The sequence below is a fragment of the Catonella sp. genome (assembly GCF_052173895.1).
In the GTDB taxonomy this organism is placed as follows: domain Bacteria; phylum Bacillota; class Clostridia; order Lachnospirales; family Lachnospiraceae; genus Catonella.
The window spans coordinates 1-42,772 of record NZ_JBQMXS010000016.1; the positions used below are offsets into that span (position 1 = coordinate 1).

A 42,772-nucleotide genomic window follows, 5' to 3' on the forward strand; every position below is an offset into this window, starting at 1 on the left:
TAGGTCGAGGGCTTGACCAAAGAAAAGGAAAGATGTTGTATTCGGTTGCAGTTTTGAATGTATATGAGGAAGAGGACACTTTGAGAGTGTTCTTTTTTTTGTTTAAATAATACTAAAGTATAATAGAAAATAGTATTAGCTTTTAATTGACTAAAGATGTAGGTTTTTATTATAATAAATAATATTGATTATTAATTAGATATAATTATAAATATATATAGTTTAAGATTATTCACTAAAGAAGTGAGGAAATTTAATGTTCAATTTTACAAAAGATTGTTTTGTGGGAATTATTAATATTGATAAAAAAAGGCTTGAGTATTTTGAAACACTAAACTATGCTCTTAAGGATAATGCTGATGAAGAGGAGTACATGGCAAGTATAAATTATGAGGGCTTAGATGCACAGAAAAGAGCTCATACAAAGTTCGTTGAAAAAATAGAGAATATTAATTTAGAAGATCTTGATGACAATCAGGATGAATATTTAAATGGAATTTTAAGTTTCTTGCTCGATTGGCTGGCGAATCATATTTTAAAAGTTGATAAACTTATACCATGTAAATAAAAAATTACTTTACTTATGTTATTATTTATGGTAAACTATAACAAGTGTGTTTACACATTTATTATACTGTCTCGCAGCGTATGGATACTCCGACCTTATGCTTGGTGACAGTGAATTAATGAAAGGAGAATAGTATGATATCAAAAGAGAAAAAAGCTGAACTCATTAAGGAGTATGGTAGAACACCTGAAGATACCGGATCACCTGAGGTTCAGATTGCTATACTTACTGAGAGAATAGCAGAGCTTAATGCTCATCTTTCTGTTAATGCAAAGGATCATCATTCAAGAAGAGGTCTTCTTAAGATGGTTGGTGCAAGAAGAAGACTTCTTGCTTACTATCAGAAGAAGGATCTTGAGGGATACCGTAATCTTATCGCTCGTTTAGGCCTTAGAAAGTAACTATATTTTAGAATCTACACAAAACACAAAATCGAAGGATGCCCCTCATGGGTATCCTTTTTTATATGAAAAATTTTAGGACAGGCATAAATGAATTTACAATAATATAACAAATATCATATACCCCTTAACTGCAAAGATAAATATATTTATAAAAAAATAAAAAAATATATAAAAGTGACATAAAAATATGCTATACTGTGGGAGATTGTATTAGAAAGGGTTTTATAAATGATTAAAAAATTAACCTTTGTAGTAAGAATTATATTATTATTTACTTTTCTTTTAGTAGCATATAATTATCTGTTTGTTGTGGTGAAAGCTGAAGAGAGAATAATAAAAGTAAAGAATGGAACTTCAGGAGATATAAGAATAAAAGAAGATGATTTTGTAACTTTTTTGCCACAGCTAAAAAATAAAAAGTTGAAGAGCCATTATATGTACTATTCTCCAGAAAATGGAAAAAACCTATTTCAATTTGGTAATGGGAAATACTGGGCAAGTAGACAAGGGGTTGCTACAGTAATTATTTCAGGTGTTGATAGGCATGGGAATTTAAATTTTATAGCAGACTATAATGTTATTATAGAAAGCATAAAAGGAACTACTGAAACTGTTATAAATAATAATGGATTCTCTTCAACATCTGTATTATTAGCTGTTGGTGAGGTATCACAGCTTAGAATTAACGAGGAGACTAATGGAATTATAGAGTGGATTTCTGCCAATTCAGATGTGGCAGAAGTAGATTCTAAAGGAAATGTAACAGGAAAAAGTAAGGGTAATACTTTAGTTACTGCTAAGGTAAGTGGAAAAATATTTGGATGGGTAGTTTCTGTAACATCAGAAACACGAAAGCGTGCTGTAGAGTGGGCGAAGAACTATTCGTCAAAAAGTGAATACAGTCAGTCAAAGAGGATGGAGGAAGGCTATTATGATTGCAGTTCACTTGCTTGGAGAGCATATAATAAATTAGGATTTAATATTCTTAGTGATAAATATGCACCTACAGCTGCTAACATGGGGAAATTTTATGATGAAAAAAAGCAGATTGTTGAAGGTGGAATATCAGCAGAGAATATAAATAAGCTCATTTATGAACCGGGAGATTTATTTTTTATGGAAGGACCTGTAAATAATGGGAGGTACCGTAATGTTTATCATGTTGAGATGATATCTGGTTATACGTTTAAAGGGATTGATAAATCTGGAAAACCGATTATAGAGCTAGAGTTCGCAAATAGGAAACAGGTCGATTTTAGAGGTTTTGTAGGAAAGCCGGAGATATAATGGAGAATTTATGATAATCAGTATGTATTTTATAAGCTTTATGATATTCAGTTTTATGGGATGGATTTATGAGAGCATTTACTGTACATTAAGAACACATCATTGGGCTAATAGAGGTTTTTTGTTTGGTGCAATTTGTCCTATATATGGGGTAGGTGGAATAATTTCTACTTTAGTATTTAAGATAATTTTCAATGAAAATGAAGTGGAAATATGGCAGATTTTTTTCGTTTGCATGTTTGGAAGTGCAGTGCTTGAGTATATTACATCCTATGTGCTTGAGAAATTATTTCATGCTATGTGGTGGGATTATAGTTATGTCCCATTAAATATACATGGAAGAGTTTGTCTTCCGGCATCAATAGGATTTGGTATAGCCGGAATATTTGTGGTAAAATATATATCGCCTTTTGTATTTGGTGTGGTTGAAAAGATTCCACCATTAGCTATGGAGGGGACGGCTATGATTATGATATCATTTGTAGGGGCGGATATTGCTCTTACAGTTGAAGGACTAACACAGTTGGTTAAGAAGATGGAGGAAATGGAAAAAGAATTTGATGAAAAAATGGAAGCCTCTTATCAAATTATAGAAGAAAAAAGGCAGCTTATTTCTGAGAAAATGGAAGGTTATGAGAAATTTACGACAGATAGGATTAGAGAATACTCACTTAATATGGGACTATTACAGCAACATGCATTAAAAAGTATGAAGAAATTTAGTTCTAAAGGAAGAGCTCAGATTGCAGACAAATTTAAGGATGCGATTAATTCGTTACCAGTAGTTGAAAAAATGAGGAAGATAGATGATGAAAAATAATGATATAATAAAGGATGAGGTGAAGAAACTTCTTGAAGGAATCCATGAACATGACCATGTTTTAAGAATGAGAACATTTATTCAGCATGGAAAGATTACTACCTATGACCATTGTTTTAGGGTAGCAGCAATGAGTTATAAAATAAATAAAATGTTTAGGTTGAAGTCAGATGAAAGAGCACTGGTTCGTGGAGCTTTTTTGCATGATTATTTTTTGTATGATTGGCATAAAAAGAAGTCAAAGTTTAGAAATATGAAAGAGTTTTTTAAACTACATGGTTTTATGCATCCGAGTTATGCAGCAGCTAATGCAAAGAGGGATTTTGCAATAGGTGAAAAAGAGGAGAATATAATAAGAAGTCATATGTGGCCGCTTACAGTAACTAAAATTCCTAAATGTAGGGAAGCTGTCATAGTGTGTATAGCAGATAAACTTACCTCTGCAACTGAGACCATTATGAGGTTTTAATAAAACCCTCTTAACATAAGATATCCAAATGGATATTTTGTATTAAGAGGGTTTAATTAAACTTCTTTAATTTTATAGCTAAGTAAAATTTTATCATTTCTAAATTTCTTCTTATAATTAGAAAGAATTCTGTTCATTACCATTTCAGCATTTTCAAAATTGACACAAGGAAGCATAAGAATATATTGAGCTCCACTATATTTTGCTACGATGTCACCGGTTCTTAGACTGAGTTTAAGTATATTCAGAAGTTTTGCCATATATATGCTAAGCTTAACAAGTTCAGGAGTTTTGCCATGCTCAGTCTGTAGTGTAACAAGGCAGAGATATGTTGAAAGTCCTAATCTTTCAAGACGCCTTTTGGTTAATTGATAGTTTTTGACAAAATAGCCGTATTCACAGACGAAAGCACCTTCTTCTAAAGAATTTTCCATGAGCTGTTCTTGAATTATGGCAAGGTCTGTTTCTAAGGATTTTTGTGTGTCCATAATCTGACTATAAAGAGCTCTCAGTTCATCTGAAGGATTAACTCCAAGATTTTTGTACATTATTGACGTGGCAGAGTCATAATGATCAAGAGCATCTTTATAGCGGTCACATTTTATGTAGGCTTTTATGAGTAGACAATGGAGTTTTTCATCTAGATTATCTATTTCAAGAGCTTTTATTATCACTTTTATTATGGTTTCGGGATAATTTTCGTAATCTAAAATAGCACATAATTTTTTCACTGTGTCAAGATAAATACTATGGTATTTGGCACTTATAGGTATAGTCCAAAGTTCTCCTGACAGCTTTGGTATAAAATCACCATCATAAAGATTGAGAGCATCAAGATACTTGTTTATTTTTTGCTTATTTGAAAGTTTTTCATTTTCAGCCTCATGAATAAGACTTTCAAATAATTCAGCATCAAGAACTATGTGGTATTCAGGATTCCATGAATAAGCTCCTCTGCTAGAAATAATACAGCCTTCACCGTCAAAGTTAAGAGGTTTAAGCATCTCTCTTGTGCGAAAAAGTTGTGTTTTAAGTGCATTTACAGGATTATTATTGTCATCAGAAAATAAGGCATCAATAAATCTTGACTGAGTTATTGCACTGTTATGATTCATCACAATAAAGGCAAGAAGATTCCACATTTTTCGAGAACGGTTTAAGTTATCAGACACAATTTTGCCATCATATTCTATGCTGAATTTTCCTAGAACTGAAATATTCATTGTTGTCACAGCTAATCCCTTTCCAATTACCTTAATTTATCTTGAAAAAAATAAATTATTATAAAAATTATTAATTATGATAATAATATATACTATTATACAAAGTTTGCGATGTTTTGGCAACTGTGATTTTATTCAATTTATTATATAGTATATAAAAAAACAATAATTTGTGATATAATCAAAAACAGCGTGGTAACTATTCAGCCTTGTGATAAATATATTGAGAAATGCAACATAAGTGTACTTATATTGCGTTGTCTGTGAATTGGAAAGACGGAGTAGTTAAACGCTGTGTAAGTGATTGTATGTGATATAGAGGTATGGAGGTATAGATGGCTATTTATAAAACAATAACGGAATTAGTAGGAAGGACTCCCATTTTAGAACTTACTAATTATGAGAATAAGCATAGGCTGGCAGCACGAATCTTGGCTAAACTTGAATATTTTAATCCAGCAGGGTCGGTTAAGGACAGAGTAGCTCTTAATATGTTAGAAATGGCAGAAAAGAATGGGAAACTGACTAAGGATACAGTTATAATTGAACCGACTAGTGGAAATACGGGAATTGGTCTTGCCTTTATAGCTGCAGCTAAGGGATATAGGGTAATTATTACTATGCCAGATACTATGAGCATAGAAAGAAGAAATATATTAAAAGCTTACGGAGCAGAACTTGTGCTCACAGATGGAACAAAGGGAGTGAAGGGAGCTATTGCAAAGGCAGAAGAACTTGCTATGGAAATAGAAAATAGTTTTATACCGGGACAGTTTGATAATCCGGACAATCCAGATGCACATAAGAAAACCACAGGTCCTGAAATTTGGGAAGATACTGAGGGAAAGGTAGATATTTTTGTAGCAGGAGTAGGTACAGGTGGAACTATTTCAGGTGTTGGAGAGTACCTTAAGTCTAAAAATCCAAATGTAAAAGTAGTTGCAGTAGAGCCAAAAGATTCTGCTGTACTTTCTGGTGGAATATCAGGATCGCATATGATTCAAGGAATAGGGGCAGGCTTTATTCCGAAGGTACTGAACAAGGGGATTTATGATGAGATTATTAAAGTTGACAATGAAGATGCTCTTGAGACAGGAAGGGAAGTAGCAAAAGAAGAAGGAGTTTTGGCAGGAATATCATCAGGAGCAGCAGTTTTTGCAGCAAAAATGTTAGCTCAAATGCCGGAAAATAAAGGTAAAGTTATAGTAGTACTGCTCCCGGATACAGGAGACAGGTATATTTCAACAGCTCTTTTTGGATAACTATTCAATTGCACTTTATTTATATTAGAATATTTGATATAATGAAAAAATGTTAAAAATTAACAACCTAACAAAAAGGTGATATTATGAATAAAATGGAAATATCGGAATTACGCAGGCTATTTCAAAAGGATAAGTATAGAATAGACAGTCTTGCAGCCTGTTATGTGGGCATAGAAAAGGAAAAGACTTTTGTGCTTAAAGAAGCTTTGAGCAGTTTTTCAGAAGAAGAACTTTTATCGCATCTAAATATTTTCAAGAAATCTTTAAGTGGTACACTTGGTAAGAATCTTATTAATATGGAATTTCCTTTAGACGCTGAATTCGGAGAGGGTCAACAGAAATTTTTGTTAAATCTTCGTGATAGTGCTCTTAAAGAAGAGGAAATATTGGAAAAGTTTTTTGATTTAGTTATAGCTAATTATCAGAGTGATGAAAAATATTATATAGTTGCGGTACATGGTAATTATGATGTTCCGGGTAAAGGAAAAGATGGAGCAATTTTAGAAGATGCATCAGAAATTATTTATGAATATATTTTATGTGCGATATGTCCTGTAAAACTTTCTAAAGTAGGTCTGGGATTAGGGTATGATTCTGCTACTAATCGAATTGGAGAGGTAATGAGGGATTGGATTGTTGAGGCTCCAGAAAAAGCTTTTCTATTTCCGGCTTTTAATGATAGAGAACCGGATATTCATAGTGTTCTTTATTATACTAAGAAACCGGAAGAGATTTTACCTGAATTTGTGGATGCAGTTTTTGGAACACTATCTCCAATGTCACCAGAAAGCCAAAGAGAAACATTTAATGCTTTGATTAGTGAAACTTTGGGAGATGAAGTAAGCCTTGAAATAGTTCAGAGGGTACAGGAAAATATTGCGGATGTGATTGATAAGAATAAGGATATACCTGAACCGGTGGAACTCACTTCATATGCTATGAAGGAATTGCTTGGAAAGAGTGGAGTTGAAAGAGAAAAACTTGAAAAATTTGAGGAAACTTTCAGTGAAATTGCAGGGGAAAACGCAGCTATTATAGCAAACAATTTGCCGGTGGCAAAGAAACTTAGTATTAAAGCTCCGGATATTGAGATTAAGATAAAACCGGAGAGTGCATCTCTGGTAAGCCACAAAATCGTAGATGGGGTACTTTCAATAGTAATTCCTGTGGGAGAAGGAGTAGAGGTAAATGGGATTGAAGTAAAATATGTTGGAGATAAGGAGTAATATTATCAATATAAAAAGTGGAGGCAAAAAGTGGACTACAGATATGGTTATAAAGAAAAAAAAGATGATGTAAGCATAGGCACTAAAATAAGCCTATTTCTGTTAGGTATGGTGATAGCTATCATACCTTTGATTGTAAGAGCAGCAGAATATAATGCAAATCTAAGCCAGTTTGCTTGGTTTGGAGGCGATGATGAATCAATGGATGTGTTTCTTAAAGTAAAGGGACAGTTGCTTGTAGCAGTGGCAGTAGCAATGATTCTAATGCTAGCATATAAGGCATTTTTAGAGGCTAAAATAGCAAAACTACCTGTATGGATATATTTGGTGTTTGGTTATGCAGGACTTAATATTATTTCAACCATAGCATCAAGGTATAAAAACTTTGGATTTAATGGAATGTTTGAACAGCATGAGACTTTGTGGGTGATACTTGCTTATTGTGTGGTCTTAGTCTATGCTTTTATTTTTGCACAGGACAGTTATGGCATAGGTTTTATAAGGATTTCACTGGGATTCTTGGCAACTGTACATTCATATATTGGAATAAGCCAACTTATAGGGAAGGATTTTTGGGGATCTAAATTGGGAAGATTTCTTATTATACCAAGCAGTTTTGATGGGGCTGAGTCAATAAGAGAGAATTTGAGTTTCACATTCTCCGGTTCAGGTAACCATCAGGTATATTTAACACTGTATAATCCTAACTATGTTGGTTCTTATGCAGCTTTAGTTTTTCCAATATTTTTGGTTCTTGCAGTATTTTCTAATAAAATGTGGAAGAAAATATTTTGGGCAATAATTACGATAATTAACTTCCTTTGTGCAATGGGCTCCGGTTCAAAGACTTTTCTTGGAGCTTTTGTAGTATCTGCTATATTTGCAATTATATTATTTAGAAAAAAACTTAAAAAAGGATGGCCTATAATGATTGGATTTATTGTGACAATCATAGTATCGTCAGTACTTTATTTTAATTATATAGGGTTGGACTTTGTATCTTATGTAAGTAACGCAATTGCTGTGCAGAAGAATGATACATTACTAGAAAAAGTAGAACTTGAAAAAGATTATGCTCAAATAAATTACAACGGAGTAAAATTTAGGTTCAGTTATGAGGCTGATGAAGAAAAAGCCGCATTGTATTTCTTTAGAGAAGATGGAAAGAAAATGGAGTATGAAACTAATGCAGAAGGCTCATTGGTTACATTAAAAGATGATAAACTAAAGGATCTTAGTTTTGAATATTTGCTTGCAGGAGGAAATACAGGGGGATACATAATAAACTGTAATACTCCTAAGGGTTCGTTTGCGGTAATGAATACAGAGAATGGTTATAAACTTTATACAGGGCCGGACAAAGTTGATGATATTTATGATGCACCGGCAGCAATTATAAAAGATCATGATGCTTTTGCATCCGGCAGAGGATACATTTGGTCTAGGACATTTCCGGTATTTTTTAATCATCTTTTACTTGGAACAGGTGCAGATACTTTCACTGTTGCATTTCCTCAGAATGATTACATAGGCAGGCTAAATGGTGGTTTTGGAAACATGATTATTACAAAACCTCATAATTTATTCTTGCAGATAGGAGTTCAGAGTGGCGGACTTTCCTTGATTTGTTTTCTAGGGGTTGCGATAATTTATATAGTGCAGACTTTTAAGTTGTTCTGGAAGAGAGGACTAAACAGTGAAATTGAAACTTTTGGAGCAGCTATATCCTTAGGAATAATAGGCTATTTAGTAGCAGGAATATTTAATGATTCGTGCGTGGCTCTTGCTCCTCTTTACTGGGTATTTTTAGGTGTAGGATATGGAATAAATGTATATGTAGCTAAATTGGAAAAATAGGAAGTGATACAAATGTCAGAAAAAATAGTTAAATTTTATACAAAGTATCAGCAGCCGATAAAGAGGACTCTGATTATCCTGTACGACCTTATGGTCGTATGGGTTGCAGGAGTCCTTGCTTTGCTTTTAAGATTTGATTTGAGCTTTAGCAGAATTCCTGTGAATTTTATGGAAAATATGCAAAGTATGCTGATTATAAATATGGTTATTACCATTGCCATATTTACAGTAAATCACCTCTACACAAGCCTTTGGGCGTATGCTGGAGTAGTTGAAATGCAGAGAATTATTTTGGCATCAGTAGAAACTACAATAGTGGAGATGGCTATAGCATTTATAAAAGGCAAAAATCATACAGGCTATTTTTTGCCACGAACTTATCATATACTGTATTTTTTCATACTGCTTATATTAACAGCAGGCGTAAGATTTTTATATAGAATGGTGAGGATGCAGATGACTAGTCGTGTTAGTTCATCTTCACTTCAAGTTTCAAAGGTTATGCTTGTTGGAGCAGGTGAAACAGGTCATATGGTTATAAGGGACATTCTTTCAAGTGCAAGTGTAATGAAGGAACTTTGCTGTATTATAGATGATGATAAAAATAAGGTTGGCAGCTATATTAGTGGAATAAAGGTTGTGGGAGACAGGAGTACCATATCAGAAAATGCAGAAAAATATAATATTAATGAAATAATTATAGCCATTCCTTCGGCGAGTAGAAAGGAATTAAGTGAACTTATAAATATATGCACTGAAACAGGCTGCAAGCTCAAGATTACTCCGAGTGTAACTGAAATAGTTGAGGGACATATTTCAGCTACCTTGCTCCGAGATGTGAGTGTTGAAGATTTACTTGGAAGAGAGCCGGTGGAGGTTGAACTTGACATTGTTATGAAGTATGTTAGTGGAAAAACAGTGCTAGTAACAGGTGGTGGAGGTTCAATAGGAAGTGAATTATGCAGACAGATAGCAGGACACAGGCCTAAACAGCTTATAATTGTTGATATATATGAAAATAATGCGTATGATATAGAGATTGAACTCCGTCACAATTTTCCAAATTTAAATCTTGTAGTTTTGATTGCATCAGTGCGTAATTTAGAAAGAATGGATTCAATTTTTTCAGAGTATAGGCCAAACTTAGTCTATCACGCAGCTGCACATAAGCATGTACCTCTTATGGAAAACAGTCCTAATGAGGCAATTAAGAACAATGTACTTGGAACATATAATACGGCTAAAACTGCTGATAAATATGGAGTTGAAAGATTTGTACTTATTTCAACAGATAAGGCGGTAAACCCTACTAATGTGATGGGTGCAAGTAAAAGAATGTGTGAGATGATAATTCAGACCTTTGGACATAATTCAAAAACTGAATTTGTAGCTGTAAGGTTTGGCAATGTGCTTGGAAGTAATGGAAGTGTTATTCCTTTATTTAAAAAGCAGATTGCATCGGGAGGTCCGGTTACAGTAACTCATCCTGATATTATTCGCTATTTTATGACAATACCTGAGGCTGTTTCTCTTGTACTGCAGGCAGGGGCTTATGCAAAGGGAGGAGAGATATTTATTCTGGAAATGGGAGAACCTGTTAAGATATTAGAACTTGCACGAAACATAATAAGGCTTTCAGGTTTTGTACCGGATAAAGACATAAAAATAGAGTTTTCGGGACTAAGGCCGGGAGAAAAGCTTTATGAAGAACTTTTAATGGAAGAAGAGGGGATAAGAAATACTGAGAATAAACTCATTCATATAGGGCGTCCTATAGAAATGGATGAGGAAAAGTTTAGGAGTGAATTAGAAAAAATAATAGAGCTTGCCTTTACAGAACCGTCAGGTGATAGAATTAGGGAGGCGATAAGAAAAATTGTACCTACATATAAAGGATGAAAAAATGCCAAGAAAATTTTTTAAAAAAAGAAGATGGAGAGCAAAATCGAAGAAAGGTGATAAAGAAAAGACCGGACTTAGTTTTTCTTCTAAGATTGTCTCAATGGATGGAATTATATGTCTGATACTTGGGATAATAAGCTTTATAATGTTAGTAGCTACCATAGTAATATCTGTAAAAAATAGAGGACAGGCAGATATTTATGTTGGAGCAATAGGAGTTGCAGGCTTTTTAATTTCATTTAGCAGTTTTATAATTTCTGTGAAAACGCTGAATGATGAATACATAGCAGAAACTATTCCCAAAGTTGCAGCTGTTATTAATTTTTTTGTATTGTTGATATTTATGGGGTTATATGCTTATGGGATATTTATGGGGATGATTTAAAATGTTCATAATTTGTTTAAATTAATTACAAATGGACTTCATATTTATGGTGTATAATCTAGTCAACAGTTAAGGAACAGAAAGTAATTCCAAAACTGAAATAAAATTGCTAGATTCCCCAATTTGTATAGATTTACTTTTTTCATTTGCAGGTTGGTAACTTATTGTTATCCAACCACTCCTCTCTTTTTATAAGGACGGTAATAGCCGTCCTTATTTTTGTTTTTGATAGGGATAAATTGTAAGAATAACTTAATACATCAATGGTGTTAAAATGATATAATTTTATCACAAACAACTATAATATTAGCAGTTAACAGGAGTGAATATATGGAAACAAAGGCAAAAATTCTTGTGGTTGATGATGACAAAGAGATAGCAGACCTTGTAGAGATCCATCTTGTAAGTGAGGGATACGATGTAAAAAAGGCAAATGATGCAGTTACGGGACTTACAATGCTTAAATCGGATGAGGAGATATCGCTTGCAATCTTAGATATAATGATGCCGGGTATGGACGGACTAAGTATGGTGAAGAAGATTAGGGAAACAAGTAACATACCTATAATCATGCTTTCGGCTAAGTCAACAGATCTTGATAAGATAGTGGGATTAGGAAATGGGGCAGATGATTATGTGACAAAGCCGTTCAATCCCCTAGAGCTTACAGCCAGAGTAAAGGCAAATTTAAGAAGGTTTACAGAGTTTAATTCAGGGCAGAAGTCTACTGATGAGCCTGATGATGAAATTATAGAAGTGGGTCCTCTGTATATTAATAAAAGTACGAGAGAGGTAAAAACTTATGACAGAGAGGCAAAACTCACTCCTATTGAATATGATATTCTTTGTCTGCTTGCCAGCAATCCGGGTAGGGTATTTTCTACAGATGATATTTTTACCAGAGTATGGAACGAGAAAGCATTTGAGGGAAATAACACAGTTATGGTGCACATAAGAAGGCTTAGGGAAAAAATTGAAATGGATGCGAGAAATGCAAAGATTATAAAGACTGTATGGGGAGTTGGATACAAGATTGAAAAATAAATTATTTCGCAGTGTTAGAATAGAAATTATAACCTATGTGATAATCTGCTTTTTGCTTTCACTTGTTACGACAATAGTTATAACTTTTGGACTTTTCATGCTTAGAGAAGTGCTTAAGAGAGATAAAACTAATTATACTGTGACTGTGGAAGGTAGTAATTTAAATAATAGATGGGGAGATAATACTACCAATTCAATTCTACGTTATCAGGATGAAACAAGGATTAAGTTGACGGAGAGCCGTAGATTTGCAGGGTTTATTATACTTGAGGTAATAGCTTGTTTCATCTTCTTTTTTGCAGTTTATTTTATATTTTTTACAAAGCGAATAACTAATTATTTCGAACAGCTGGATAAGGGCATAGAAGAATTTTCAGAGGGTAATTTTAATATTAAATTTGAAGTAAGAAATGAAGATGAACTGTCCAATATGGCAAGAAATCTTAATAGGACGACAGGAGAAATAAAGAGGATTCTTGACAAAGAAAGGAATGAGGAAAAGAATCGTAAGGAATTTATTACGAGTATAGCACATGATCTACGTACGCCACTTACATCTGTAATTGGTTATTTGCAACTTGTAATGTCAAAGTTTCCTGAAAGTAGAGAGAATGAAGATATACTTGTTAAAAATGAGGAATATGTTAGGATTGCTTATGATAAAGCAATAAGACTTCAGGGACTTATAGAAGATTTGTTTTCATTCACTAAAACTGATTCTACCGAACTTAGATTACATTTAACAGAAATAGATATAGCTAAACTTATGGAACAGCTGGCAGATGAATGTTATCCGAGTCTTCAGGAAGAGGGACTTAGCTTGGAGTTTAGAAAGTCGGCAGAAGTAATGATGATAGAGGCTGATGGAGAGTTAATGGCAAGAGCGGTAGCCAACTTACTTACTAATGCGATAAAATATGGTAAGGATGGTAAAAAAATTATTATAGATTTATATCAGGAAGATAAGGACAGTGACCTCTATATTAGAGTTATAAATTATGGAAGGTTAATTCCAAAGAAAGATATAGAGCATATTTTTGACAGGTTTTATCGGGTAGAAGATTCAAGATCGCTGGAAACAGGAGGAACAGGACTTGGACTTGCGATTACTAAAAACATAGTAAACCTGCATGGTGGAAACATTTGTGTAAAAAGCGATTTATATGGAACTGTGTTTGAGATAGTTCTACCTGTAAAGTAGGGGAGGAACGATATGAAGAATGGATTATTCTTTATACTGTCTTTATTTTTAATTTTTGCTAATTCTATAGATGCAACAAGACTCCATACTTCTCGTGCTAAATTAACGGCAGAAAGATATGAAGTTAAGAAAGAAAAGTCCTCACTTGGAGAACTTGAGATAGAATATGGAATTAATGGATATTTACGTTCATCTTCTGTTATTAGGGTTAAGATTGTGTTAAAAAATGCAAAAAAGAATTTTGCAGGAAGTATTCATCTAAGGTATTATTCGGTAGGAGATTCTTTATCATCTTACAGTGAAAAAATAAGATTAAAGCAAGGGGGAGATGTTGTAACTTATTTTTATCCATTTTTAAATACGGTCTCACCTAGGTTTATTATTGCATTTTTAGATGAAAAGGGCAGAGAAGTGGAACAATTTTCATCCGATATTGAAGATGGGAAGGTAGATGAAAATTCAGAATTAGTGATTGGAAGTTTATTGCCAAAAGATAATAAGATTTCATTCTTTGGAGAAAAAAATTTTAGGACAAAACGTATTTATCTAAAAGAAGAGCAGATAGAGGGAGATTATCGTGCTTTAAGTTCGTTTGACCTAATTATAAAACCTAATAATGCAGAAAATGTACTTAGCCCCAATACAATTGCCATTCTTAGGGATAGGGAGAGAAATGGTGGAGTGACCATAGATGAAAAAGAGGCTGAAGAGTTTAATTTAAAAAGACTTTATCTTGGTAAAGAAGACCGTTTAGAATGGATTTGGAAGGCAGAGCATGTACTTGTACCGGTGCTTGATGATTTAAAAATAAAGACAGAAAGATATGTAGGAATTATTATAATATATATAATAGTGGTATGTCCGGTTACCTATTTCATTCTTGCAAAGAGAAGGAGGAAGGTGCAGTATTGGATTTTTGTTCCGGTATGGTCACTTATTTTTACTGCTATAATATATATGATAAGTGCAGATAGTCGTATAGATGGAATGTATATGAAGTATGTATCAGTTTTAGACTTTCGTAAAGATAGAAAACTTGAAAATGTATCATTTTCAGTAACTAATTCTTCTAATCTTCCGTATAAGTTGGAAATTAATAATGGATATAAGTTAGAAAGTCTGTACGGTAGTTATTCACAGATGGGAGAACAGGATAAGGAAAAATACAATATTGCAAGCAAGGCAAATGGAGCTGACATAAATGTAATGGAAACAACAGCTTTTGATACACTTTTTCTTAAAGCATCGGGGGTGCCTGAAATACATATAAAAAATGCAGGAAAAATCTATCGCACTCAAAATATAGTAAAGGGTGAGTTTAAGAATGAGCTTGGTGTTAATCTAAATAAAGTTTTTGCTGTATACGATGATGAAATTGTATATATTGGAGATGTTGAACGGGGAGGGAGCAGGATTTTTAAGGCAGAGTCAGGAAAGGTATTCCTTGATGATTTTTCAGTAAGACCTCAAGATTCAGTTTTTTTAAATACAATTTTTAATTTTGCTTATGAGGGGGAAGAACCTAAGATTCAGAATCTAATGACGGTGATTTTAGAAAGAATATCAGTATTACAAAGCAATGAGCCTTGTTTTGTGGCTTTATCGACCGGAAGGCTGAGAGGAGAATTTGCCTCCGATGTAGATAATATAACCGGATACACGATAGTGATAATTCCTGCAGAAAAGGAAGTTGATACAGGCACAGACTCGAATAATTTTATAAATTCAATAGGGAAATTACCAATGATGGTAGGTGATGGAAGTTATGGATTTTCTACAGGTGTATTCTTAAATAGAAACTCGATAGATATAAGTTATCTTTTGGACAAAAATAAAAAACCTAAAAAACTTATGCTGTTACCTATATATAAGGAAGAGATAAATCCTTGCAAAGTGTATATTTTAAATCATTTAACAGGGAGTTATGATTTGATTTTTTCTCCTGATGATAACTTTATCAGAACAATAAGAGGATATGTAAGTAGTGGGGGACAGGATGGATTTGATAGGGGGAAAGATCAGAGTTTTAATATTAACTCAGTCTATATTAAAGATGGGAAGATTACTCTCAGATATGAGGTAGAGCAGTCATCATATGATGTGCTATCGTCTTTTTACATACCTAATATACCTAAAATCTCACTGGAGTATGAAGAATGATTGAAATAGAGAACTTAGTAAAGAACTTTGGAAAAACTAAAGCCTTGGATGGGCTATCACTTAAAATTGAGGATAATGCATTATATGGTTTTGTTGGACCGAATGGAGCAGGTAAGACTACTGCGATGAAAATAATATCAGGAATTATTCCTGCTGATTCAGGTAGTATTGTTTTAAGTGATGATGTAAGAGGAGAGGCTGGAAGAGTAAGGAATAATATAGGTTATGTACCGGATTTTTTTGGAGTATATGACAATTTAAAAGTAATTGAATACATAGAATTTTTTGCTGCTGCTTATAATATGATAGGCAGGGAGGCTGAAAGAAAATGTTTGAAGATTCTTGATGAGTTTGGCTTTACAGATAAGTTGGATTTTTTCGTAGATGATCTCTCAAGAGGGCAGAAACAGAAATTATGCCTTGCTCGTGCACTTATACATGACCCCAAGCTTTTGGTATTAGATGAGCCTACCTCAGGTATGGATCCGAGGGCAAGGATAGAAATAAGACATTTTCTTAAAAGGCTGAATGAACAAGGGAAAACAATAATTATAAGTTCACATATCTTACATGAAATCTCAGAACTGGTAACCGGACTTGCAGTGATTGAGGGAGGGAAAACAGTGATGAGTGGGAGTATTGAGGAGATAGAGACAAAGATGCATGTGGAAAATCCTATTGTTATGAAGGTAAAAGAAGGAGCAGATATTGCAGTAGAAGTTTTAAAAGAGGATGAGTCAGTAATTAATCTTACAATTACAGAAGATAATATATTTTATATAAGTTATTGTGGTTCAGACGAGGATGAAGGATATTTGTTAAAAAGAATGGTAGAAGCAGGAGTTTTCGTTTCTTCGTTTGGCAGAAGAGGACATGACCTAGAATCTGTATTTATGAAGATTATGGAGTAATTATGAAGAAATATAAGACAAATGCATTATATGCAAAAGAAATTAGGCAATCTGTTCGGAGTATCAAGTTTCCAATAACAGTGGGCTTATACTGCTTTACGCTTGCAGTAATTGGACTTTTTACATTAGTTGCGATATCGACTTCAGGCTATCCTACATATAATGCCTACACTATTAAACAAGACTTTATTGTGTTTTATTCAATACTATTTGGATTAGAATTTGGACTTGCCTTATTTGCAGTACCTGCACTTACAGGAGGTACGATTTCAGGAGAGCGAGATCATGGCACTCTTGAAATATTGCTTGCTACTGCACTTGGAACGAAGAGGATAATTATTGGGAAATTGCTTTCTGCCATAAGTAAACAAATGTTCTATGTATTTTCAAGTCTTCCTGTTTTAGCCCTAATATTTACTTTTGGAGGAGCAGGTATAGGAGATCTTGGAAAATATATTCTGCTTATAATACTTATGTCCTTGTATATAGGAAGTTTTGGAATACTTATGTCTACCATTTTTAGAAAAACAAGTACAGCTATGGCAGTTTCATATATATGGGTTATGTTTATTACATTAGGTACAATTTTTATTTCATTTGTAAGCAATGTATTTTCGGCAGTTAATAATGATTTCTTAAATCCTATATTTTTGCTGAATCCTGTAGTTACTATGTTTTCGCTCTTAGATACTCAGATAGGGCTACCGGATGTGATAGGGAATTACATTAATTTTCAAAAAAATACAAGTTTTATTATGAGATACTGGTTTACATTAAGTCTTATTGTTCAAACGGTAATTACAGTAATTAATATATCGGTAGCCGCTTATTTATTAAATCCATTTAGGAAAAGAGTGAATCAATAAAGCGTAAAAATTTCTTCGAAAGTTTAATTTCTAATAACTTATCTTCATACTCGGTTTCATTTAGTTCGTCTATAAAATTTAGTTCATACTTTTTATTTAGCCCACCCTCCATAAGTAGGAGGGCGGCTTTATTGTAGGCTATAGCCGCTGTAGTTTCATTGTCATAACGACCTACTATTACAGAGCCGTTAATGTGAATCTTAACTACATATACAGGCTTTGGAAATTTTTTTTCAAGTCTTACGCCCAAATAGCGATTAATGATCTCCAGGTTTTCATATCTAAAGTCTAGATTATCTCCATTTAAGAATATATAATCTTTTCCGGGGACAGCAAAGTTCCTAATTCCATAGCGATGCATAATATTAGATTGCATCCCATAATCTGCAACAAAATAATGTCTACCTCTTCTGACTATTTTGTGATGTGAATAGTAGAATAAATCCTCAGCTGAAAATTTCATTACTTCAGATGGAGAAAAATAATATTCAAAAAATTTTTTTCTTAAATAGATAGGGTTTTTAATATAGATACCATTATCACGAAAATTAATGATGGCTACCCATTTTTCAAAGTTCAAGTTCATAGTTTCATCATAATCATTAAGGGTTATTTTTGTATGGTCTGCAACTATGGATAAAGCCTCATTATATGCTGCATGAGCGATATTGCTATCCTCGAAACTTCCTAGACTTATATGTTTAGACTTGTAAGTAAAAGAAGCTATATACCAGTTTTTTCCTTTAGAATCCACTCTTTTATATACACCTTTTAATAGTTGTTTCATAATCAATGCTCCTTGAATATAAATGTTGATTTTTGCTTTATGTTATCATGCTTTGAAATATCTGTCAAAAGAAGTAAAAAATCAAGTTAAAAATTATACAAAATTATACAGCTGTAGCATCATAAAAATATACAAAATTCATGTAAAAAATGTTTTGATATTAAAAAAACTTTGCTGAATACCCAAAATTCAGCTTTTTTATTGACAAAGGAGAAATTAAATATTATACTTACGAGCGTAGTTTATGTAACAATTCTGTAATATATTTGCAATATATACCTAAACTATTAAAAAATTGATAATTAGATAAATAGGAGAAAAAGATGAAAAGAGGATTTAAATTATTGTTTTTAGGAACAATATCAGCCTGTCTTTCGCTCACAATGTTACCACAGACCTGTTTTTACAGTGCAAAGGCAGAAACAATAAGTACAGAAGAGGCAGGGAGTGGTGCGACTTCACAAACTGAACTGCTTAATATGGATAACAAGAGCATAGAGGAAGAAGAGAAAGAACTTGCAGCTAAGGAGGCTGAAGAAGAAAAGAAAGCAGCAGAGCTTGCAGCTAAGGAGGCCGAAGAAGAAAAGAAAGCAGCAGAGCTTGCAGCTAAGGAGGCTGAAGAAGAGAAGAAAGCGGCAGAGGCTGCAGCTAAGCAGGCAAAAGAAGAGAAAGAAAAAGCTGAAGAGGCAAAGAAGAAAGCTGAAGAGAATAAAAATGCCTATAATATTAAGATGACTATTAAAGATAAGGCAAATCTTTATCGCCTTGTCCAGTCTGAAGTAGGCTATATGGATGAGAAAAGTAAACTTTTTGTAGCAAGTGTTGTACTTAATAGAGTTAAGCACAAAAGTTTCCCTAATACTGTAACCGGAGTAGTTATGGCACATAATCCAAGAACGGGTGTTTATCAATTTTCACCGGTTAAGCCGGGGGGAAGGTTTTGGAAATGTGAAGTAAGTAAAGAAACTAAAAAGGCTGTTGATAAGGTGCTTAAAAATGGAGATTATTCTAAAGGTGCGATTGCATTTGTAGCAAAAAAATACACAACTGCTAAGGCAGCAGCTTGGTTTGACAATAATCTTCACCATCTTTTCTATCATAATGGACAAGATTATTATAAATACAGATAAAATTAAATATAAGATTGATATATGGAACTTCTGACTTTATATTGCAGGGAGTTCCTTTTTTGTTTACAAAAATCTTACAAAATTTTAAAATAAGTGATAAGATTTATGTTTTATGTTATACTATGGGGAAGACAGTATGCCTTTGTATGATAGGGTATATCATTAAATTAATATATATTAATGAAAGAGAGATAAAAGATGAGACTGAGGGGAAGAATAGTAGTATCATTTATGGTAGTAATGATAATACCATTAATTCTTATTAATGTGGCATTTTTTACTATAATAAAAACCAGATTTTCTTTAACTGATACTGTTGGAGATGAAAACAATATAAACATAATAACTTCAATATCAAATCCGGTCGGTTATGTAAATAAGATTATAGAGGAAGATTACAAAGAACTTAGGACTTATTTAAAGAATGAACAGGAGCATTTAGATGATAGCGAATATTTGGATAACTTTTCAAAAAAAATAGAGAATAAATACTCATCTATTTATATTATTAAAGGGAAGCAACTTATTTATGGAAGTGATAAGCAACTTTATGATAAGATAGTATATGAACTTTATGATTATGTGATTGATTCAGATGAAAGCCTAGGTTATTTTGAAAATAATGGATTTAATGTGATTGTTAGACATGTGGGTACTTTAAATGATGGTTCGAACCTATTTTTTGTAACTAATATGTCTGAATTGGAAAAAGAATCAAAATTAGCATGGGGACAGCTTACAGCAAGTTTTGTGTTGATTATGTTTCTTACAGGCTTGACACTTTCTTACTGGTTATACACCAGTGTTGCAATGCCGATAGACAGCCTTAGAAAATCTGCGAAAGATATTATCAAAGGTGATTTTAACACAGAAATAAAAAGGCATAAGAGAGATGAAATAGGTGAGCTTGCTGATGAGTTTAATAATATGAGAGAACATATTATTGAATTGTTGGAGGATAATATATCTAAAAAACAAAATATGAAAGAAATGGTAGTTAATATTTTTCATGACTTGAAGACTCCGCTTACTGTAATTAAGGGCTATGTAGAGGGGCTTAGGGAGGGAGTCGCTAATACTCCGGAAAAACAGGATAAATATTTAAGTATCATTTATTCTAAGGCTGTGGAGATGAACAGTCTTATTGATGCACTTTCAGCATATGCAAAGCTTGATATGGATGCTATTTCATATAAGTTTATGGAGTTAGACATTAATGAGTATTTGACAGAAGGATTAGATGAAATAAGAACTGATTTGGAAATAAATAATTTTGAAATATATTTTCATCCAAGCATTGAAGAAAGGGTTTCGGTTATAGCAGATGCAGTTCAGTTTAAAAGAGTAATCAATAACCTTATTTCTAATTCTAAAAAATATTCTGCAAAAGGTAGAAAAGGTAGGATTGATATAAGGGTTGAGTTGATGTCTGAATTTGTGCAGATTTCTGTAGATGATAATGGTATAGGTATACCAAAAGAAGCTAGGGCAAAAGTTTTTGAAAGGCTTTATAGAGTAGATGAGTCACGAAATTCTAAGATAGGTGGTAGCGGACTAGGACTGGCAATAGTAAAGAAGATAATTGAGGATCATGGTGGAAAAGTTTGGGCAGAAAGTAATAACGGACAAGGTACGAAGATAATAATGCTTTTAAGAAATGCTGAATTTACTTCAGTTAGAGAAGTTGAGGAGTTGAGAATACAGAAGAGTAAAATAAATGTGTAGTATAAAGGAGAAAAAATGAGTAGAATTTTAATAATTGAAGATGAAGAAGCTATTGCTGAGATTGAAAAGGATTATTTGGAACTTTCGGACTTTGAAGTTGTAATAGAAGAGGATGGAGAAAAGGGATTAGAAAAGGCATTGAGTGAGGATTTTGACTTAATTCTCTTAGATGTTATGTTACCGGGGAAAGATGGATTTGAGATCTGTAAGGAAGTTCGTAAAGAAAAGAAAATACCTATACTTATGGTGTCTGCAAAGAAAGATGACATAGACAAGATAAGAGGGCTGGGGCTTGGTGCTGACGATTATTTATCAAAGCCATTTAGCCCAAGTGAACTGGTAGCAAGGGTTAAGGCACATCTTGCAAGATATGAAAGACTTGTAAATTCTTCTGAGGAACGAAATAATTTTATTGATATAAGAGGAATTAGAATTGATCGTACTGCAAGAAGAATTTTTGTGAATGAAGAGGAAAAAAGTTTTACAACTAAAGAGTTTGATCTGCTTACCTTTTTAGCAGATAATCCAAATCATGTATATTCAAAGGAAGAGTTGTTTAGAGAAGTTTGGGGAATGGAGTCTCTAGGTGATATAGCTACGGTGACAGTTCATATTAAAAAGATTAGGGAAAAAATTGAGGAAGATACAGCAAATCCACAGTACATTGAGACTATATGGGGAGTTGGATACAGGTTTAAGCTATGATGGTGCAAATTATTTATGAAGATTTAGACCTTATTGTATGTGTAAAACCTGCAGGAGTATTATCCCAAGGGGATAAGGCAGGTAATAGAGATATGGTAAGGGAACTAAAAAAATATCTGGTAATGGAAGCTAGGAAAAATAAAATTAAATTATCCAAAGAGCCTTATATAGCTGTTCTGCATCGCTTGGACAGAAATGTAAGAGGGATAATGGTTTATGCTAAAACAAAGAGAGCTGCAACCGGTCTTTCACAGCAGATAAGGGAGAATAGGATATCTAAAAAATACATGGCTGTAGTTAATTTTAATATTCTTGATACTAAGCCTGTTATAAATGTATGGGAAAATAGGCAGGATTTTATGGTGGCAGATAAGTTAAAAAATTTATCTGTAATTGTTGATGAGAAATTTGAGGGTGCAGAAAAGGCAGAGCTTAATTATAGGGTTCTTAAAGTTTTAGGCAATAAGGCTTTAATTGAGATTGACCTTATAACAGGAAGACATCATCAGATAAGACTTCAGCTATCTCAAGTATTTAACGGGATAGTTGGTGATACGAAGTATAATAAGGACTATAAAGATATAGATGGATGGCAGGAACTTGCACTTGAGGCAGTAAGACTATCCTTTATACATCCGATAAGCGATAAAAAAATGGATTTTGTAATTCCTGTAACGGGAAAAGAGTTTGGAGAATTTAATGCAGAAAATCATTTATAAACTTATAATTATTACACTTATATTTATTCTGTCAGCAGGATATTTTATAAGTAATATTAAAGAAACAACATATACTGATAAGATAGAAAAGACAGAAATGTCTGAGGCGAGTTTTCCGACAGTCAGTATGCTAAGAGGAAATAAAGAGATTAATTTGTTGCATGGATATGGACAGGAACTTGACAACTTTGGTATAAGACAAGAAATAACTCCTTTAGAAAATAATAAGACTATAAATTTCATTATAAATACTTATGGAAATAAGATAATAAGAGTGGAGTATGAAGTTAAGGATAAAACAGATAATATAGCAATATCGAGTGGAGAAGTACAGGGTGAGGAGCAGGATGATACAGGAAGACAGAAGGTTTCTATAAAGTTGGACACTGAAATATCTCAAGGTATGGATTTTCTACTTAAATTAAGACTTGTAAATGAAGATGGTAAAAAGTTTGTATTTTTTACAACAATTAAATTTACAAGAGGTGATAAATTTGTAGAGAATTATAGTTTTGCTGAGAGATTTTTTAAGGCAACATTTAATAAAAGTGATGAAAAGGCTATTAAGCCTTATCTTGAACCTGATGGAAGTATGGACAATATGAATTTTGCCTATGTCAACATACATTCTTCCTACGATATTGTGACTTGGGGAAAGCTTTCTCCTGAGTGCCTTGCAAAACCTTTGATAAATGTAGTTGAAAATTCTGAAAACATATCGGGAATAGCTTATAGGTATATAGTAAGGACAAAGGGTGACAGTCCAAATTATTATTCAGTAAAAGAATATTATCGTATAAATAGAATTGAGAATACGGCATACTTACTGGCCTTTGAGAGAAGAGTAGAAGAAATATATAATCCTGAAAAGACTTCGGTTTCAAAGAGCCAGCTAAAGTTTGGGATTACTGACAATGTTAGTAGTGGATATAGCTTGAATAAGGCACATAAGTTTATTGCATTTGTAAGAGAAAGGGCTTTATGGTGCTATGATACTGAAAATAACAAGATTAAAAGAATATTTTCCTTTATAAGCGAAGACTTTTCAGATGAAAGGACATATTATGATCATCATAATATAAAAGTTCTTAGGATGGAAGATAATGGAGATTTTTATTTCGTAGTATATGGATACATGAATCGTGGTGTATATGAGGGAAAGACAGGGATTGTGTTGTATAAATATTTGGCGAATGAGGACAGAATAGAAGAACAGTCTTATATTCCAGTTAATCTTCCAGCTCAGTTTTTTGAGGGTGGATTATCCGATTTCAGTTTTGTAAGTTCAGAACAATTTTTTTATTTCTCACTACATGATAAAATTTATTCATATAGCCTTGTAAAGAGAAAGTTATCTGTTTTGGCGGAAAATATTTCGGGAGGCTCATATCTTGCACTATCTGAAAATAATCATGTAGTATGGCAGGAATCACCGGATATAACCAAGACAAAAAAATTGATAATTATGGATCTTGAAACCAGAAAAAGGACGGAAATAGATGCACAAAAGGACTCAGTTCTTAGGCTTTTAGGTAAAATATCCGGAAATTTTGTGTATGGAATTGCATATGAAAAGGATATAGTTAATAAAAAGAATGGAAGTATACTTATTCCGTATAAAAAGCTTGTCATTTCAGATATAAATGGTGGAAGTTTGAAAATTTATGATAGAAAAAATATTTATATTACAGGGATAAATATTGTTAATGATACTATCGAACTGGAAAGAGTGGAGAAAAAGGGAGGTAAATTCGTAAGAATAAGGATTGATCATATCTTAAACAATGTAGTTAATGGTAATTCAGAGGTTAAAGTTGTAGACAGGCGAACTGATAAATATTTAACAGAGTATTATCTGACTCTACCTTATGGGTTGAAACTTGAGAAAAATCCGGAAATAAGTTTATTAACTTTAAATACAGTAATAACAAGAGATTTGACTATAAGGTTGGGAGAGGATGGTAAAGAGAATAAGGACAAATATTTTGCCAATATATCAGGTGAGTTTGTAGCCTCTTCCTATAAGGTGGCGGATATGATTAAGCTTGCAGATGATAAAATGGGATATGTGCTTGATATGGAAGGTAATCTTGTTTGGGAGAGAATAAGGCTTGACTCGTCAGCAAAGGCAGATGAGGCAGATGTGGACTATATTTACGAAGAAGATGATAGTATACACTCTGCAATTCGGCTGTTTTTGACAGCAAAGGGAATATATATTTCCAGTGAAGATTTGAATAAGGGCAATTCTGTTCTGGATGTGCTTAAATCTCAGTCGGAAATTACAGCTATTAATCTTTCGGGGATAGAATTTAACAATATTTTTTATTATATTAATAAAGGAAATCCTATAATTGCAATGAAAGATAATAAGACAGCTGTTTTAATTACGGGCTATACACCGCAAAATATAGAGATTATGAATGTAAAAACAGGTAAGACAAGCCTTATGGATAAGAAAGAGGCAGAGAAAATGTTTAAGACAGCCGGAAATATATTTATTTCAGCATTGAACTAGGAGGTTTTGCAAATGTATGATGTGATTGTAGTAGGAGCAGGCTATGCAGGGGCAGTATCGGCTAGACAGCTTGCCGATAAAGGTAAAAAGGTACTCATTTTAGAAAAAAGAAATCATATAGGTGGGAATGCCTTTGATGAGCCTGATGAGCATGAAATTTTAATCCATACCTATGGACCACATATTTTTCATACCTCAAGTAAAGAGGTGTATGATTTTCTTGGAAAATTTACAGAGTGGAGGCTTTATCACCATAAGGTGGTTGGCAATGTATATGGTAAATTTATACCAATACCATTTAATATAAATAGTATAAGGCTCGTGTATAACGAGTATAAGGCGAATAATCTTATAGAGAAGTTGATAAATGAGTATGGAAGAGAAACGGCAATTCCGATACTGCAACTTCGAGCCAACAAAGACGAAGACATAAGGGAGTTAGCAGAATATGTTTATGAAAATATATTTGTAAAATATACAGGAAAGCAATGGGGAGTTGCACCTGAAGAGATAGATGAGGCAGTTACAGCAAGAGTTCCTGTAATTTTAACAGAGCAAGATGGGTATTTTACGGATGATTATCAGGCAATGCCGAGGGATGGTTATACGAGGCTTTTTGAAAGAATGCTTTCTCATCCTAATATTGAGGTAAGATTAAACATAGATGCTAAGGACTGTATTAAATTAGAAGGTGGGCAGATTTTCTTTGAGTGTATAGAATTTGATGGAGATGTCATATACACAGGAATGATAGATGAACTGTTTGAAAGATGTTTTGGTGCTTTGCCCTATAGGTCACTGAGATTTGAGTTTGAGCATTATCATAAAGAATCTTATCAGCCGGAGGCGGTGGTCAATTACACAGTTGATGAAGATTTTACACGAATAACGGAGTTTAAGAAGATGACGGGGCAGCAGGCAGCAGGTACTACTATAGTGAAAGAATATTCACTTAATTTTGAGCCTGATACAGAACTGATACCTTACTATGCGATATTAAATGATGAAAATAAAGCTTTATATGAAAAATATTTTAATCTTGCCTCAAGGTATAAAAATTTATATCTTTTAGGAAGGCTTGCAGAATATAAATATTATAATATGGATGCAATTACTAAAAAAGCCTTAGAGCTTTGTGAAAGGATGGTATAATGAAAGTTTTAAGTGTTGCAATACCTTGTTACAATTCGGCAGAATATATGAGCCATGCTATAGACACTCTGCTTGCAGGAGGAGAAGATATCGAAATTATTGTTGTAGATGATGGTTCTGCAAAGGATAATACATTGGAAATTGCAAAAGAGTATGAGAAAAAATTTCCAAACATTGTAAAAGCCATACATCAGGAAAATGGTGGGCATGGAGAGGCTGTAAATACAGGACTTGCTAATGCAAGCGGTGTATATTTTAAAGTAGTTGACTCTGATGACTGGGTAAATACAGATGCTCTTGGAAAAGTAATGGACTTACTCCGTTCAGTGATAAAAGGGAATAATACCTTGGATATGTTGATATGTAACTATGTATATGAGAAAGTAGGGGAAGAGCCAAGTACAGTGAGATATACAAATTGCTTGCCTGAGAATAGGTTTTTTACTTGGTCGGATGTGGGTAGATTTAAGAATTCGCAATATATTCTCATGCATTCTGTATTTTATAGGACAGCCCTGCTTAAGGAAATAGGGCTAAAGTTACCGGAGCATACATTTTATGTAGATAATATTTTTGTATATAAACCTCTGCCTTTTGTAAAGACTATGTATTACATGGATGTAGATTTTTATAGATATTTTATAGGAAGAGATGACCAGTCTGTTAATGAAAAAGTAATGATAGGAAGGATAGAGCAGCAGCTTAAGATAACTAGGATTCTTATAGAGTCACATGATTTAAGCAGATTAAAAGAACCAAAACTCAAAAAATATATGGCAAAGTATCTTGCAATTATGATGACTATATGTACTGTCTTTTTGATAAAATCCGGTAAACCGGAAAACATGGAAAGGAAAAAGGAAATATGGCATTATCTAAAAAAATATAACCCTAAGATGAACAGAATGATTAAGCATACATTGTTAGGAGCGATAATGGGTATGCCGGGTAAAGGAGGAAGGAAGATTATAATTTGGGGTTATGAGGTAGCTAGAAGGGTGTATAAATTTAATTAGAATAAGTCTTGCAAATAAATTACTAATGACTTAGACTAAGGAGGTAGTTATTGAGAAAATAAGTCATCAGTAAAAGGAGAGATTTATGAAGAGGGATAAAATTGCCTGTAATTGTGAAAATGTAACTTATGGAAAGATAATAGATGCTGTCAATTCAGGAGCAAAGACTTTTGAAGAGGTATCAGAAATTACCGGATGCAGTACAGGCTGTGGACAGTGTCAGGAATTTATTGAAATATTTGTTAGGGATTTAGTTATGTTCCCTGAAGATAATGCGTAAATAGTTAAAGGAGGTCTTATGTTAGAAGTAGGAACTAAAGCACCTGATTTTAGTTTACCTGATCAGAATGGTATAATACATACACTTGCAGAATACAGAGGAAAGAAGTTGATTATTTATTTTTATCCTAAGGATAGTACTCCCGGCTGTACTAAGCAGGCTTGTGGATTTTCCGAGAGATACCCATTATTTTTAGAAAAAGGTGTAGAAGTTATTGGAATTAGTAAGGATAGTGTAGCATCACATAAAAAGTTTGAAGAAAAGAATGGGCTTGGTTTCACCATACTTTCAGACACCGAGTTAACAACTATAAAGGCTTACGATGTATGGCGTCAGAAGAAGATGGCAGGAATAGAGTATATGGGAGTGGTCAGGACAACATATCTTATAGATGAAGAGGGAATTATTATTAAGGCTAATGATAAGGTGAAGGCAGGAAAAGATCCTGAAAATATGCTTGGTGAAGTATAAGTCAAATAAAAATAAGCAGGAAGGAATATACTCTCTTTCCTGCTTATTAAATTAAGCGCCTAACATTATCTTGTCAGTCCAGTTGATAGAATCCATGTACCAGCCTACAAGACGGTTGCTATCAATTTGTAACTGCTTAGATAATATATCTATTTCTGTCCACTGTCCCTGTTCATAAGCTTCTGCAAGCTTTAATACAGGAACGAGAGCACCCTCCCCCTTGATTAAAGCATCTTTAATATCATCACTTATTGACAAATCATTCATAGCTTCTTCCATAGTTAAATCAAGCATTGCATCCAATACACTGAAAAGGCACATAAGCGAGATTTCAGATGCTCTTGGATAAAGGATGCCACAGTTGTTTGAAACAAGTTCACCAAATTTAGATCTTATAAGAGCTATTCTAATAAGTTCATTAGGTTTGTTTACTGATAAATCTTGTAACATCATTATATGAACCCATCGCTCAAAATCAGAAAGCCCCATCTTTATAAGAGCTGACTTCACCCCTTTTTGTATGTTATCATCCTTTTTACTGACTATATTTAATAGCCGGTAGGCAACAGAAACATCGGTTTCTAATATTTCCGAGAGTACACGAAATGAAGGATCTTCGGAATGAAGTTCGTTCAGTATTCTTCTGTAAATTGTTATGTCAGGCTTTTTACCTTTAAGTCCGGCAACAATGACAGGTTTACTGAAAAAATATCCTTGAAACAAGTGAAATCCCATTTTACGTGCTTCGATGAATTCTTCTTCAGTTTCCACCTTTTCAGCAAGCAAAACTTTTTTACGATTCAAAGCCTCCCTTACCTCATCTCTGATGGTATTTAAGGGAGTAGCAATAAGATCGTATTTTATTATGTCTGCAACTGGAACAATTTTAAAATCTTTAATGCTATGTACAAAATCATCAAGAGCTATTCGGTATCCTTCTTTGTGTAAGCTCTCAAGACGGCGTATTAATCTTTTATCCACTTCTACATCTTCCAAAACTTCAATAATAAGAGTTGAAGGATCTACCAATTCTATTGAGTTAGAGAGTAAGGAATTGTAATTAAAGTTTACAAAAGCTTTTTTATTACCAACTATTTTTTCTACACCAAGTTCAAATAAGCCGCCCAGCACAACAGCAGTAGAACTTTCTGCACTTGTTCCTGTATAAGCCATAGAGGTGGTACTGTTTCTGAAAAGTAATTCATAACCATATACATCTTTTTTCTTGTCAAATATGGGCTGTCTTGCAATGTACATATTAGGCATCCCTTTCTAAGTATAATATGTGTAAAAGCTATTAATCATCTAAGAACATTAATAAGTATAACACTATTTGAGTGATTTGTTAAGTAAATAATTGTAAATATAAATGCCTTATTTTTACCATTTATTTAGTTTAAAATGCATATATTTGGAATGGAGGTATATTATGAAACTTGCAGAAGCATTACAAGAAAGAGCAGACTTGATAAAAAACATAGAAAGACTTAGGTCAAGGGTAAGGAATAATTCGCATGTGCAGGAGGGAGAGAAACCTGCTGAGAATCCTTTAGAGCTTATAAAGGAGATGAATGGTTGCATAGATAGGTTTGAGTATCTTGCAGGCAAGATCAATAAGACTAACAATGAAACTATGATTGGGAACATGACGATAACAGAGGTAATTGCCAAGAAGGATGCACTCATCCTCAAGGCCTCGGCTTACAGAGATTTTGTATATGAATCCAGCAGCATAACAGGAAGGGCAAGAGGTACAGAGATTAAAATACTTCCAACTCTCAAGGTGGTTGACCTTCAAAAGGAAGTGGATAGGCTTTCGAAAGAAATAAGGCAGCTTGACAATAGTCTTCAGGCAACTAATTGGAGTACAGAGCTTGTAGAAAACTGATGAAATTAAACTTAGTTGGTAGCAGATTAGGGCGAATGTAAAAATTGAATTTTATTCATATAATAGTGGTGGTTAAGGTAAGCCGGGGGTTCGATTCCTAGTGTTATAGTTATGACCATTATCTTGTACAAGTGTATGATTTAAGATGTTTATAAATTAATACCATACATTGACTAAGAAGCGAGGGTGGGACTGGGGGACTAAGAGTTTTATATGTTAGGTAGAGCTGCTTTGTGAGGCTCTTTTTTTACTTTATAAAAGTTGGATAAGGACAGTTTTTTTAAAATAGGAATTGCAAATAATAATGAATTAATATATACTTTAATAAAACAGTACTTGGACAGAAAAAATAAAGTAGGAGTAAAATGAAAATAAAAAGAAACAGATATTTGAATAAACTAATAAGCCGAATGAATAATGGTTTAATAAAAGTAATAACAGGAATAAGAAGAAGTGGGAAATCATATCTCTTATTTAATTTATTTTATGATTATCTTATCAATAGTGGGGTACCTGCTGAAAATGTTATAACGATTCCCCTAGATGATGAAGATTATGCAAGATATTGTAATCCACATGAACTCTATGAGTATATTAAAAATAAAATAGAGGATAAAGGTGGGAAGCTGTACATTTTTATTGATGAAGCACAATATGCAATTACAAAAGAGGAAATGAAAAATCGGGATAAACCGATTAGATTATATGGAGTTTTAAATGGTTTATTAAGAAAGAAAAATATAGATGTTTATATAACAGGAAGTAATTCCAAGTTCCTCTCATCAGATATTTTAACAGAGTTTAGAGGACGTGGTGATGAGATACATATATTACCATTGTCGTTTTCCGAATATTATCCTGCAACAGATAAGGATAAATATGATGCCTGGCAGGATTACCTGTATTATGGTGGACTTCCGCACATCTTAGCTGAGACAAACGGAGAAATGAAAAGCACTTATTTATCAAGACTCCATAAAGAAATATATTTGAAGGATATTTGTGAACGTTACAATTTGCGTGATGAGCAAGGAATGGAAGCACTTATGAAAATAGTGGCTTCGGCAGTCGGTTCACTTACAAATGCTAAAAAAATATCTGATACATTTGTAAGTAATGGGAATAATACTCTCTCTGTACCTACGATATCAGGCTATTTAACCTATCTTACAGAAAGTTTTATAGTGGAAAAAGCTGAGAGATATGATATAAAAGGGCGTAAATACATAAGCACTCCGTCAAAATATTACTATACGGATTTAGGTTTGAGAAATGCATTATTGAACTTTAGACAGTTCGAAGAAACTCATCTGATGGAAAATGCGATATATAATGAGCTGATATATAGAGGATATAATGTAGATGTAGGCGTGGTTGAAACCAGAGAAAATGTGGATAATAAGAAAATATATAAACAGCTTGAAGTTGATTTTGTTGCAAATCAAGGTAGCAAAAGGTATTATATACAATCAGCCTTTGCTCTTCCTAACAAAGAAAAGATTGAGCAGGAACAGGCATCTCTTGTAAGAATACCTGACTCATTTAAGAAAATAATGGTTGTAAACGGCAATCCGCCGGTTTGGAGAAATGAAAATGGAATTACGATAATGGGAATATTTGAATTTTTGTTGAATGAGGGAAGCCTGGAGTTGTAGTTATTTCTTTCTAAATACAGCAGCTCCGAATAAGAGTAAACAGCCCATTATTATATAAATATAATCAAAGGGGCTGTGCACTAAGAACTAGTGCACAGCAACATGGAAAAAAATTATAAATGGTAAAATAAAGTGTCAGTATAAATGAGTAAAAAAGTACACCAAACAATAAAATCATGTTATCATAAATTCGACCAAAAACCATGAAAGGATTTTATTGTTTGATGCAAGATAAGTATATCGCAAAAAGAAGAAGAGGTAAACATTTAACTTTCTTGAGTTTCCGTATTTTATCCACAAGTCACTTTTAATTACAGTTTTACAACAAATTTTTTTCAAAAAATCCCATAAATATAAGGAATCCTTCTCATTTTTGATGTATAATTTAATCACCACAAAAAACATACTAAACAAAAATTAGGAGGACTCCCAGTGGTTAATTTTACATCAAATACTTATAAAATGAAACTGGAAATTTTAACTTTTTCAAATAAAATTTCAAAAAAACTTTCAAAGTCCGAAAGAAAGTTCATGGCTGATATGAATTATGGCATGTTAGCATCAGGAAGCTGCCTACTGACAGACATAGTTGACAAACTTCACGAACCATCCAGAAAAATCAATGTCGTGGACAGGCTTTCCAACCACCTTGCAAAAGGCATACCGGCATACGCTCTCAACTCTTATCTTTCATCTGTTAAAAAATGGTGCCCTGAACATCCCGTGGTACACATTGATGACAGCGATGTTGTAAAACCCGGCGGATATAAATTTGAATCGCTCTGTTTAGTGCGTGACGGTTCTGAAAGTACTGCCAAGAAAAACATTTATAAAAAGGGATATCATGTAACAGAAGCAACCGTGCTGACTAATAACGCCCATTCGGTCAGCCTGTTTTCTAAAATCCATTCATCAAATGAAAAAAACTTTACATCAATTAATGATATTACTTTTTCTGCAATTGAAAGGGCTGTCTCATTGTTTGGAAAGGCAACTTTTGTAATGGACAGAGGATATGATGACAATAAAATGTTTCTTAAACTTGCCTCTATGGAACAGGACTATGTGATACGCCTTACTGTAAGAAGAAGGCTCTTGTTACATGGCAGGTGGGTATCCGCAGCAGAACTATGTAACAGACGAAAAGGTAAGGTGAAACTTACGCTATTCTATAAAGGCAAAAAACATGAAGCATATCTTTCGCATATAAAAGTTCAGATAACAGCTTCCAGAAAAGACATTTTAACAGTACCACTTTTTAATGTAAAAAATTCCTAAATCTTCTTTGTATTTAAGGATTTACTAATTTTATTAATGCAGTTTACGGAAACTCAAGTTAACTTTAGCAGAGAGAGCAAAAATAGAAGTATATCTTAAAGAAAAAAAGACCAAAACCTATATAGCAGAGAAAATAGGCGTTTCAGAAAGAACTATCTACAGAGAAATAAATCGAGGGACAGTCCTATTTAAGAACTCTGACTTAAGAGAAAGAAAAGAGTATGCCTATGATGTTGGGCAGAGAAGGTATATGGAAATCTCTTTCTGAGCCTAAGCCATTCAAACCTGATATATAAGAAAAAGGAAAAGGCTGTAAGGAAGAAGGAAAAGAGGTCATTGAAGCGTGGTGGTGAAATCATTGAGAAAAGGTCTGATGAGATAAATTCACGCCTTACGCTGGGGCATTACGAGATGGATACGGTGGTGTCAGGGAAAGGGTCAAAGGCGTGCTTACTCGTCCTTACGGAGAGGCTAAGCAGGAAGGAGATAATAGTAAAGATAAAGGACAAGAGCAGTGTGTCAGTAGTGGAGGCTCTTGAAGGGCTTAGAAGGATACACAGGGGTAAATTTTCTAAGATGTTCAAGAGCATAACAAGTGACAATGGTACGGAGTTTTCTGATGCGAAGGCTATTGAGGAAATGGGTATAAAGTATTTTTATGCACACAGCTGCTGCTCGTATGAACGTGGAAGCAATGAGAACAATAACAAACTGATAAGAAGATTCATAGCCAAAGGCACGGACATAGGTAGTTTCAGCAAAAAGAGGATCAAAGAGATAGAGAAATTTATGAATAACTATCCGAGAAAGATGTTTGGTGGACTGAGTTCAAATGCGGTCTATAAGAGCCTAGAAAAAAATTATAAAATACTGACATTTAGGGTTGCAATTTATAAGAACTCCTAACGCTAAATTGAATCTTGCAAACTTTATGAGGACACATCTTTATACTTCTCTTTCAGCAGTAAAACTGGGGCTTGATATTTTATTAAAAGAAGAAAATGTAAAGTTTGATAAGCTTCTTGGTCATGGAGGTCTGTTTAAGACTGAAGTAGTTGGTCAGAAGTATCTGGCAGCTGCGGTAAATGCACCGGTTAAAGTAATGAAGCCAGCAAGCGAAGGCGGGGCATGGGGAATGGCACTTCTTGCTTCATATATGGTAAATAAAGAAGAAGGGGAGGCACTTGAAACTTTCCTTGATAAAAATATATTTGCTTTAATGGATAGTGTGACCATAGAGCCTGACAGCGAAGATGTAGAAGGCTTTAGAGAGTTTATAAAGAGATATGTAAAGGGAATTGATATAGAAAGTTTGGCTGTAGATAAGATTTGTTAGTAGACAAATTTACAATGTATATCAGAAAATGTATGAAAAAAGAATTATAAAATACATATTTATTTAAGATAGACCTACCCTTTAATTTCTCCTATATTTTCCTTTATTATGATATTTGATTTAAGGTAATTAAGTTCTTTTTTAGGACTTATGTGATGTATTAGATAATCAATTGCAACTTCTATAGATTTATAACCCTGCATAAAGGGTTGTTGATCTATAGTTGCTGTGATTATACCTTTTTCAAGCATATTTATTGTGCTGCTAAGTGTATCAAAAGTAATAACATACATATCTTTTAAATTTGCGTCTTTAATAGCACTTGTACCTCCTGCGACACCGGCACCGGCAAAGAAAAGAGCTTTTATTTCTTTATGGTTATTTATAAAATTTTTTGTTATCTCATAACTTTTATTATCATCATCATTATTTTCAAGTACGGCTATAATTTCAAGATTTTTATAATTTTTCTTAATAGTATCTCTAAAGCCTGCTAGTCTTTCTGTATGGCAAAGTACCTTTTTTGAGCCTAAAATTATTCCGAGTTTTATTTTGTCTTTAGTAAAGAGCTTCATAAGTCCTGCAGCTATACTACCGGCACTGTAATAGTCACTTCCTACATAAGCAAGTCTTTTAGAATTTTTAATATCTGTGTTTACAGTAATAACAGGTATATTTTCATTATAAAGTTCACCAATTAAATCTCTTATTTCGAAACTATCTAATGGAGATATTATTAGACATGATATATTTTTTTCTTTTAATTCTAAAATTGCCTTTTTTTGCTCTTCCAAGTCAAAGGAAATTTCTTTTCTAATCATAGAAATACCATAGTCTTCGGCCTCTTTTAGTTTTGTCATCATACCATTTATAACATCTATAAAAAATGGATTATGCTTGCTAAAAAGGATAACTCCTATTGTTAATTTCTTTTTTTTGGTAACAAGGGCAAGCCCTGCTTTATTAGGCTTGTAATCATATTTTTCTATTATATTTAATACTTTTTCTTTTATTTCCGGTTTAACGTTACCTCTATTATTTATAACTCTATCTACTGTACCCCTTGAAGTTCCTACAAGTTCTGCAATTTCCTTTATTGTTATCATAAATTAAATAAATCTCCTAAAATAAAGATATTTTGTATTATATCACATTCAACAGCTTTAGTCAAATGGTATAAAATATAAGTGTGCTAAAATTATAAGATATAAAAATCGCACAAAAAACACCTTGACTTATGAAAAAAAATGTGCTACTTTATAATTGTGCACGAACACAAAAAATAATGGAGGTTAGTTATGGGCGAAATATTTAAAAATATTCCAGAAATTAAATTTGAAGGAAAGGAAAGTAAAAATCCTTTTTCATTTAGATACTATGATGCTGATAGAGTGATAATGGGTAAGAAGATGAGTGAGCATCTTCCATTTGCAATGGCTTGGTGGCATAATCTTTCAGCTACAGGAGTGGATATGTTTGGTGCTGGAACAACAGATAAGAGTTTTGGAGTTAAGCCAGGCACTATGGAGCATGCTAAGGCTAAGGTAGATGCCGGTATAGAATTTATGAAAAAACTTGGAATTAAGTATTATTGTTTTCATGATGTAGATCTTATTCCAGAGTGTTCAGAAGACATAAATGTTACAAATGAAAGGCTTGACGAGATTACAGATTATATATTAGAAAAAACAAAGGGTACAGATATCAAGTGCCTTTGGGCTACAGCCAATATGTTTTCTAATCCTAGATTTATGAATGGTGCAGGTTCTACAAATAGTGCAGAGGTTTATTGCTTTGCAGCAGCACAGATAAAAAAAGTTCTTGAGCTTACAGTAAAACTTGGTGGAAGAGGTTATGTATTCTGGGGTGGAAGAGAAGGATATGAGACTCTTCTTAATACAGATGTTAAGTTTGAGCAGGAAAATATAGCAAATTTAATGAAGATGGCTGTAGAATATGGTAGAAGTATTGGCTTTAAGGGCACTTTCTTTATAGAGCCTAAGCCAAAGGAACCAATGAAACATCAGTATGACTTTGATGCAGCAACTTCTATAGCTTTTCTTAAAGAGCATGGTCTTGATAAGGATTTTAAGATGAATATAGAAGCAAATCATGCTACACTTGCAGGTCATACTTTCCAACATGAACTTAGGATATCAAGAGTTAACGGTATGCTTGGCTCTGTAGATGCAAATACAGGTGATCCTATGCTTGGTTGGGACACAGACGAATTTCCACATAATGCTTATGATACAACTTTAGCTATGTATGAAATACTTAAAAATGGTGGTCTTGATGGTGGACTTAATTTTGATTCAAAGAGTAGAAGACCTTCAAATACCTATGAAGATATGTTTTATTCATTTATTTTAGGTATGGATGTTTTTGCCCTTGGACTTATAAAGGCGGCAGAGCTTATAGAAGATGGAAGAATTGAAAAATTTGTAGAAGAAAAATATGCTTCTTATAATGAGGGAATAGGAAAGAAAATCTTAGAAAGAAGTACTACACTTAGTGAGCTTAGTGATTATGCACTTAAATTAAAGAAGCCAAGCAGCCCAGGTTCAGGTAGACAGGAATATTTACAAAGTATACTTAATGATATTTTATTTGGGAGATAAATATGTATTATATAGGGGTTGATTTAGGTACTTCAGCAGTAAAACTTGTTCTTATTAGTAATAAGGGTGAGGTAAAGAATATAGTATCTAAGGAATATCCACTTAGCTTTCCAAAAGAAGGCTGGTCTGAACAGGAGCCGGCCTTTTGGAAGGAAGATGTTTTTAGTGGAATTAAAGAGCTTATAAAAGATTTTGAGAGAAGTGAAATTAAGGCTATAAGCTTTGGTGGTCAAATGCATGGGCTTGTTATTTTAGATGAAGAAGATAAGGTAATAAGACCTGCTATCCTTTGGAATGATGGTAGAACTGAGGCTGAAACTAAGTACTTAAATGAAAAAATAGGTAAGGATAAGCTTTCAAGTTATACAGCCAATATAGCCTTTGCAGGCTTTACAGCTCCTAAAATTCTTTGGATTAAAAATAATGAGCCGGAAAATTTTAAGAAGATAAAAAAGATAATGCTTCCTAAGGATTATATAGTTTATCTTTTAAGTGGGGTACATAGTACAGATTATTCAGATGCTTCAGGAATGCTTCTTCTTGATGTTAAAAATAAATGTTGGTCTAAGGAAATGATTGATATTTGTTCTATAAAAGAAGAAATGCTTCCTAAACTTTTTGAAAGTTATGAAGTAGTTGGAAATATTAGAGAAGATATAGCAAATGAGCTTGGACTTTCATTAGATGTAAAAATAGTTGCAGGTGCAGGAGATAATGCGGCAGCAGCTATAGGTACAGCTACAGTAGGAAATGGAGCTTGTAATATTTCTCTTGGTACTTCAGGTACAGTATTTATTTCAAGTGATAATTTTGCAGTTGATAAGTATAATGCCCTTCATAGTTTTGCTCATGCAGATGGAAATTATCATCTAATGGGTTGTATGCTAAGTGCGGCATCTTGTAATAAGTGGTGGCTTGAAAATGTACTTGAGACAAAAGATTTTGTAAAAGAGCAAGAAGGATTTGATAGCTTAGGAGAAAATAAGGTATTTTTCCTTCCGTATCTTATGGGTGAGCGTTCTCCTCATAATGATGTTTTTGCAAGAGGTAGTTTTATAGGTATGAGTATGGATACAGCTCGTGAAAAATTAACACAGGCTGTATTTGAAGGAGTGGCCTTTGCCCTTCGTGATTCTCTAGAAGTTGCAAGAAGCCTTGGTATAAATATAGATAAGGCTAAGATTTGTGGTGGTGGAGCAAAGAGCCCTATATGGAAAGAAATTATAGCTAATGTATTAAATGTGACACTTGAAGTAGTGAAATGTGAAGAAGGACCAGGTTATGGTGCAGCTATTCTTGCAGCAGTGGGAGCTGGTGAGTTTAGCTCGGTTAAAGAGGCTTGTGAAAGTTTAGTTGAAGTTGTGGAAAGGATAGAGCCTAAAAAGGAAATTGTGGATAAATATGAAAAGGCTTATAGTAAGTTTAAGAAAATTTATCCGGCACTAAAAGAAGTGTTTGGAGAAATAGCAAAATAAATTTAATTTAAGGAGAAAGTTAAATGAAAAAACAAGTATTATCATTATTAATGGCAGGAGTTATGGCGTTTTCTTTAATGGGATGTACAAGTTCTGGCAATAATGGACCCCAAAGTGCTTCTACAAAACAACAAGAAACTAGTGCAAAAGATTCAAGTAAACAAGTATCAAAAACTGTATCTGCTGGAAATAAAGTAGGTATTTCAATGCCTACAAAAACTCTTGAACGTTGGAATAGAGATGGTTCATATTTGGAAAATAAGTTTAAGGAAGCTGGACATGAAGTCCTTATAACATATTCAGATAATAAGATAGATCAGCAGGTTAAAGATATTGAAGGTCTTATAGCTGATAATGTAAATCTTCTTATTGTTGCAGCAATAGATGGAGAATCGCTTTCACAAGTACTCAATCAGGCTAAAGAAAAAAATATACCTGTAGTTGCCTATGATAGACTTATAATGAATACTGATGCAATTAGTTATTATATTTCATTTGATAATTATAAAGTTGGTACAATTCAAGGTGAATTTATAAAGAATAAGCTTGATTTAGATAATGCTGGTGATAAGAAATATAATATAGAACTTACGTGTGGTGATCCAGCTGATAATAATGCAAAATTTTTCTTTGGTGGTGCGATTGATGTACTAAAACCATATATTGATAAGGGTATATTGGTAGTTCCTTCTGGTCAGACTGAGTTTGAACAATGTGGTACAGCTCAGTGGGATACTTCAAAAGCTCTTTCTCGTTTCCAAAATATATTAGGCTCTTATTATTCAGATGGTAAAGTGCTTGATGCAGCACTTTGTTCTAATGATTCTACAGCACTTGGTGTTACACAAGCACTTTCTTCTGATTATGCTGGAACAAATGAAGTTATTATAACAGGGCAGGATGGTGATGAGCCTAACCTTGCTAACATAATTGATGGAAAACAATCAATGACAGTTTATAAGGCTGTTGCAAATGAGGCAATAGCAACTCTTTCGCTTGGTGAAGCAATTCTTAAGGGTGAAACAGTAGATGCAAGCCTTATAGAGAAGGCAAAATGGAGTTTTGAGGCATCTTACAATACAGAATCTTATGATAATGGAACTGGAAAGATTCCTTCATTTTTATTAGTTCCTGTAGCAGTAACTAAGGAAAATATACAGAAAGAACTTATAGATACTGGGTATTATACAATGGGTAGTGATGGTTATCCGCATCCAGTAAATTAATTTTTAGATTACTTTGTGGGGTGGGTATATACTCGCCCTATTTTGAAAGTGAGGGATAAAATATTGGTCGATTATATTTTGGAAATGAAAGATATTAGAAAGACTTATCCAGGTGTAGTTGCTCTTGATAATGTAAACTTGGATATAGAAAGAGGAGAGATACATGCTTTAGTAGGGGAAAATGGAGCAGGTAAGTCAACTCTTATGAATATATTATCTGGTACTATAACTTATAAGGAATATGATGGTAAGATAATATATAATGGTGAAGAATGTAAGTTTAATAAGATTTCTGATAGTGAGGCAAAAGGAATAGTAATTATTCATCAGGAACTTGCTTTAATTCCAGAATTAACTATTGCAGAAAATATGTTTTTAGGTAACGAGAATAAAAATAAATTAGGACTTATAGATTGGAATCTTACTAATAAAAAAGCAAAAGAAGCTATGGATATTGTTGGTTTAGAGTCTGATAGTAATACTTTGGTTAAAGATATTGGTACAGGAAAACAACAATTACTTGAAATTGCTAAAGCTATTTCAAAAGATGTTAAACTTTTGATTTTGGATGAGCCAACATCATCATTAAATGAAGCAGATTCTAGAAAACTTCTTGATATGTTAATAAAATTTAAGAAGGAGAAGGGAATTACTTCAATTATTATAACCCATAAATTAAATGAAGTTGCTTATTGTTCAGATAGAATAACAGTTTTAAGGGATGGAAAAAGTATAGAAACTATGGGAAATCCTAATCATGATATTGATGAAGAAAAGATTATTAAGGGGATGGTTGGGCGTGAATTAGTAGATAGATATCCAGTAAGAGAAAGAAATATAGGTAAAGAGATTGTTTTTGAAGTAAAAAATTGGTCAGTATATCATCCTGTTTATACTGAAAAGAAAATAGTTGATAATATTAGTTTTAATGTTAAAAAAGGTGAGGTTATAGGATTTTCAGGTTTGCAAGGTGCAGGAAGAACAGAGCTTTTTAAGTCTCTCTTTGGAAAAAGTTATGGTACAAAAATAACTGGAACAGAGATAATAAAAGGTGAAGATGTTAATCTTAAAAATGTAAAAGATGCCATTGAAAAAGGTTTAGCTTATGCAACAGAGGATAGAAAAACTGATGGTTTGATTCTTACAGAAAGTATAGCAAAAAATACAACTTTAGCAAGAATGGATAAGATTTCTAGTAAAAGAGGTTTTATTGATGTAGAGAAGGAGAAAAAAGAGTCTAAAGATTTGGTTAAGGCAATGAGAACTAAAACTCCTAGTATAGAGCAATCTGTAGGAAATCTTTCAGGAGGAAATCAACAAAAAGTACTTTTAGCTAAATGGATGTTTGCTGAGCCTGAAATATTAATATTAGATGAACCTAGTAGAGGTATTGATGTAGGAGCTAAATATGAAATATATACAATAATTAATGATATGATTAGTCAGGGGAAATCTGTAGTTATGATTTCATCAGAATTACCAGAATTACTTGGTATGTGTGATAGAGTATATGTTATGAATGAAGGAAGGATGGCGGGAGAATTTAGTTCCGCAGAAGCTACTCAAGAAAAAATTATGGGAGCTATATTAAAAGAGCGTGGGGAGGAAGTATAGATATGAAGGCAGGAAATTTTATTAAAAAATATACGATGGTAATAGCCCTTGCTGTTGTATTTATTCTTTTTACAATATTTACTGGTGGAAGGTTGTTACTTGCACAAAATATTTCAAATTTATTATTGCAAAACGCATATGTACTTGTAATGGCCTGTGGAATGTTACTTTGTATATTAACAGGAGGAAATGTAGATCTTTCTATTGGCTCAACTCTTTGTTTATCAGGAGCAATAGTTGCTAAATTATTAACATTAAATGTAAATCCTATTTTAACCATAATTATTGCAATAGTTGCTGCGGCTATAATAGGAGCATGTCAAGGTTATTTGATAGGATATATTCATGTACCTCCATTTATTTGTACTCTTGCTGGTATGTTTCTTTTTAGAGGAATATCAAGAGTGGTGCTTGATTCTAAAACAGTATCTGTAATGAATAAGGATTTTTTAGATTTATTTACATCATATATTCAGATTCCAGGTATAGATTATAATCAGCATGCAATTTCAGCTTTAGCTGTAGGAATAATTATAGCTATAATATTTACAATTTATACTTTAATTAGTAGAAATAAAAAAATTAGAGCAGGGTATGAAGTTGGTTTAATATATGGAACTATTGCAAAGATAGTAGTTTTTGATGTTTTAGTTATTGCATACACATATAAACTTATGAATTATAAAGGTATTCCAATAATGCTAGTATGGATTTTAGCTGTAATAGTATTTTTTATGATAATTACTAAGTATACTGTATTTGGAAGATATTTTTATGCAGTTGGTGGTAATGAAAAGGCAGCAATATTATCTGGTATTGATTCAAGAAAAATATATTTCTTTGCATATTTTATAATGAGTATTTTGGCGGGTTTATCAGGTCTTATGGTGGCAGCAAGAATAGGTTCTGTAGATGGTAATATGGGAAATACTTATGAAATGGATGCTATTGCATCATGTTTTATAGGTGGTGCATCTGCTTATGGTGGATCTGGCAGTATTCAAGGAATAATGATAGGTGCAATTTTACTTGGTGTAATAAATCAAGGTATGTCTATATTAGGTTTACCAGATCAGTTTCAATATGTGGTAAAGGGGCTTGTGCTTCTTGCAGCTGTAGTCTTTGATGTTGTTTCAAATCATAAGACTGGAAAGTAAAAAAGGTTTTATATATGAGAACAAAGATAATTGTAGCTGGTCATATTTGTCTTGATATAACTCCTATATTTTTAAATGAAGAGGTAAAAAACTTAAATGATATATTAACTCCAGGTAAATTAATTGAGGTAGGTAATGCAGATGTACATACAGGTGGGTGTGTAGCAAATACAGGTTTAGCACTTAAGATTTTAGGAGCAGATGTAACTTTAATAGGTAAGATTGGAAAAGATGAATTTGGGGAAATAATTTTGTCTATTTTAGATAAATATGATGTAAAAGAAAATATGATAATATCAGAAAAATATTCTACATCATATTCTGTAGTTCTTGCTATTTTAGGTATTGATAGGATTTTTTTACATAATCCAGGAGCGAAACGCCATGCGTAATTCACCTTGAAGTTTATTCACATAGGCACTGCGATTATC

The 42,772-nt window shown here is 33.1% G+C and carries 40 protein-coding genes; 36 read left to right on the top strand and 4 right to left on the bottom strand.

Annotation, left to right across the window (positions count from 1 at the left end; genetic code table 11):
- The first annotated feature begins 256 nt into the window (after positions 1–256).
- The 5 genes from ACTTG8_RS05145 to ACTTG8_RS05165 all read left to right on the top strand — a co-directional run bounded on the left by ACTTG8_RS05145 (position 257) and on the right by ACTTG8_RS05165 (position 3,548).
- A complete protein-coding gene (locus ACTTG8_RS05145; RefSeq protein ID WP_442561052.1) occupies positions 257–568 on the top strand; it encodes a hemerythrin family protein in 312 nt (103 codons plus the stop codon).
- Between the two features lie 134 nt (positions 569–702).
- Positions 703–969, top strand: a complete 267-nt coding sequence (gene rpsO / locus ACTTG8_RS05150; protein WP_442561053.1) for a 30S ribosomal protein S15 — start codon at positions 703–705, stop codon at positions 967–969.
- A gap of 231 nt (positions 970–1,200) precedes the next feature.
- The gene (locus tag ACTTG8_RS05155) at positions 1,201–2,259 is read left to right on the top strand and encodes an Ig-like domain-containing protein (protein WP_442561054.1); all 1,059 of its coding nucleotides are present in this window, start codon (positions 1,201–1,203) and stop codon (positions 2,257–2,259) included.
- 10 nt (positions 2,260–2,269) lie between these two features.
- Complete coding sequence (locus ACTTG8_RS05160) at positions 2,270–3,079, top strand: putative ABC transporter permease (protein ID WP_442561055.1); 810 nt, start codon at positions 2,270–2,272, stop codon at positions 3,077–3,079.
- Positions 3,066–3,548 carry an HD domain-containing protein gene (locus ACTTG8_RS05165; protein ID WP_442561056.1) on the top strand — a complete coding sequence of 161 codons (483 nt, stop codon included), beginning with the start codon at positions 3,066–3,068 and terminating at the stop codon, positions 3,546–3,548. Before ACTTG8_RS05160 ends, ACTTG8_RS05165 begins: the two co-directional genes overlap by 14 nt.
- A 56-nt stretch (positions 3,549–3,604) precedes the next feature.
- Here the strand turns inward: ACTTG8_RS05165 and ACTTG8_RS05170 are convergent, their stop codons facing one another.
- Positions 3,605–4,771 (bottom strand): BTAD domain-containing putative transcriptional regulator, encoded by a 1,167-nt coding sequence (locus ACTTG8_RS05170; RefSeq protein WP_442561057.1) that lies wholly within the window; start codon positions 4,769–4,771, stop codon positions 3,605–3,607.
- Between the two features lie 335 nt (positions 4,772–5,106).
- Between ACTTG8_RS05170 and cysK the strand changes: the two genes are divergently transcribed.
- The 10 genes from cysK to ACTTG8_RS05220 all read left to right on the top strand — a co-directional run bounded on the left by cysK (position 5,107) and on the right by ACTTG8_RS05220 (position 17,588).
- Complete coding sequence (gene cysK / locus ACTTG8_RS05175; RefSeq protein WP_442561058.1) at positions 5,107–6,033, top strand: cysteine synthase A; 927 nt, start codon at positions 5,107–5,109, stop codon at positions 6,031–6,033.
- An 86-nt stretch (positions 6,034–6,119) separates the two neighbouring features.
- The gene (locus ACTTG8_RS05180) at positions 6,120–7,262 is read left to right on the top strand and encodes a DUF4317 domain-containing protein (RefSeq protein ID WP_442561059.1); all 1,143 of its coding nucleotides are present in this window, start codon (positions 6,120–6,122) and stop codon (positions 7,260–7,262) included.
- Between the two features lie 30 nt (positions 7,263–7,292).
- Complete coding sequence (locus tag ACTTG8_RS05185; protein ID WP_442561060.1) at positions 7,293–9,119, top strand: O-antigen ligase family protein; 1,827 nt, start codon at positions 7,293–7,295, stop codon at positions 9,117–9,119.
- A gap of 12 nt (positions 9,120–9,131) precedes the next feature.
- The gene (locus tag ACTTG8_RS05190; RefSeq protein WP_442561061.1) at positions 9,132–11,018 is read left to right on the top strand and encodes a polysaccharide biosynthesis protein; all 1,887 of its coding nucleotides are present in this window, start codon (positions 9,132–9,134) and stop codon (positions 11,016–11,018) included.
- 4 nt (positions 11,019–11,022) lie between these two features.
- Entirely contained in the window at positions 11,023–11,406 is a 384-nt protein-coding gene (locus ACTTG8_RS05195; protein WP_442561062.1) for a hypothetical protein, read from the top strand.
- 330 nt (positions 11,407–11,736) lie between these two features.
- The gene (locus ACTTG8_RS05200; protein ID WP_442561063.1) at positions 11,737–12,450 is read left to right on the top strand and encodes a response regulator transcription factor; all 714 of its coding nucleotides are present in this window, start codon (positions 11,737–11,739) and stop codon (positions 12,448–12,450) included.
- Positions 12,440–13,651, top strand: coding sequence for a sensor histidine kinase (locus ACTTG8_RS05205; RefSeq protein ID WP_442561064.1), 1,212 nt, complete (start codon positions 12,440–12,442; stop codon positions 13,649–13,651). The genes ACTTG8_RS05200 and ACTTG8_RS05205 overlap by 11 nt, the downstream gene beginning before the upstream one ends.
- A 12-nt stretch (positions 13,652–13,663) precedes the next feature.
- Positions 13,664–15,811, top strand: a complete 2,148-nt coding sequence (locus tag ACTTG8_RS05210) for a hypothetical protein (RefSeq protein WP_442561065.1) — start codon at positions 13,664–13,666, stop codon at positions 15,809–15,811.
- Positions 15,808–16,722, top strand: coding sequence for an ABC transporter ATP-binding protein (locus ACTTG8_RS05215; protein WP_442561066.1), 915 nt, complete (start codon positions 15,808–15,810; stop codon positions 16,720–16,722). Before ACTTG8_RS05210 ends, ACTTG8_RS05215 begins: the two co-directional genes overlap by 4 nt.
- A gap of 2 nt (positions 16,723–16,724) precedes the next feature.
- Entirely contained in the window at positions 16,725–17,588 is an 864-nt protein-coding gene (locus tag ACTTG8_RS05220) for an ABC transporter permease (protein ID WP_442561067.1), read from the top strand.
- Here ACTTG8_RS05220 and ACTTG8_RS05225 read toward each other — a convergent pair.
- Positions 17,566–18,375: a hypothetical protein gene (locus ACTTG8_RS05225; RefSeq protein WP_442561068.1), complete on the bottom strand. Its 810-nt coding sequence runs from the start codon at positions 18,373–18,375 to the stop codon at positions 17,566–17,568. The two genes, ACTTG8_RS05220 and ACTTG8_RS05225, sit on opposite strands and share 23 nt — an antisense overlap.
- A gap of 323 nt (positions 18,376–18,698) precedes the next feature.
- Here ACTTG8_RS05225 and ACTTG8_RS05230 point away from each other — a divergent pair, with 323 nt between their 5' ends.
- The 9 genes from ACTTG8_RS05230 (at position 18,699) to ACTTG8_RS05270 (ending at position 28,091) form a co-directional block, all read left to right on the top strand.
- On the top strand, positions 18,699–19,505 hold the full coding sequence (locus ACTTG8_RS05230; protein WP_442561069.1) for a cell wall hydrolase: 807 nt from the start codon (positions 18,699–18,701) through the stop codon (positions 19,503–19,505).
- Between the two features lie 198 nt (positions 19,506–19,703).
- The gene (locus ACTTG8_RS05235; RefSeq protein ID WP_442561070.1) at positions 19,704–21,230 is read left to right on the top strand and encodes an ATP-binding protein; all 1,527 of its coding nucleotides are present in this window, start codon (positions 19,704–19,706) and stop codon (positions 21,228–21,230) included.
- Between the two features lie 15 nt (positions 21,231–21,245).
- Complete coding sequence (locus tag ACTTG8_RS05240) at positions 21,246–21,935, top strand: response regulator (protein WP_442561071.1); 690 nt, start codon at positions 21,246–21,248, stop codon at positions 21,933–21,935.
- A complete protein-coding gene (locus tag ACTTG8_RS05245) occupies positions 21,932–22,654 on the top strand; it encodes an RluA family pseudouridine synthase (protein ID WP_442561072.1) in 723 nt (240 codons plus the stop codon). The genes ACTTG8_RS05240 and ACTTG8_RS05245 overlap by 4 nt, the downstream gene beginning before the upstream one ends.
- Positions 22,635–25,172 (top strand): hypothetical protein, encoded by a 2,538-nt coding sequence (locus ACTTG8_RS05250; RefSeq protein WP_442561073.1) that lies wholly within the window; start codon positions 22,635–22,637, stop codon positions 25,170–25,172. The genes ACTTG8_RS05245 and ACTTG8_RS05250 overlap by 20 nt, the downstream gene beginning before the upstream one ends.
- A 12-nt stretch (positions 25,173–25,184) precedes the next feature.
- Positions 25,185–26,324, top strand: coding sequence for a UDP-galactopyranose mutase (glf, locus tag ACTTG8_RS05255; RefSeq protein ID WP_442561074.1), 1,140 nt, complete (start codon positions 25,185–25,187; stop codon positions 26,322–26,324).
- Positions 26,324–27,340, top strand: coding sequence for a glycosyltransferase family 2 protein (locus ACTTG8_RS05260; protein WP_442561075.1), 1,017 nt, complete (start codon positions 26,324–26,326; stop codon positions 27,338–27,340). Before glf ends, ACTTG8_RS05260 begins: the two co-directional genes overlap by 1 nt.
- Positions 27,341–27,425: 85 nt before the next feature.
- Complete coding sequence (locus ACTTG8_RS05265; protein WP_442561076.1) at positions 27,426–27,620, top strand: (2Fe-2S)-binding protein; 195 nt, start codon at positions 27,426–27,428, stop codon at positions 27,618–27,620.
- 18 nt (positions 27,621–27,638) lie between these two features.
- Positions 27,639–28,091 carry a peroxiredoxin gene (locus ACTTG8_RS05270; RefSeq protein ID WP_442561077.1) on the top strand — a complete coding sequence of 151 codons (453 nt, stop codon included), beginning with the start codon at positions 27,639–27,641 and terminating at the stop codon, positions 28,089–28,091.
- 51 nt (positions 28,092–28,142) lie between these two features.
- On the opposite strand, the gene ACTTG8_RS05275 is transcribed toward ACTTG8_RS05270, so the two are convergent.
- On the bottom strand, positions 28,143–29,348 hold the full coding sequence (locus tag ACTTG8_RS05275; protein ID WP_442561078.1) for an EAL and HDOD domain-containing protein: 1,206 nt from the start codon (positions 29,346–29,348) through the stop codon (positions 28,143–28,145).
- A 172-nt stretch (positions 29,349–29,520) separates the two neighbouring features.
- On the opposite strand from ACTTG8_RS05275, the gene ACTTG8_RS05280 reads away from it, so the two are divergent.
- The 6 genes from ACTTG8_RS05280 (at position 29,521) to ACTTG8_RS05305 (ending at position 34,248) form a co-directional block, all read left to right on the top strand.
- Positions 29,521–29,979 (top strand): DIP1984 family protein, encoded by a 459-nt coding sequence (locus ACTTG8_RS05280; RefSeq protein ID WP_442561079.1) that lies wholly within the window; start codon positions 29,521–29,523, stop codon positions 29,977–29,979.
- Positions 29,980–30,344: 365 nt separating this feature from the next.
- Positions 30,345–31,634, top strand: coding sequence for an ATP-binding protein (locus tag ACTTG8_RS05285; RefSeq protein WP_442561080.1), 1,290 nt, complete (start codon positions 30,345–30,347; stop codon positions 31,632–31,634).
- A 432-nt stretch (positions 31,635–32,066) separates the two neighbouring features.
- Complete coding sequence (locus ACTTG8_RS05290) at positions 32,067–32,912, top strand: transposase (protein WP_442561081.1); 846 nt, start codon at positions 32,067–32,069, stop codon at positions 32,910–32,912.
- An 82-nt stretch (positions 32,913–32,994) separates the two neighbouring features.
- On the top strand, positions 32,995–33,180 hold the full coding sequence (locus ACTTG8_RS05295) for a hypothetical protein (RefSeq protein ID WP_442561089.1): 186 nt from the start codon (positions 32,995–32,997) through the stop codon (positions 33,178–33,180).
- Positions 33,181–33,248: 68 nt separating this feature from the next.
- Complete coding sequence (locus tag ACTTG8_RS05300) at positions 33,249–33,818, top strand: IS30 family transposase (RefSeq protein ID WP_442561082.1); 570 nt, start codon at positions 33,249–33,251, stop codon at positions 33,816–33,818.
- 25 nt (positions 33,819–33,843) lie between these two features.
- Positions 33,844–34,248: an FGGY-family carbohydrate kinase gene (locus ACTTG8_RS05305; protein ID WP_442561083.1), complete on the top strand. Its 405-nt coding sequence runs from the start codon at positions 33,844–33,846 to the stop codon at positions 34,246–34,248.
- Between the two features lie 74 nt (positions 34,249–34,322).
- Here the strand turns inward: ACTTG8_RS05305 and ACTTG8_RS05310 are convergent, their stop codons facing one another.
- Positions 34,323–35,354: a substrate-binding domain-containing protein gene (locus ACTTG8_RS05310; protein ID WP_442561084.1), complete on the bottom strand. Its 1,032-nt coding sequence runs from the start codon at positions 35,352–35,354 to the stop codon at positions 34,323–34,325.
- A 192-nt stretch (positions 35,355–35,546) separates the two neighbouring features.
- Here ACTTG8_RS05310 and xylA point away from each other — a divergent pair, with 192 nt between their 5' ends.
- From xylA to ACTTG8_RS05340, 6 genes are all read left to right on the top strand, one after another.
- Positions 35,547–36,869, top strand: coding sequence for a xylose isomerase (gene xylA / locus ACTTG8_RS05315; RefSeq protein ID WP_442561085.1), 1,323 nt, complete (start codon positions 35,547–35,549; stop codon positions 36,867–36,869).
- Positions 36,870–36,871: 2 nt separating this feature from the next.
- Complete coding sequence (gene xylB, locus ACTTG8_RS05320; protein WP_442553741.1) at positions 36,872–38,344, top strand: xylulokinase; 1,473 nt, start codon at positions 36,872–36,874, stop codon at positions 38,342–38,344.
- A 23-nt stretch (positions 38,345–38,367) separates the two neighbouring features.
- On the top strand, positions 38,368–39,570 hold the full coding sequence (locus ACTTG8_RS05325; protein ID WP_442561086.1) for a substrate-binding domain-containing protein: 1,203 nt from the start codon (positions 38,368–38,370) through the stop codon (positions 39,568–39,570).
- Positions 39,571–39,633: 63 nt separating this feature from the next.
- The gene (locus ACTTG8_RS05330; protein WP_442561090.1) at positions 39,634–41,184 is read left to right on the top strand and encodes an ATP-binding cassette domain-containing protein; all 1,551 of its coding nucleotides are present in this window, start codon (positions 39,634–39,636) and stop codon (positions 41,182–41,184) included.
- A 2-nt stretch (positions 41,185–41,186) separates the two neighbouring features.
- Positions 41,187–42,341: a sugar ABC transporter permease gene (locus ACTTG8_RS05335; RefSeq protein ID WP_442561087.1), complete on the top strand. Its 1,155-nt coding sequence runs from the start codon at positions 41,187–41,189 to the stop codon at positions 42,339–42,341.
- Positions 42,342–42,355: 14 nt separating this feature from the next.
- Positions 42,356–42,733, top strand: coding sequence for a carbohydrate kinase family protein (locus ACTTG8_RS05340; protein WP_442561088.1), 378 nt, complete (start codon positions 42,356–42,358; stop codon positions 42,731–42,733).
- Positions 42,734–42,772: the final 39 nt, after the last annotated feature.

Excerpts from the sequence above, each read along its gene's own strand:
- ACTTG8_RS05145 (WP_442561052.1), top strand. The coding sequence starts at position 257 with ATGTTCAATTTTACAAAAGATTGTTTTGTGGGAATTATTAATATTGAT.
- rpsO (WP_442561053.1), top strand. The coding sequence starts at position 703 with ATGATATCAAAAGAGAAAAAAGCTGAACTCATTAAGGAGTATGGTAGA.
- ACTTG8_RS05155 (WP_442561054.1), top strand. The coding sequence starts at position 1,201 with ATGATTAAAAAATTAACCTTTGTAGTAAGAATTATATTATTATTTACT.
- ACTTG8_RS05160 (WP_442561055.1), top strand. The coding sequence starts at position 2,270 with ATGATAATCAGTATGTATTTTATAAGCTTTATGATATTCAGTTTTATG.
- ACTTG8_RS05165 (WP_442561056.1), top strand. The coding sequence starts at position 3,066 with ATGATGAAAAATAATGATATAATAAAGGATGAGGTGAAGAAACTTCTT.
- ACTTG8_RS05170 (WP_442561057.1), bottom strand. The coding sequence starts at position 4,771 with ATGAATATTTCAGTTCTAGGAAAATTCAGCATAGAATATGATGGCAAA.
- cysK (WP_442561058.1), top strand. The coding sequence starts at position 5,107 with ATGGCTATTTATAAAACAATAACGGAATTAGTAGGAAGGACTCCCATT.
- ACTTG8_RS05180 (WP_442561059.1), top strand. The coding sequence starts at position 6,120 with ATGAATAAAATGGAAATATCGGAATTACGCAGGCTATTTCAAAAGGAT.
- ACTTG8_RS05190 (WP_442561061.1), top strand. The coding sequence starts at position 9,132 with ATGTCAGAAAAAATAGTTAAATTTTATACAAAGTATCAGCAGCCGATA.
- ACTTG8_RS05195 (WP_442561062.1), top strand. The coding sequence starts at position 11,023 with ATGCCAAGAAAATTTTTTAAAAAAAGAAGATGGAGAGCAAAATCGAAG.
- ACTTG8_RS05200 (WP_442561063.1), top strand. The coding sequence starts at position 11,737 with ATGGAAACAAAGGCAAAAATTCTTGTGGTTGATGATGACAAAGAGATA.
- ACTTG8_RS05210 (WP_442561065.1), top strand. The coding sequence starts at position 13,664 with ATGAAGAATGGATTATTCTTTATACTGTCTTTATTTTTAATTTTTGCT.
- ACTTG8_RS05215 (WP_442561066.1), top strand. The coding sequence starts at position 15,808 with ATGATTGAAATAGAGAACTTAGTAAAGAACTTTGGAAAAACTAAAGCC.
- ACTTG8_RS05220 (WP_442561067.1), top strand. The coding sequence starts at position 16,725 with ATGAAGAAATATAAGACAAATGCATTATATGCAAAAGAAATTAGGCAA.
- ACTTG8_RS05225 (WP_442561068.1), bottom strand. The coding sequence starts at position 18,375 with ATGAAACAACTATTAAAAGGTGTATATAAAAGAGTGGATTCTAAAGGA.
- ACTTG8_RS05230 (WP_442561069.1), top strand. The coding sequence starts at position 18,699 with ATGAAAAGAGGATTTAAATTATTGTTTTTAGGAACAATATCAGCCTGT.
- ACTTG8_RS05235 (WP_442561070.1), top strand. The coding sequence starts at position 19,704 with ATGAGACTGAGGGGAAGAATAGTAGTATCATTTATGGTAGTAATGATA.
- ACTTG8_RS05240 (WP_442561071.1), top strand. The coding sequence starts at position 21,246 with ATGAGTAGAATTTTAATAATTGAAGATGAAGAAGCTATTGCTGAGATT.
- ACTTG8_RS05245 (WP_442561072.1), top strand. The coding sequence starts at position 21,932 with ATGATGGTGCAAATTATTTATGAAGATTTAGACCTTATTGTATGTGTA.
- ACTTG8_RS05250 (WP_442561073.1), top strand. The coding sequence starts at position 22,635 with ATGCAGAAAATCATTTATAAACTTATAATTATTACACTTATATTTATT.
- glf (WP_442561074.1), top strand. The coding sequence starts at position 25,185 with ATGTATGATGTGATTGTAGTAGGAGCAGGCTATGCAGGGGCAGTATCG.
- ACTTG8_RS05260 (WP_442561075.1), top strand. The coding sequence starts at position 26,324 with ATGAAAGTTTTAAGTGTTGCAATACCTTGTTACAATTCGGCAGAATAT.
- ACTTG8_RS05265 (WP_442561076.1), top strand. The coding sequence starts at position 27,426 with ATGAAGAGGGATAAAATTGCCTGTAATTGTGAAAATGTAACTTATGGA.
- ACTTG8_RS05270 (WP_442561077.1), top strand. The coding sequence starts at position 27,639 with ATGTTAGAAGTAGGAACTAAAGCACCTGATTTTAGTTTACCTGATCAG.
- ACTTG8_RS05275 (WP_442561078.1), bottom strand. The coding sequence starts at position 29,348 with ATGTACATTGCAAGACAGCCCATATTTGACAAGAAAAAAGATGTATAT.
- ACTTG8_RS05280 (WP_442561079.1), top strand. The coding sequence starts at position 29,521 with ATGAAACTTGCAGAAGCATTACAAGAAAGAGCAGACTTGATAAAAAAC.
- ACTTG8_RS05285 (WP_442561080.1), top strand. The coding sequence starts at position 30,345 with ATGAAAATAAAAAGAAACAGATATTTGAATAAACTAATAAGCCGAATG.
- ACTTG8_RS05305 (WP_442561083.1), top strand. The coding sequence starts at position 33,844 with ATGAGGACACATCTTTATACTTCTCTTTCAGCAGTAAAACTGGGGCTT.
- ACTTG8_RS05310 (WP_442561084.1), bottom strand. The coding sequence starts at position 35,354 with ATGATAACAATAAAGGAAATTGCAGAACTTGTAGGAACTTCAAGGGGT.
- xylA (WP_442561085.1), top strand. The coding sequence starts at position 35,547 with ATGGGCGAAATATTTAAAAATATTCCAGAAATTAAATTTGAAGGAAAG.
- xylB (WP_442553741.1), top strand. The coding sequence starts at position 36,872 with ATGTATTATATAGGGGTTGATTTAGGTACTTCAGCAGTAAAACTTGTT.
- ACTTG8_RS05325 (WP_442561086.1), top strand. The coding sequence starts at position 38,368 with ATGAAAAAACAAGTATTATCATTATTAATGGCAGGAGTTATGGCGTTT.
- ACTTG8_RS05335 (WP_442561087.1), top strand. The coding sequence starts at position 41,187 with ATGAAGGCAGGAAATTTTATTAAAAAATATACGATGGTAATAGCCCTT.
- ACTTG8_RS05340 (WP_442561088.1), top strand. The coding sequence starts at position 42,356 with ATGAGAACAAAGATAATTGTAGCTGGTCATATTTGTCTTGATATAACT.